Here is a 42,487-nt window from a genome sequence, read left to right as displayed (position 1 = left end):
CACTACCTTGCCAAGGTAGATGTCGCGAGTTCGAATCTCGTCTCCCGCTCCATCCCCCCGCCCCCACCCCCCGGTGGGGGCTTTTTTTCATGCCCTGCACCGTCTCTGCGCAGGTGTGGTGATATGCCCCGCCAGCGCTGCCGGGAACCATTGCCGCTGGAAATCACTCAGGCGCTGGCTCGGCGGGCGCGTTTCTCCGCCTCAATGGCGCGCTGGAGTTCCTGAATCTGCTTGAGGTAGCCCAGTTGCTCCGGTGGGGGGGCCGAGGCCAGCTGCTGCTTGAGGAGGTCCACCTCCGCCCGCAGAGAGTCGATGCTCAGTCCAGCCTGGATGTCGTCCACGGCCGCCGCCGCGTAGGCACCGACCCGCTGTTCGTAAAGCTGGTTGGTGTCGCGGGAGATGGCGCCGGTGTCCCGGCCCTCGAACAGCAGACGGATCAGCAGCTGCTCCTCGGGCTGGCCCCGGAAAATCTCCAGAATGTCGTCGGGGCTTTGGGCGCCCTGGGCGGCGAGCATGACCTTGCGCACCGCCTCATTGCGCCAGGGGGTGGTGCCGTCGAGTTTGGCAAGCAGGCTGGGATCGACCAGCAGTTGCCGCAGCAGCGCCAGTTCACGGTCCTCTTCTCCCCGGGAGTTGGACATGCCCTGAAGCTGGGTGGGGGAGAGACTCTTGCGCTTGGCCTTGCCTTCCAGCCACTCGCGGAGGCGCTGCTCGGAGATGTCGAGTTCCTGGGAGACCAGACGCCGCAGGTTCAGCGCGGGCGAGCTGGTGTAGTCGAGAGATTCGTTGACCATCATGCGCGGCAGCAGCTCCAGCAGGATGCTGCGCTTGCCGTCAGGCGTCGCCGGATCGTATTTGGCGACGGCGTTCTGGAAGCGGATCTCGACCTCCTGGAGGCCTGTTCCCAGCGCCTGTTCGATGGCGGGGGGGCCGAGGTCCAGCAGGGCGTCGGCGGCGTCCTTGCCCCCGGCGAGGGTGTGGGCCGTCACCTCGAAGCGGCTGCCGATCACCTGATCGAGGCCGGTCAGGGTGGCCCTGCGCCCCGCCTCGTCGTTGTCGAACATCAGCGCCAGCCGGGTGACCCCCAGGCGTTCGAGCAGGGTCGCGTGCTCGGCGGTCAGCGCCGTGCCCAGGCTCGCCACCGCGCCGGTGAACCCGTGCTGGTGCATGGTGATCACGTCCATGTAGCCCTCGACCACGATCAGCTCGCTGCCGCCGCCCAGGCTGCCGCGCGCCTTGTCCAGCCCGTACAGCAGTTCGCCCTTCTTGAAGGCCTCGGTTTCCGGCGTGTTGAGGTACTTGGGTTTGCTGTCGTCCAGCACCCGGCCCCCGAAGCCCACCAGGCGGCCCAGGTGGTCGCGGATCGGGAACATTACCCGTCCCCGGAAGCGGTCGTAGACCCGGCCCGACTCGGGGTTCTCGATCAGCAGCCCGGCTTCCAGCAGCTGCCGTTCGGTGAGGTTGCGGGCGCGGGCGCGTTTGAGCAGGCCGTCCCAGCCCTCGGGCGCGTAGCCCAGTTCAAAGGCTTCGGTGGTCGCGTCGCTGAGGCCCCGGCGCCGCAGGTAGTCCAGGGCGGGGCCGGGCAGGTGCTCGCGGAAATACGTCAGCGCGAAGGCGTTCACGTCGTAGAGGTCGCGGCTGCTGCGTTCGCCGTACTTGGCCTCGACCTGCACGCCCGCCTTGTCCGCGAGCTGGCGCAAGGCGTCCCCAAAGCTGAGGTTCTCGACGCGCTGCACGAAACTGAACACGTCGCCGCCCGCCTTGCAGCCGAAGCAGTAGAAATAGCCCTGCTCGGTGTCCACCTGAAAGGACGGACTCTTCTCCTTGTGAAAGGGGCACAGGCCCTTGAGGCGGCCCTTGCCGGCGGGGGAGAGGCGCACGTGTTCGCCCACCACGTCCGCGATATTCAGGCGCGCACGCACATCCTCCTTGGTTCCCACGTTGGTCCTCACCCCCTGCCCGCGTTGCCGGGCGCAACGGTAGAGCGCCAGTGTACGCCTCCCCGGCCCCTGGTGCCAAGTCCTGGAAAGAGCGTCTGTGACGTGGTTTTTTGCGGGTGGTCGCCCGGACCGCGCTGGGCGCAGGTTGGCGCGGTGGCCAGCTGCGCCGCCTGCTGGAACCCCGGTCTGGTTCCCACGGTTGCGGCCCGCGAGAAGGGGTACCGTGGGCGTGTTCCCTATGCCTCCGCTTGGTGCGCCCCCGACGTACAGCACGCCCGCCACGCTGGGCCTGGCGCTGCTGGCCCTGCTGACCTCGCTGTGGCATTTCGCGCTGGGGGCGCTGGACTACGCGGGCGCCGGGCGCTATCCGGGGCTGGCGCTGATCTTGCTGGCCGGACTGCTGCTGGTGTACGGGGTGCTGACCCTGATCCGCTACGCGGAAGCCCGCGACGCGATGACCGACCCCCACCCCCGCACCCCCATGTACGCCACCCCGCACCAGAGCCGCGTACCCCTGATCGGCGTGGGACTGGCCGGGCTGCTGCTGGCCGCCGACCTGGCCTTTGCCCTGGCCGGGCAGCACCCGCTGGGGCATCTGCTGGGGCTGGGTTTGGCGGCCCTGCTCGTCCGCCAGGCGCTGGGCCTCAGGACGGAGCCGGACGAGGAGTAGAAGCGGGGAAGGGCAGGTTCGGCCGTGTGGTGGCGCAAGACCCACCCAACGAGGTGTCGCAGCCCGGGGCAACGAGCCACATCTGTGCCTCTTCTGGAGCTGCTCTGGGTCCGCCCCGTCAGCGTGTGGCGTCTACGCTTCCGCGTACTCCTCCACCGGCGGGCACGCGCACACGAAGTTGCGGTCGCCATACACGTTGTCCACCCGGTTCACGGCGGGCCAGTACTTCCAGGTCCGCTGGGCGCGGGTGGGGAAAGCGGCCGTCTCGCGGCTGTAGGCGCGGTTCCACTCTTCCGCCATCAGGTCGTCCTGGGTGTGCGGCGCGTGCCGCAGCGGGCTGTCCTCGGCTTTCAGCAGGCCGTCTTGCACCTCCTGAATCTCGCGGCGGATCTCCAGCATCGCTTCCACAAAGCGGTCGAGTTCGGCTTTCGGCTCGCTCTCGGTCGGCTCGATCATCAGGGTGCCGGGCACCGGAAAGCTCATGGTGGGGGCGTGGAAGCCGTAGTCCATCAGCCGCTTGGCGATGTCTTCCTCGGTGATGCCCGAAGCCTGCTTGAGGGGCCGGATGTCGAGGATGCACTCGTGCGCCACCCGCTCGTGACGGCCGGTGTACAGCACGGGGTACGCGCCGCCGAGCTGGCGGGCGATGTAGTTGGCGTTCAGCAGGGCGACCTGGGTGGCCTTTTTCAGCCCGGCAGGCCCCAGCAGCCGGATATACAGGTAGCTGATGGGCAGGATGCTCGCGCTGCCGTAGGGCGCGGCGCTGACGGCCCCGGTGCGGCTCTCGCTGACCGGGCGAACCTCGTGGTTGGGCAAGAAGGGCGCGAGGTGCGCCTTGACCCCGATCGGCCCCATGCCCGGCCCGCCGCCGCCGTGGGGGATGGCGAAGGTCTTGTGCAGGTTGAGGTGCGACACGTCCGAGCCGATCAATCCGGGCTTGGCGAGGCCCACCATCGCGTTCATGTTGGCGCCGTCGAGATACACCTGTCCGCCGTGCGCGTGGATAACCTCGCAGACCTCGGTGACGTGTTCCTCGTACACGCCGTGGGTGCTGGGGTACGTGATCATCAGGGCGCCCAGGTTGGCCGAGTGCGCCTCGGCCTTCGCCCGCAGGTCGTTCAGGTCGATGTTGCCGCTCTCGTCGGTCTTCACCACCACGACCTGCATGCCCAGCATGGCGGCGCTGGCGGGGTTGGTGCCGTGCGCGCTGGCCGGAATCAGGCAGACGCTGCGGTGCGCTTCATTCCGGCTCTCGTGGTACTTGCGAATGGCGAGCAGGCCCGCGTATTCGCCCTGCGCCCCGCTGTTGGGCTGCAAGGAAACCGCGTCGTACCCGGTGATGTCGGCCAGCCACGCTTCCAGCTCCCCGAGCATCTGCGCGTAGCCCTCGGTCTGATCGGCGGGCGCGAAGGGATGCAGCCCGCCGAACTCGGGCCAGGTGACCGGAATCATCTCGGCGGTGGCATTGAGCTTCATGGTGCAGCTGCCCAGCGGGATCATGCCGTGGACGAGGCTGTAGTCCTTGTTCTCCAGCGCCTTGAGGTAGCGCAGCATGGCGTGCTCGGAGTGGTGCGTGTTGAAGACGGGGTGGGTGAGGTATTCGGAAGTGCGCCCCAGCTCGGCGGGGATGCCGCCGACCGCATCGGCGTCGAGGGCGAGCACATCGACTTGCTGCCCGGTGATCACCTGAAGGATGTCGGCCACGTCCTGAAGAGTCGTCGTCTCATCCAGGCTAATACCTATGCGGTCCGGAAGGTATCCTGCGCCTTCGTATCGAAAGTTGATGCCCCTGGCTTCGGCACGCTTCTGAATGAATGCCACATCTGCCTTAAAGCTCAGCGTGTCGAAGAAAGTTTCGTTGAGCGGATAGCCACCATCCGCCAGCCCCTTCGCCAGAATCCCGGTCAGCCGGTGAACCCGCTCGGCAATCGTCCGGATGCCCTCTGGCCCGTGGTACACGGCGTAGGCGGCGGCCATGTTCGCCAGCAGCGCCTGCGCGGTGCAGATGTTGGAGGTCGCCTTCTCGCGGCGGATGTGTTGCTCACGGGTCTGCATCGCCATGCGCAGGGCCGTCTTGCCGCGCCCGTCCTTGCTCACGCCGATGACGCGGCCCGGCATGGAGCGCTGGTACTCGCTGCGGCAGGCCAGGAACGCCGCGTGCGGCCCGCCGAAGCCCATCGGCACGCCGAAGCGCTGGGCGCTGCCGATCACGATATCGGCGCCCTGCTCGCCGGGGGGGGTCACCAGGGCGCAGGCCAACAGGTCGGTCGCCACGATCAGGGCGCCCTGCCCGGCGTGGACCCGCTCCGCCACCGGCGAGAGGTCGTGCAGGTCGCCGTGGGTGCCGGGCGACTGCACCAGCGCGGCGAAGGTGCCTTCCGGCAGCTCCCCATTCGCGGCGCCCGTGACGACCTCGTACCCGAAGTACTCGGCGCGGGTGCGGACCACGTCCAGCGTCTGCGGATGCACGTCGTCGGCCACGTAAAAGACGTTGCCCTTGCTCTTGGCCTGGCGCTTGGCCAGCGTCATCGCCTCGGCGGCGGCGGTCGCCTCGTCGAGCAAAGAAGCGTTGGACACGGGCATCCCGGTCAGATCCATCACGGTCTGCTGGAAGTTCAGCAGCATCTCCAGGCGGCCCTGGGAGATCTCGGCCTGGTAGGGCGTGTAGGCGGTGTACCAGCCGGGGTTTTCCAGCATGTTCCGCAGGACGACGTTGGGCGTCAGGGTTCCGTGGTACCCCATGCCGATATAGGAACGGAAGACCCGGTTTTTCTGCGCGGCGGCCTTCAGGTCCGCGAGCGCCTGCGCCTCGGTGACGGGGCCACCCACGTTAAGTTCGCCCCCGAAACGGATGCTCTCGGGCAGGGTGCTTTCGGTCAGTTGGTCCAGGGTGGTCACATTCAGCGCCGCGAGCATCTCGGCCTGTTCCGCCTCCGAGGGGCCGATGTGGCGGCGGGTGAAATCGTCGGTCTGGAGCAGTTCACGGAGGGGACGGGACTGGGGGGATCGCATGGGTTCTCCTTGGGGAAAGAAGAGATCAGGCTTCAGCGGCCGGCCTTCAGCGCCAGGGGCTGAACAGCTGACCGCTGGGGGCCGACCACGGCTCAGGTGTTGGCGGCCGCGTACGCCCCGGCGTCCATCAGGTCGCCGCTTTCCTCGGTCACGTCGAGCTTGAACAGCCAGCCGTCCTCGTAAGGGCCGCTGTTGACCAGTTCAGGCGTGCCGGACAGGGCCTCGTTGACGGCCGTGACCGTGCCGCTGGCGGGGGCGTAGATGTCGGAGGCGGTCTTGACGCTCTCGACCACGGCGACCGTCTCGCCCGCCGTGACGACGCGCCCCACCTCGGGCAGTTCCACGTACACCACGTCGCCCAGCTGGTCTTGCGCGAAGTCGCTGATGCCGACCGTGCCGTCCCCGGCGAGCCATTCGTGGGAAGCGGCGTATTTCAGTTCGGGGGGAGTCTGCATGGGGTTGATTCTCCTATGTCGTGCCAGGGTGATGTGTGGGATTTGGGGGGTGGGGTGCTGCGCTGCGCGGGCTTTTGACCACACCCGGCCTACCTCTTGTAAAAGGGCAGGTCCATTCGCCGCGCCGGATGCGCCTTGCCGCGCACCTCGACCTCGTAGGCGTCCGCACTCGCCGCGTCGGCGCGGACCAGCGCCATGGCGATGGGGTGGCCCAGCGTGGGGCTGCTGCTGCCGCTGGTGACGTGGCCGACCGTCTCGCCGCCCAGCAGCACCGGGTAGCCCTCGCGCACCGGTACCCGGTCAAGCGCGAGGCCGATCAGGCGCACCGGGGGCGCGGCCTGGATCGCGGCGCGGCCCACGTGCTCCTTGTCCTTGACCACCCAGGCATACGTGCTGGCGAGGGGGTGGAGGTCCTCGGCAAACTCGTGGCCGTACAGCGGAAAGCCCGCCTCCAGCCGCAGGGTGTCGCGGGCGCCCAGGCCCGCCGGGGTCAGGCCGACCGCGACGAGGCGGTCCCACAGCGCCTCGGCGTCCCCGGCCTTCACGAAAACCTCGAAGCCGTCTTCCCCGGTGTAGCCGGTGCGGGCGAACAGGACCGGGAACTCCAGCAGGGTGCCGGAGAAAAAGGCGTTCTTCTTCTTCGCGCCCAGGTCCACGTCGGTATGGGGTTGCAGCAGGGCCCCGGCCTCGGGCCCCTGGACGGCGATCAATCCCCAGTCTCCCGATTCGTCGGAGAGCTGCACCTCCGAACCGGCCGCGTGTGCCTGGAGGTGCGCCCAGTCCTTTTCGATGTTGGAGGCGTTCACGACGAGCAGGAACTCGGTGTCGGCCACCCGGTAGACGTAGATGTCGTCCACCAGGCCGCCCGCGTCGTTGGGGAGCCAGTTGTACTGGGCGCGGCCGGGCCTCAGTTTGGTCACGTCGTTGGTGGTCACGCGCTGGAGGAAAGCCTCGGCGTCTGGCCCGGTCACGCGGAACTCGCCCATGTGCGACACGTCGAACATCCCGGCGCGGGTGCGGACGGCCTCGTGCTCGGCCTTGACGCCCGCGTACTGCACGGGCATGTCCCAGCCCCCGAAGGGAACCATACGGGCACCCGCCCGCAGGTGCGCGGCGTGCAGGGGCGTCCGCTTCAGCGGCGTTTCGGTCGTCGGGGTCACGCCCAAACTGTACCGGAGGGCCGCCTGACGTGTCCCGGCCGCCCGGACGTGTAGCCCGCTAGGCTGGGGCATGAATGGGCCGAAAAACGCGCACGCGCACGCCTCTTTCCTGCTGGGGGTGCTGCCGCCGCCCGACCTGGGAGCGCGGGTGGACGCCTTCCGCGCGCGGCTGGGGCGGCGCGAGAGCGCCCCGCACGTGACCGTCAAGGCCCGCAGCGGCCTGGGCGCGGACCTGGGCTGGGTGCCGGCCGCGCGGGCGGTCGTGGCCGGGAGTGCGCCCCTGGCCCTGCGGGTCGGGGGGGCGCGGGTCTTCGCGGGGGGCCGGGCCGTGTATCTGGCGGTGGACTCACCGGACGTGGTGGCCCTGCACCTGCGGCTGCTGGAAGCGCTGGAACCTGCCGCGCGCTTCGGGTACGAGGGACCGGCGATGACCCCCCACCTCACGCTCGCGCTGCGGCGGCGCGGGGAGAACCTGGGAGCCGTGCTGGACGCCGCGCGGGCCGAGTTCGCCGACCTGGAAGCGCGGCCTCTCACCTTCACCGCCCGCGAGGTCTGGCGGCTGCGCAAGCCCGGCCCCGGCGGCCTGTACCGGCCCGAGGAGGCCTGGCCGCTGCGGGTGGAAGACTGAGGGGGCGCGCCGCCCAGGCGGCTCAGGGCGCCGTGGGCCGCACGCCCGTCTCGGTCGCCAGGAAGCTGGCCCGCAGGTCGTGGTCTTCTTGCGGCAGCTTGGCCACCCGCAGCGCGTCCCACACCACGCCGACCGTCAGTCCGGCGAAGTCCGGCAGCAGGCGGTCGTAAAAGCCGCCCCCGTAGCCCAGCCGCACGCCCCGGCGGTCGAAGGCCAGCGCCGGCAGCAGCACGGCGTCGAGCGTCTCCAGCGCCACGCGCGGCGCGTCGGCGGGGGGCTGGAGCGCCCCGAAACGGCTCACCTCGCTCGCGGTGTGCCAGGGGTGCAGGGTGAGGTGCGGCGCGGGCCGGAAGCGGGCGCGGGAGGTGAACAGATCGAACTCTCCCGCCAGCCCGGTCAGGTCCGGTTCTCCCGGCAGGGCGCGGTAGGCCAGGACCCGCCGCGCGCCCCGGGCGTGGAGAAAGGCCGACAGGTGCCGGGTGACCTCGGCGGAGCGGTCGGGTAGCCTCGCCCGGACCTCCCGCGCCCAGGCCCGCCACTGGGCTTTGGGGGCGGTGACGGGGGGAGGCGGCATGTGCCGGAGCGTACCGTGCCCCGGCCCCCCGCGTGCTTTGCTGCCGTTCATGCACACGCTGATCGTGGGAGCGACGGGAGGGATCGGCGCGGCCACCGCGCGGGCCTTCGCGGCGTCGGGGGCGCGGCTGACCCTCAGTGGCCGCGACGCGGGCCGTCTGGAGGCGCTGGCGGCCGAGCTGGGGGCCGGAGCCAGGGCCGCCGACCTCGCCTACGAGAGCCATGTCCGGGCGCTGCTGGAGGGCCTCTCGGGCCTCGATACGCTGGTGTACGCCGCCGGGGCCGTGCGCCCCGCCCCGCTGGCCGAAGTCGGCGCAGCCGCCGCGCGCGAGGTGTGGAACGCCAACTATTTCGGGGCGCTGTGGGTGCTCAAGCACGGGCTGGGGCGCCTGAACGCGGGCGGGCGCGTCTACCTGCTGGGCGCGCGGCCCGAACTCGTCACCGCGCGGGGATTTTCGCAGTACGCGGCGAGCAAGGCCGCCCTGAGGGGAGCCGCCGAGGTCGCCCGGCTGGAGGCCCGGGGCGTGGGGATCACGCTGGTGCTGCCCCCCGCCGTGGACACCGGGCTGTGGGCCTCGGTGGGCCGCGCCCCGCGCGGAGCGATTTCGCCGGATGTGGTCGCGGCGGCCATCGTGGCGGACCGCGCCGGGGCGCCCCAGAACGAACTGCGGGTGGATTGACGCCGGTCAGCCCGCTTCTTTCGGCCCCTTCAGGCCGCTGCGGCCCTCGCGCCCCCGCAACACAGCGGCCACGTCGGCGGGCGAAACGCCGACCTCGGCCAGCGCGAAGAGGGTGTGAAACAGCAGGTCGGCGGCCTCGGTGGCGAGTTCGGCGCGGTCGCCGTTCTTGGCGGCGAGCAGCACCTCGCCCGCCTCCTCGCTGATCTTTTTCAGCACGCGGTCGAGGCCCCCGGCGTGCAGCCGCGCCACGTAGCTGCCCTCCGGCAGGGTGGCGAGCCGCTCGGTGATGGTGGCATACACCCGCTCGAGGGTGCCGTCCAGCCCGGCGGCGGGCACGCTTTCTTCCAGCAGCGGCTGGTGAAAGCAGGAGTACGCCCCGGTGTGGCAGGCCGGGCCGCTCTGCTCGACCCGGTACAGCAGGCTGTCGCCGTCGCAGTCGGCCAGGACAGCCACGACACGCTGGGTATGCCCGCTGGTCGCCCCCTTGACCCACTGTTCGCCGCGCGAGCGGCTGTAGTAGGTCGCCTCGCGGGTGCCCAGCGTGCGCTCGACGGCGGCGCGGTCGGCGTAGGCCTGCATCAGCACCGCGCCCGTGCGGGCGTCCTGGGTCACGACCGGAATCAGGCCATCCTCGCCGAACTTCAGGGTGTCCAACGTCGGCGCGGTCATGCGTCTCTCCAGTCGGGGCGCACGGGCAGCCCCTCGGCTTTCAGGTAGGCCTTGACCTGCGGCACGGTGAGGTCCCCGAAGTGAAAGACGCTGGCGGCCAGCGCGGCGTCGGCGTGCCCGCCCGCGTCGCCGCCGCGCAGCACGTCGCGGAAGTCGGCCAGCTGCCCGGCCCCCCCCGAGGCGATCACCGGCAGGTCCACCGCCCGGGCGACCGCGCGGGTGGCTTCCAGGTCGAAGCCCGCGCGGGTGCCGTCGGCGTCCATCACGTTCAGGCAGATCTCGCCCGCGCCCAGCCGCTGCCCCTGCTCGGCCCACGCCAGCAGGTCCAGGCCGGTGTCCTGGCGCCCGCCACCCACGTGGACCGTCCAGCCTGCGCCGTCAGGATGGCCGCCGGGGCGGCGCTTGGCGTCGATGCTGAGCACCACGCACTGCGCCCCGAAGTGCTCGGACGCCTCGCGGATCAGGTCCGGGCGCCGCACCGCGCCGCTGTTCACGCTGATCTTGTCGGCCCCGGCGAGCAGCAATTGCCGGAAATCGGCCACCGCGTTCACGCCGCCGCCCACCGTCAAGGGCATCATGACCTGCTCGGCCACCCGCGCGGCCACGTCGAGCATGAGATGACGGCCCTCGTGCGTGGCGGTGATGTCGTAGAAGACCAGTTCGTCGGCCTGCTGGGCCTCGTAGGCCTGGGCGAGGGTCAGCGGATCGCCCGCGTCGCGGTGGTCCTCGAAAAACCGGACGTTCTTCACCACCCGGCCGTTTTGCACGTCCAGGCAGGGGATGATGCGCTTGGTCAACACGGGAGGCAGTGTACTCCGGCGCCGGGGCCATCCGGACGGGCAGAACAGGCCCGCCCCTGAAGCGCGGCCGTGGACATGGGCCGCTCACACCTGCGGACCCAGACTTGATAAAATCTTTATATTCCAGAACTTGTAAGAATGGTGTCAGGGAGGTGGGGTGTGCGCAGGCGGCGAATTCTCCTGGTGGACGACAACCCACACGATGTGGAGCTGGCCCTCAGCGCCTTTCAGGACTGCGGCGACCACGAAGTGACGGTGGCGGGCAGCGGTCCCGAGGCGCTGGCCGCCTTGCAGGAGCGCCGCCCCCTCCCCGACCTGATCTTGCTGGACCTCAAGATGCCGCAGATGGACGGGCTGGCCGTACTGGACGCGATCCGGGGCGAGGCCGCCACCCGCGCCATCCCGGTCGTGATGCTCAGCACCAGCGGCGAGGAGCGCGACATTCAGGACTGCTACGCGCACGGGGCGAGCGCCTACGTGATCAAGCCGCTGGACTTCAAGCAGTTCCGGGGAGCGATGCATACCATCACGGCCTTCTGGGCAAACCTCAACCGCCTCCCCGACCATGCGTAGAGCCTGCCTTTAGCCGCGCTGGCTGGCCCCTGGCCGCCGCGCTACGCTGGGCCTCATGCGAGTCTGGATCGGCTGCGGCGGGTACACCAACGACGAGTGGACGGCTCCGGGCCTGATCTACGACGGGGTGAAAAAAGACGCCTACCTGGACACCTACGCCCGGCATTTCGACGCCGTGGAACTCAACTCGTCCTTTTACGCGATTCCCGGCCTCAAGGCTTTCGAGGGGATGGCCCGCAAGTCGGGTGGGCGCACCCGCTTTGCGGTGAAGCTCAACAAGGTCTTTACCCACGACCGCGCCCCGCAGAGTGCCGACTTCGACCGGATGCTGCAAAGCCCCCAGCCCCTGCGCGACGCGGGCGTGATGGGCGCGTACCTGGCTCAGTTTCCGTACTCCTTTCACCGCACCGCCGAGAACCGCAAGTACCTGCTGGGCCTGGCCGAGCGCTTCGCCGGACACGAGCTGGCGGTCGAGCTGAGGCACGCCTCCTGGGACCAGCCGGAGGTCCGCGAGGGCATGGCCGAGTACGGCCTGATCTGGGTCAGCCCCGACTATCCCCCGGTCGGCGGGATGCCCGAGCCGCAGGTCCACGTGACCACCGACGTGGGTTACCTGCGGCTGCATGGCCGCAACAAGGCGAGCTGGTGGGAAGGCCAGAGTGCGGCCGAGCGCCACGACTACCTCTACACCCGCGCCGAGATGGACGAGTGGGCCGAGAAGATCGCGCTGGTCGAGGGTGATTTGTCCGAGCTGTACGTCTTCTTTCAGAACACGACCAAGGGCCACGCCCTGAAGAACATCCCGATGCTGCGCGAGGCGCTCAACGCGCGCGGGGTGCCGGTGCAGGCGCCGGACCCGGGGGAAGGGGAGGAAGGGCGGCTGCTGTGAGGCAGAGGCCGGGCCGCGCGTCGGGAAAAGCCGGTGGCCGCTGAACCCTTGATCGCCCACGCCTCGCTGCTGCGGGCGGTGCGCGAACACTACGGCCTGGAGCTGCATACGCTGACTTTCCTGCCAGCCGGTACGGCCCCCGCCTACCGCGCCGAGGGGCCGCAGGGTCGCTGGTTTCTCAAGGTGCTGCCGAACACGCCGTATGGCCTGGACCTGCTGGGGCGGGTACGGGCGGAGGTGCCGCTGCTGCGGACCCTGCGGGAGACGGGAGTGCTGACGTGGGTGCCCCGGCTGGTGCCGACCCGTGCCGGAGCTGACCTGGCATCGGTGGGCGAGCACGCCGCCGCGCTGTACGAGTGGATCGACGCGGCCAACCTGGGGGCGAGTTGGACGGCGGCAGTCCCGGAACTCGCGCCGCTGCTGGGGCGGCTGCACGCCGGGACGGCGCAGATCACCGCGCGGGTGCGTGACCTGCCCGTACCCCCTGAAGATTTCGGACTGCCTTTCGAGGCCGGGTTGCTGGCCGACCTGCGCTCGCTGGAGGGAGTCGGTCCCGGCGACCATCCCGGCCTGCGTGCCCTGCGGGACCTGCTGCGGCCCCACCGGGAGGAGCTTGGGCGCCTGCTGCACCAGGCCCGGACATTTCAAAGCGCGGCGCGGACCCGGCCCCACCGGTTCGTGGTCTGCCACACGGACGCCCACGGCGGCAACGTGATGCGGGACGCGGCGGGGGGGCTGTGGCTGATCGACTGGGAGACGGCCCGGCTCGCCCCGCCCGAGCACGACCTGTGGATGCTGCACGCCCGGCTGTCCGAGGTGCTGCCCGCCTACGAGGAGGCGCGGGGCCAGCGGGTGGCCCTGGACCCGGATGTGCTGGGCTTCTACTTCACCCGCCGCGTGCTCGAAGACCTCGCCGTGGACGTGCGGATGATCCTGCGCGGCAACACCCGTCCCGAGGAGGACGAGGCCAATCTGGCCGTGCTGGAGCGCCACATCCTGCCCGACCTCGCCCGGACGGACGAGAGGCTGGAGAAGGTCCGGCGTGCCTTGCGCTGAAGCCTCCCTCCCCAGCCTCGGCGTCAGGACCCGGCCTTAACCCCCCTCCAACCCCCGCCCCTCATGCTTAGGGCGGATGACGCTTTCCCCCGGCCCCCCTACCCTGACAGGTGAGATGCGACCCCCTTTCCTGCCTGCCGACCGTGACCCGTCCCCCCGGGCGTCACATCAAAGGCCGCTACCATGAGCGCCATGCGGTTTTTTACTGGCCTGGGCGCGCTTCTGCTCTTGGGAGCGGCGGGCGCGGGCGGCCTGTGGTGGACCTGGGGGCGCGACCTGCCCAGCGTGCAGACCCTCGACGTGCTGGAACTCAGCGGGCAGACGCGGGTCTATGACCGCAAGGGTGAACTGGTCGGCACCCTGACGCCCAGCCTCAGCAGCGGCGGCAGCGTGAACCGCGACCTGCTGAAGCTGAACGAGATCAGCCCCTGGCTGCGCAAGGCCATCGTGACCAGCGAGGACCGCCGGTTTTTCGACCACCACGGGGTGGACTACCAGGGCATCGCGCGCGGGCTGATCAAGGGGGTGCTCAGGAACGACCTCGAGGGCGGCTCGTCCATCACCCAGCAGGTCGTTAAAAACACGCTGCTTTCCGACCTGCAAAGCGCGCGCACCGCCGAGCGCAAGTTCAAGGAAGCGGTGCTGGCCTACCAGCTGGAGCGCAATTTCAGCAAGGACCAGATTCTCAGCGCCTACCTCAACGTCATCTACTGGGGCGACGGCGGGCAACGCGACGTGATCGGGGCGGGGACAGCGGCGCGGGCGTACTTCAAGAAAGACGCCTCCGAACTCAACCTCGCGGAAAGCGTGTACCTCACCACCCTGGTTCCCGCGCCCAACAAGCGCTACAAGGACTTCAAGGGGTACCGCCCCCTGATGAAGGACCTGCTGGGCCGCATGGTGGAGGACGGGCAGATCACCCAGGCCGAGGCCGACGCCGCCTGGAAGACCGAGATCTACCCGGCTGGCTGGCGCATCGGCTGGAACCCCGACGGCACCCTGCGTTCGGCGGTGCTGGAGCGCCCCGGGCGGCTTCAGGAGAACATGCCGCCGCCGCCCGCCCAGACGGCTTTTCACGCCCTTCAGGCGGTCGAGCAGGAACTCAAGGAGCGCGGCGTCACCGGCAAGGCGCTGTACGGCGGCGGCAAGATCTTCACCGGGCTGAACCTGGCCGCGCAGCGCAGCGCCGAGCGCGCCAGCCTGAACGCGCAGCTGCCCGAGGGGGCCACGCTGGGCATCGCCCTCGTCAGCCCCACCAACGGCGAGGTCCTCGCGCTGGTGGGCCAGAAGCTGACGGGCGGGCGGCCAAGCGACTGGAACAACGCCACCCAGGCCCGGCGGCAGGTGGGCAGCTCGGTCAAGCCGCTGCTGTACACCCTGGCGCTGTCGCAGGGCTGGAAGCAGAGCGATACCGTGCTGGACGCGCCGATCTCGGGCAGCTACCAGCCGCGCAATTACGACGGTTACTGGACCGGGCAGTACAAGACGCTGCGCTACTCGCTGGACCACAGCCTCAACCTGCCCACCGTCCGCATCGCCCAGGAGCTGGGGGTGGGGGCCTTGGAGGCCAAGCTGCGCGAGCTGGGGCTGACCCCGCCTCCCGACGCGGGCCTCTCGCTGTCGATCGGCACGCTGGAGGCCAGCCCCCTTCAGATGGCCGCCGCCTACGCGACCTTTGCCAACGGCGGGCTGTACCACGCGCCCACGCTGGTCCGCCGGGTCGAGGACGGCCGCGGGCAGGTGCTGTACAGCCGCCCGGCCCCGCAGGCCAAGCGGGTCTGGGACGCGCGAACCGCCTGGCTGGGCCTGGACATGCTGCGCGGCGTGGTCAACGACCTGACCCCCGCCCAGGGCGGCCTGGCGACCCGCGCCCAGATTCCCGGCTGGGACGTGGGCGGCAAGACCGGCACCACCAACGACGTGAAGGACCTGTGGTTCGCCGGGGTCACGCCGGGCATCGCGGGGGCCGTGTGGGTGGGCAAGCAGGCGGGCGGTCCCCTCCCGAACTGGGCCTACAGCGGCGAGATTCCCACGCCGATCTGGCAGCAGGCGGTGGCCGGGGCGTTGGCGGACCAGCCACGCGCCGCCTTTGCCGAACCCGGCGGCATCGCCTACCGGGTGGTCCGGCAGGTCCAGATGGCCTTCCGCGAGGAGGAGGCCGACCAGGAACCGGTCGCCCGCGACGGCAGCGGGGGCAGCCGGGGCGGCTTTTTCGGGCGCCGCAGCCCCGCCCCGGTGCCCGTGCCCCAGCCGGACCCCGCGCCCCCCCAGACGGACGTGCCCGTCAACGAGCCGGTCTGGCCCGGGGAGGCGCCCGCCGGGGAACCGGCGGAGCCGCAGGGTGGGGAGCAGCCTGCCGAGGCGCCGCCGACCGAGCCGCCCGCAGCGGAGGCAGCAGCGGAGGCAGCGGAGCCGTGGCCCGGCGAGGCACCGGGCGCAGACCCCTCCGGGGCGGCCCCCCCCGCCGATCCCTACGGGGTCCCGGAAGACGGCTGGGGCGACGCGCCCGGCGACCCCCTGCCCGCCCCGGCGTATCCGGCCGACCCCGGGCCGGAAGGGCTGCCCCCGGAGGCCCTGCCCGGGGACGCGGTTCCCGGCGAGGACTTGCCCGGCGAGGGCTTTGCGCCGCAAGACGCGCCCCAGGAGTTCTCGCCTCCGGAGCCTTCTCCGGATGACCGCTTCTCGGGGGAAGGCGACGGGTCGCCCCCGCCGTTCGAGGACTTCTTCTTCCGGGACGGCCGGCCGGAAAACGCCCCCGCAGGCCAGTAGGCGCCGCGCGGCCTCAGTCCAGCGGCAGCACGGTGAGGGTGCCCGTCTCGGCGGGGCCGTCGATGGTGAGCACCTCCAGGCGGCAAGGCAGGTCGTCGCGGCCATGCTCGCGGGTGAGGTAGGTCAGCGCGGCGCGGTGCATCAGCGCGAGTTTGCGGGCGGTCACGCTCTCGGCGGCGCCTCCGTACCGGGCGCTGCGGCGCTGGCGGACCTCGGTGAAGACCAGCACGCCCGAGTCGCGGCTGATCAGGTCGATCTCGCCGCCGGGAATGCGGTAGTTGTGGGCCACGATCTCGCGCCCCAGCGCGCTCAGGTGCGCGGCGGCGCGGGCCTCGGCGTCCGCGCCCTTCATGGCCGGGCGGTCACTCGGGGCCGTGACCGAGGTCGCTCAGCAGGTCGCGGTAGAGCCGCGCGGCGTCCTGGCGCACGTCGTCGAGGCTGGCGTCGTCGCCCGCCAGCTCCAGCGCCGCTTCCAGCGCGCCCTCCAGCACGGCGGCGTAGATCGGCCAGCGTCCGGTGGGCGCCTCGGGCGCGCCCTCGTCTTCCTGCGCCCCGTCCTCGTCGTCTTCCCGGTCCCCGTCGAGCGCGCGCAGGGCGGCCTCGGCGGCGGCGCGCTCGGCGTCGCGCTTGGAGCGGCCCGCGCCCTCGCCCAGCACCCGGCCCCCGGCGGTCACGGTGACCCGGAAGGTGCGGTCGTGGGGAGGGCCGTCCCCCGCCGCGTCGAAGGTCGGTGTGCCCAGCCCCAGCCCCAGCAGCCGCGCGATCAGGTCCCCCTTGGCATTCATGCCTCCAGCCTAGACCACCCGGCGGGAAAGAAGGGTCCGGGCGCCGCCTGCCCCCCTCCCCGGCCAGGCGCTATGCTCGGCTCCCGGAGACAACGCACGCTCCCCGCCGCCCCACCCGGGCGCCGGGACGCCGCGTGCCGCGCTCGCCGGAGGCCCCATGACCCAGACCGCTCCCGCTTCCCCGCCCAGCTCGCCGCCCCCCCGCCCCCCCCTGCGCCCCGAGCGCCGCCTGGTGCTGGGCTTGCAGCATTCCATCGCCATGTTCGGCGCAACCGTGCTGGTGCCCATTCTGGTGGGGCTGTCGCCCAGCGTGGCGCTGTTCGGGGCGGGCCTCGCCACATTGATCTTTCACCTGCTCAGCGGGGGCCGGGTTCCTATCTTCCTGGGGTCGAGCTTCGCCTTTATCGCGCCCACCGCGCTGGTCGTCAAGGAACTGGGGCCGGGCGCGGCGGCGGGCGGACTCATCGCGGCCGGGCTGATGTACCTGCTGTTCAGCGGGCTGGTGCGGCTGTTCGGGACGGGGCGGCTGCTGCGGGTCTTTCCGCCGGTCGTGACGGGGCCGGTCATCATCGTGATCGGGCTGGGGCTGAGCGACGTCGCGGTCGATCAGGCCAAGACGAACTGGGGGCTGGCCCTGGCCACCCTGCTCGCCGCCGTGGTCACCAGCGTGTTCGGACGCGGGCTGTTCCGCATGATCCCGATTCTGGTCGGCGTCGTTGCGGGCTACCTCGTCGCGCTGGCGACGGGCGCCGTGAGTGCCGAGGCGCTGGCGGCCATCCGCGCCGCGCCGCTGCTGGGCCTGCCCGACTTTCACGCGCCCACGCTGGACTGGCGGGCGGTCGCCATCATCGCGCCGGTCGCGGTCGTGACCTTTATCGAGCATGTGGGCGACGTGATCGTGAACGGACGGGTGGTCGGGCAGAACTTCCTGAAAAGTCCGGGGCTGAGCCGCACCCTCTTTGCCGACGGCGTCGCCAACATCAGCAGTGCCGCGCTGGGCGGCCCCGCCGCGACCACCTACGCCGAGAACACCGGCGTGCTGGCCCTGACCCGGGTGTACGACCCGGCGATCTTGCGCATCGGGGCGGTGTTCGCCCTCCTCTTCGGCTGCTCGCCCAAGCTGGCCGCTGTCCTCAGGAGCCTGCCGCCGGGCGTGCTGGGCGGCGTCTCGATCCTGCTGTTCGGCATGATCGCCTCGGTGGGCATCCGCACGCTGGCCGAGGCGCGCATCGACTTCGCGCACTCGCGCAACCTGATCGTCGTGTCCCTGATCCTGGTGCTGGGGCTGGGCGGCGCCGCCTTTCCAATCAGCGTCGGCGGCACTTCCCTGAGCCTCTCGGGCATGGCTCTGGCCGCGCTCGTCGGCATCGTGGCAAACCTGCTGCTGCCCGCGCAAAAGGCCGAGGTGGACGCCTCGCCCGAGGGGGAGCGCGTCATTCACTGAAGTCGGGAAAAAGCGCAGTCACCCTATGTCTGGGATGACTGCGCCTTTTGAAGCCTCTAAGCAGCGCCGCCCAATGGCTTGCACAGCAGGATTTTGAAGGGTATCTGTCCAAGAAACAGGGTGGATCCTTGCCAGCCTGCCCTGCGTGCCGTGCTGCTGAGAGGCCTCCTGGGCTGAACATGGTCTTTTGTGATGTCCTTGTTTTCGGCCCAGAACACTTCCTGCACCATGTATTCCTTTGAATACCTCACAACGAGGAGATGGGGACCACCAGCAGCCAAAAGGATGCTCACGGTGGTCCTGTATTCCGCCCCGATCAGCTTGGGCTTTCGTTTTCCCTTATAGCTTTTGAGTTGGTATGAAGCTGCGCACTCCACACAGTAGAAATCACGGCCTGGAGTGTTATTGGCAAGAGGCTTCAGGGTAGAGCCGCATAGAGGACAGGCCACCTGCTGCGACACCCACTTTTCCGTCAGCACTCGGGCGATCTGGCTCGCACTTGTATAGTCGGCGGCATCCTGCACCCTCAAGCGCCTCCGCTGACCATTACCGCCGCCCCTTGCGCCGGACCTTCTGCCCCGGCACCGTCGCCTGCTTGAAGTCCTTGCCCTGCAACTTGGCCTCGATGGCGCGAATCTGGTCGCGCAGACTGGCCGCCCGCTCGAAGTCGAGGTCCTCGGACGCCTGCCACATGTCGAGTTCGAGGTCGGTGAGCTGCCGGGTCAGGGCGTCGCGGTCGTCGCCCACGTTCTCCGAGCTGATCTCGTCGGGCGTCTCCTCGCCCCGGATGACGTTGCGTACGCCCTTGACGACCGTGGTCGGCGTGATGCCGTGCTCGGCGTTGTAGGCGGTCTGCTTCTCGCGGCGGCGGCGGGTTTCCTCCATCGCGTACTCCATCGCGGGCGTCACCGTGTCGCCGTAGAGGATCACCTCGCCGTTGACGTTTCTGGCCGCGCGGCCGATGGTCTGAATCAAAGCCCGCTCGCTTCTCAGGAAGCCCGGCTTGTCGGCGTCGAGGATGGCGACCAGCGAGACTTCCGGCAGGTCCAGGCCCTCGCGCAGCAGGTTGATGCCCACCAGCACGTCGTAGTGCCCCAGCCGCAGGTCGCGGATGATGACCTGCCGCTCCACCGAGTCGATGTCCGAGTGCATGTAGCGGGTGCGGACGCCCTTTTCGAGCATGTACTCGGTGAGGTCTTCCGCCATGCGCTTCGTCAGGGTGGTGACGAGGGTGCGTTCCCCCTTCGCCGCCCGCTCGCGCACCCGGCCCAGCAGGTCCTCGATCTGGCCCTGGATGGGGCGCACGGTCACGGGCGGGTCCACCAGCCCGGTCGGGCGGATGATCTGGTCGGCCACCGAGTCGCTGTGCTCGCGCTCGTAGGGGCCGGGGGTCGCCGAGACGAACACCGTCTGCCCGGTCTTCTCCAGAAACTCCCCGAAGTTCAGCGGGCGGTTGTCCATCGCGCTGGGCAACCGGAAGCCGTAGTCCACCAGCGTCTGCTTGCGGGCGCGGTCGCCGTTCGCCATCCCGCCGATCTGCGGCACCGTGACGTGCGACTCGTCGATAAAGGTGATGAAGTCGTCCGGGAAGTAGTCGAGCATGGTGTACGGCGTGGCGCCCACCGCCCGCCCGTCGATGTGCCGCGAGTAGTTCTCGATGCCCGAGCAGTAGCCCAGGACCTTGAGCATCTCCAGGTCGTAGAGGGTGCGCTCCTTGATGCGCTGGGCTTCGAGCAGCTTGCCCACCGACTTGAAGTATTCCAGCCGCTCGTCGAGTTCCTGCTGAATCGTCACGATCGCCCGCTCGATGTTCCCCGCGCTGGAGACGTAGTGCTTGGCCGGGTACACGATGGTCGCGTCGAGGTCCGCGAGCTTGTCCCCGGTCAGGGGGTGGACGACCTGAATGCGGTCCACGTCGTCGCCCCACAGCTCGATGCGGATGGGTTGCTCGTCGTAGCTGGGCCACACTTCCACCGTGTCGCCCTTGGCCCGGAAGCGCCCCGCCGCGAGTTCGATGTCGTTGCGCTCGTACTGCATGGTGACCAGGCGGCCCAGGATCTCGTCGCGGCTGACCTTCTCGCCCACCTTCAGGATCAGGTTCAGCGCCCGGTACTCGGCGGGGTCCCCGAGGCCGTAGATACACGACACCGACGCCACCACGATGGTGTCCCGCCGCGTGAGCAGCGAGCGGGTGGTCGAGTGCCGCAGCCGCTCGATCTCCTGGTTGATCGCGGCGTCCTTTTCGATGAACAGATCCTTGCCGGGCACGTAGGCTTCGGGCTGGTAGTAGTCGTAGTAGGAGATAAAGAATTCGACCGCCGCGTCGGGAAAGAACTCGCGGAACTCGGACGCGAGCTGCGCGGTGAGGATCTTGTTGGGCGCCATGATCAGGGCGGGGCGCTGCGTCTCCTCGATGACTTTGGCGACGGAGTAGGTCTTGCCCGTGCCCGTCGCGCCCAGCAGTGTCTGGTAGCGCAGCCCGGATTCCAGACCGTCCACCAGCGAGCGAATGGCGGTCGGCTGGTCTCCGGACGGCGTGAAGTCGGACTTGACCCGTAGCATCCCTCCAGTTTACGCCCTGAACGTAGTCGGGGGGAAGGGGTACGGGGTCAACCCGCCTGCTCCGGTCCGCGCCCGTCTGCGGTGGGCGTGGCGGCTGCCCCGGCGGGAAGCCCTTCGAGCAGCCGCGCCAGCCGCGCGAGTTCCAGCAGGGCGACCACGATCAGCACCCCGTAGAGTGCCAGGCTCCAGCGCGCGGCGAAGTAGGCGACGGGAATCATCAGCAGGTAACCGGCAGTCGCCTCCACGCCCATCTGGGTGATCCGCGCGGCAACCCCGGGAGGCAGGTCCGGCTCGACGAGGCAGTGGCCGCGCGCGCAGTGCTGCCAGTTCAGCGAGTACAGCAGGGAAAGCGTCGCCACGTGCACCCCGAAGACCGTGTAGGCGAGCGGCTCGGCGGGGTAGCGGCCCAGCAGTGCCGCCGAAAAGGGCACCAGCGCCACGACCAGCAGCGCGAGCAGGTTGAGCGCCGCGTGCGTGAAGTCCGAGCGCACGACCAGGCTGGCGCCGAGGTGGTGGGCCAGCCAGGCCACCCCCAGCAGCGCGAAGCTGATCACGTAACTGACGATCTCCGGCCCCAGCGCGAGCAGGGCATGCAGCAGGCCGCCGGGGCCGAGCGTCTCGGGCGGGCGCACGTCAAGCACCAGCAAGGTCAGCGTGATCGCGAACACGCCGTCGATCAAGGTGTCGAGGCGGGCACTTCTCAAGAAGCGCAGGCGGGGGGCCGGGGGCGGCCTGGACCGGGAACGCCGCAGGGAAAGGCGCCTCCGGCCGCCCTGGGCGGGCGCCGGGAGCAGCTGGGCGGCGCGAGGAGCCTCGTTCTCGTCCGTCATGTGGCCTCCTGCGGGAGAAGGAGCGGGCACAGAGGGAGCCGGAGACACCCGCACGGCAGCCGCCCGGCCCAGGCGAGACTCCCACGATACTCCGCCGGGAAAGGCCCCTACTGCTGGGTGCCCAGCGCCTCTCCCGCCACCGCCAGAAAGGCCCGCACGATGGGGCCGCCGCCCGGCTCCTCGCGCCGCCACACGGCCACGATCTCGACGACGGGCGCGTCCTCGACCGGGCGGTACACGACGCCGGGCAGCGACAGGCGCCCGAAGAACTCGATGGGCAAGAACACCCCCACCCCCGCCGCGACCAGCGAGAGCAGCGTGGGAATCTCGATGGCTTCCTGCACCACGTTGGGCGTGAAGCCCGCCCCCGAGCACCAGCGCATGACCTGATCGAAGTAGGTCGCGCGCAGGTGCCGGGGAAAAAAGACGAACGGCTCGTGCGCCAGGTCCCCGATCCGCAGCCTGCGCCTGCGGGCCAGACGGTGACCGGCGGGAAGCGCCGCGACGAGCGGCTGGCGCCACAGCGGCCGCGAATCCAGCGCCGGGTCCCGCACCGGCAGCAGCATCAGGCCCACGTCGATCATGCCGCCGCGCAGGGCCGCCTCCTGCTCCTGGGCGGTCAGTTCGCGCAGGTCCACGCTGACATTGGGGAACTGCTCCCGGAAAGACCGCACGATCTCCGGCAGGCCCCCGAAAGCCAGCCCGCTGACAAACCCCACCGTCAGCCGCCCGACCTCGCCCCGCGCCGCCCGGCGAGCACGCTCGACCGTCTGCGCCGCCTGCGCCAGCGTCTCGCGCGCCCCGCCCAGAAACTCGCGCCCCGCCGGGGTGAGCTGCACCCGCCGGGTGGTCCGCAGCACCAGCGGCACGCCGACCTCGTCTTCCAGGTTCTTGATCGAGTTCGAGAGCGCCTGCTGCACCACGAAGACGCGCTCGGCCGCCCGCCCGAAATGCTGCTCCTCGGCAAGCGCGACGAAATGGCGGAGGTGTCGGAGTTCCATCGTGGCCCAGCCTGCCACACCGACCAGCCGGGATGGTCAGTGGCCCCACTTTGCCCTGTTGGAAGCGGTGAATGGCCGGGCATAGACTGGGCACCATGACGACATCTCCGCCCAACCGTCCTCCGCGTGCGGGCCTGCCGCCGCAGGAGCGAGAGCAGCTCAACGAGGTCGAGAAGCAGGAGTGGCTCGATTCCCTGGCCTACGTGCTGGCGAACGCGGGCGACGACCGCGCCGCGCAGCTGCTCGAGGACCTCGACCACTACGCCTACTTTCACGGGGCGCCGATTCTCTTCAAGCAGAACACGCCGTACATCAACTCCATCGACGTGGACCAGCAGCCCGAGTACCCCGGCGACCTGGAGCTGGAGCGCAAGATTCGCGACGCCATTCGCTGGAACGCCGTGGCGATGGTCGTCAAGGCGAATAAGAAGAGTGACGGCATCGGCGGGCACCTCGCCACCTATGCCAGCAGCGCCGAGCTGCTGGAAGTCGGCTTCAACCATTTCTTCCGGGGGCACGGGGCAGGGGAGAGCCGCGACCTGGTCTTTTTCCAGGGCCACGCCAGTCCCGGCGTGTACGCGCGCTCCTTTCTGGAGGGCCGCTTCGACGAGGGCGACCTGAACCGCTTTCGCCGCGAGCTGAGCCGGGAGGGCCGGGGCCTTTCCTCGTACCCCCACCCCTGGCTGATGCCCGACTACTGGGAGTTCCCGACCGTCAGCATGGGCCTGGGTCCCATCCAGGCGATCTACCAGGCGCGCTACATCAAGTACCTGGAAAACCGGGGCCTCAAGCCCAAGGGGGACGCCAAGGTGTGGGCCTTCCTGGGCGACGGCGAGATGGACGAGCCGCAGTCCATCGGGGCGCTTCGCTTCGCCGCCTACGAGAACCTCGACAACATCGTCTTTGTCCTGAACGCCAACCTCCAGCGCCTCGACGGGCCGGTGCGCGCCAACTCCAAGGTGATTCAGGAGTTCGAGGCTTTGTTCCGGGGCGCAGGCTGGAACGTCATCAAGGTCGTGTGGGACTCCAAGTGGGACGAGCTGCTGCAAAAGGACTACAACGGCGAGATCGTCAAGCGTTTCGAGGCGCTGGTGGACGGCGAGTCGCAGCGCTACGCGGCCTTTGGCGGCAAGGAGCTGCGCGAGAAGTTCTTCAACACGCCCGAACTCCAGCAGTTGATCGAGGGCTGGACGGACGCCGACCTCGAACTGCTCAACCGCGGTGGGCACGACGTCCACAAGATCTACGCCGCCTACGCCGCCGCCGTGAAGCATCAGGGCCAGCCCACCGTGATCATCGCCCGCACCGTCAAGGGCTACGGCCTGGGTGAGACGGCGCAGGCCCGCAACGTGGCCCACCAGGTCAAGAAGCTGGAGTTCGACGCCCTCAAGACCCTGCGGACCCTGCTGGAGCTGCCGCTGAGCGACGAGCAGGTCGAGCACTTGGACTTCTACAATCCCGGCCCCGACTCGCCGGAAGTGCGGTACATGCTGGAGCGCCGCGCCGCGCTGGGGGGCTTCGTGCCCGAGCGGGTCGTGGACTACCCGCACCCCACGGTCCCCACGGGCGAGTTCTACGAGGAGTTCGCGGCGGGCAGCAAGGGCCGCGCCGTGAGCACCACCATGGCCGCCGTGCAGATCATGAGCAAGCTGCTGCGCGACAAGGAGATCGGCAAGTACGTCGTGCCCATCGTGCCCGACGAGGCCCGCACCTTCGGCATGGACGCGCTGGTGCCGCGCATCGGCATCTACTCGCCGCGCGGGCAGACCTACCAACCCGTCGATTTCGGTTCGCTGATGGCCTACAAGGAGAGCACCGACGGCCAGATGCTCGAAGAAGGCATCACCGAAGACGGCGCGATGGCTTCCTGGATCGCGGCGGCGACGAGCTACGCCAACCACGGCGTGCCCACCATCCCCTTCTACGTCTTCTACTCCATGTTCGGGATGCAGCGCATCGGGGACCTGGTGTGGGCCGCCGCCGACCAGCGGGCGCGCGGGTTCCTGTTCGGCGCCACCGCCGGCCGGACCACCCTGGCGGGCGAAGGCTTGCAGCACCAGGACGGCAACTCGCTGCTGCAAGCCTACGTGGTGCCCAATCTCAAGGTGTACGACCCCGCCTTCGCCTACGAGCTGGCGGTGATCGTCGAGCGCGGCATCCAGCGGATGTACGTGGACGGCATCGACGAGTTCTACTACGTCACCATCGACAACGAGAACGAGGTCCAGCCCCCCATGCCCGACGACGGGCGCACCCACGACGAGATCCGCGAGGGGATCATCAAAGGGATGTACCGCTTCCAGAGGTCGGCCAACACCAAGGCCAAGCTGCGCGCGCAACTGCTCGCCAGCGGTCCCGCGATGGGCGCGGCGCAGGAGGCCGTGGGGCTGCTGGAGGGCTACGGGGTCGCGGCCGACCTCTGGAGCGTGACCTCCTACAAGGAGCTGCACCAGGACGCCCTGCTGACCCAGCGGCACAATATGCTGCACCCCCAGGAGGAGCCGCGCACGAGCTACGTCACCTCGCAGCTCAGCCGCGAGAACGCGCCGGGCGTGATCGTCTCGGTCAGCGATTACGTGAAGCTGGGCGCCGACGGCCTGAACGGGCACCTCGACCGCAAGGTCTGGACGCTGGGCACCGACGGGTTCGGGCGCAGTGAGGCCCGCGAGGAACTGCGCGACTTTTTCGAGGTGGACGCCAAGCATGTTGTGCTGGCGACCCTGTATGCCCTCCAGCGCGACGGCAAGGTGAAGGGGGACGTGGTGGCCAGGGCCATCGCGGACCTCGGCATCGACCCCGAACGCGACGCGCCGGTCTTGCGTTAAGTCCCCCGCCATCAGCCTTCAGCGCTCAGCCGCCTATGCTGAGAACTGAAAGCTGATGGCTCCTCTCAAGCTCTCAGGTCAAGGAGCGTTCAACATGGCGCAAGAACTGAAACTGCCCGACGTGGGCGACAACATCGAACAGGGCACGGTCGTGACGGTGCTGGTGCAGCCGGGCGACACGGTCAGCGAGGGCCAGCCCATCATCGAGATCGAGACCGACAAGGCCGTGGTCGAGGTGCCCGCCAGCGCGGGCGGCACCGTCGAGTCGGTGGGGGTGAAGGTGGGCGACACCGTGGCGGTCGGCGGCACGATCCTGACGCTGGCGGGCGGGGAGGCGGGCGCTGGGGGCCAGGCGGACCAGAACGCCGGGCAGACCCCGGCGCCCGGCACTCCCTCTGCCGAGCCGGACAGCCCCACGGTGGCCAGCGACCCCGACACTGCCAAGCGGGTCGCGCAGGCGCAGCAGGAGGCGCAGAAGGTGCAGGCGGGAACGGGTGGAGGCAGCCAGCCTTCTGCGTCCAGCAGCCAGCCCGCGTCCGGTGGTGCCCAGGTCACCCTGCCCGACGTGGGCGACAACATCGAGCAGGGCACGGTCGTGACGGTCCTCGTCAAGCCTGGCGATGAGGTCAGCGAGGGCCAGCCCATTATCGAGATCGAGACCGACAAGGCCGTGGTCGAGGTGCCCGCCAATGCCCCCGGCACGGTGGGCGAGGTGGCCGTGAAGGTCGGGGATACCGTCAAGGTCGGCGGCGTGATCCTGACGCTGACGGGCGGGGGGCAGGCTCCTGCCTCCCGCGCTCAGCCGTCCACGCCCGTTGCCGAGCCGGACGCGCCCACGGTGGCCTCCGATGCGGGCACCGCCAACCGGGTCGCGCAGGCCCAGCAGGAGGCGCAGAAGGCGCAGGCGGGCGCGGCCCCGGCCCAGCCGTCATCCCCGGGGGGGCGCTCCCCCACCCAGACCGCGCCCAGCCAGGCCCCGGCGGCCCAGCGTCCCTACGACACCCAGGCCTACGACAACCGCATCCTGGTGCCCGCCGCGCCCAGCGTGCGGCGTATGGCCCGCGAGATCGGGGTGGACATCCACGACGTTCACGGCACCGGGATCGCCGGGCGCATCAGCGAGGAGGACGTGCGGCGCGCAGCGGGCACCCCCAGTGTCCCCAGTGTCGCGGCAGCCGCGCAGGCCACCCCCGCTCCGGCGGCTTCTGCGCCCGCCCCAGCGGCAGCCCCCGCCCAGCCTCTGCCCGACTTCGAGCGGTGGGGCACGGTGCGCCGCGAGGACATGAGCGGCATCCGCAAGGCGACCATCCGCTCCATGACCGCCTCGTGGACGACCATTCCGATGGTCACGCACTTCGACAAGGCCGACGTGACCCGCATGGAGGAGACGCGCCGGGCCTTCGGCGCGCGGGTGGAGAAGGCGGGCGGCAAGCTCACCATGACCCACATCCTGATGAAGGTCGTGGCGGGCGCCCTGCGGAAATTCCCCAAGTTCGGCGCCAGCCTCGACCTCGCCGCGCAGCAGGTCGTCTACAAGGACTACGTCAACCTCGGGGTCGCGGTGGACACGCCCCAGGGCCTGCTTGTCCCGGTTCTCAAGGACGCCGACCGCAAGAGCATCACCGAGATCGTGCTGGAGCTGAACGAACTCGCTGGAAAGGCCCGCGAGCGCAAGCTCAGCCCCGCCGAGATGCAGGGCGCGACCTTTACGATTTCCAACCTCGGCGGGATCGGTGGGCACGGCTTCACGCCCATCGTGAACTCGCCCGAGGTCGCCATCCTGGGCGTGTCGCGCGGCGGGCTGGAGCCGGTCTGGAACCGCGAGACGGGCAGCTTCGAAGCCCGCAACCTGCTCCCGCTCTCGCTGACCTACGACCACCGCCTGATCGACGGGGCCGACGCTGCGCGCTTCCTGCGCCACATCTGCGAGACGCTGGAAGACCCCTTCCTGATCTCGCTGTAGCTCCCGCCGCCCGCCTGCACCCCCGCCCCCGTGGTGGGGGTGTCGCCGTGCGCCGCCAGAAAAAACCGCCCCCCCAGAGGGCGGGCGGAGCTGCGGCGGGGCGCGGGGCGGCTGGTGGGGTCAGCGGTCGTCGGCGTCGCCCCGCACCTCGGCGCGCAGTTCGGTGGGGGTGCCGGGGGGCAGGTCGCCGGGCTGCTCTCCGGGGTGGGGCGACGTCTGCTGGCTGGGCGGCGTGTAGCCGGGGTTGAGGTCCGCGGCCGAGTGCTGGCGCTCGCGGACCACTCCCATGCCCGCCGAGACACCCAGGCCCATCGGGACCACGCCGTCGGCCAGGGCGCTGTCCACCCCGGTCCCGGCCACCGTCTGCGCGCCCGCGAACTCGGGAGCCTCCAGGGCCTTTTCCATCGCCTCGGGGTCGCGGGTGGCGAGGTGGTCGAACTGGTGCGTCACGTCGCCGGGATCGGTGGCGGGCAGGCTGATCCCCTTGCCCTGGTCGGCGCTGGCGACCCGGTCCTCGGCGGGCGTCGAGGTGTAGCGGGCCTGATGGGCGTCTTTGGGGTCGTGGGTCTGGAAGCCCGTGCGGGGGTCGGCCTGGCCCGTCAGCTCGTTCACGGGCATGGGCGTGTGGCGCTCGCGCTCCTCGTCGGGGCGGCCGTCTCGGTTGTCGGTCATGCGCCCAGTGTCGGCCTCGGCCCCGGCGGCTGCATTCCGGGTTCCTTGAGGCTCGTGGCGCGCGGCCCTCAGAATCCCGGCCACGGCTTGGTGGCCCTCTTCTGCTGCCAGGGCCTCGGCGTCCTGCCCGTCGGCGGTGCGGGCAGCAGGGTCGGCGCCTGCGGCCAGCAGCACCACCACCAGCGCCTGGTTGCCATTTCGCGCCGCGCCCATCAGCGGGGTCAGACCCCCGTGCTGCACGGCGTTCACGTCCGCCCCAGCGTCCAACAGCCGACGGGCCAGGGCCGGGTGGTCGCCCGCGACGGCGGAGTGGAGGGGCTGAACCTCCAGCGCGTTCTGGCTCGCCCGGTTCACGTTCGCCCCGCGCGAGAGCAGTTCGGCAGCCACCCCCTCATGGCCAAAGAGGGCAGCCAACCCCAGCAGGCTGAAGCCGTCGGGGCTGAAGGCGTGCAGCAGGTCAGGTTGCGCGTCAAGCTGCCCCCGCAGAACCGCGAGTTCGCCGGTCGCCGCCGCCTCGAACGCGCTCAGGGACGCTCCGGCTTCGATCAGCAGCCGGGTGATTTGGGGGCGCCGGTAGTAGGTGGCGAAGAGGACAGGGGAGAGGCCGGTGGGGCTGGTGGCCGTCAGCAGCCCCGGCTCGGCCCCGATCAGGAGGCGCACGCCCTCCAGATTGTTCGCGTGGATGGACTGAAAGAGGTCCTGAACGGCGTCGGTCATGCGCCTAGGGTAAGGCGAGGCGGCGGAGGTGGGAGGCTGCTCGGCCAGTCCTCCCGACCCCGCCGCCTGCTCCGGCCTAGCCGCGCGCCCGCACTACCATCGCGATGCCCATGCCGCCGCCGATGCACAGGCTCGCCACGCCGGTCTCCTTGCCCTCGCGGCGCAGGGAGTGAATCAGGGTGGTCAGCACCCGCGCCCCCGAGGCCCCGATGGGGTGCCCCAGCGCGATGGCGCCGCCCGTGGGGTTGGCTTTCGCGGGGTCCACGCCCAGGTCGCGCAGCACCGCGAGGCTCTGGGCCGCAAAGGCCTCGTTGAGTTCGAGCAGGTCCACGTCCGCCAGGGTCATCCCCGCCTTTTCCAGCGCGATCGGCACCGCCCGCGCCGGGCCGATGCCCATGATCGCGGGATCGACCCCGACCGCCGCGTGGCTGACAATCTCGGCCAGGACCGGCAGGCCGTTGGTCCGCGCGTAGCCCTCGCTGGTCACGACCAGCATCGCCGCGCCGTCGTTGATGCCGCTGGCGTTTCCGGCCGTCACGGTGCCGTCCTTTTTGAAGGCGGGCTTGAGTTTCGCCAGGGCCTCCAGGGTGGTGGCGCGGGGGTACTCGTCCTTCTCGAACAGGGTCACCCCCTTGCGGCCCGGCACCTCCACCGGCACCGTCTCGGCGTCGAAATGGCCCGCCTGTACGGCGCGGGCGGCCCGCTCCTGACTGTCCAGGGCAAAGGCGTCCTGCTCCTCGCGGCTGAGCTGCCACGCCTGGGCGATGTTCTCGGCGGTCATGCCCATGTGGTAGTCGTGAAACACGTCAGTCAGACCGTCTTTGAGGATCGAGTCGAGCGCCTGCGCGTGGCCCAGGCGGTAGCCCTGGCGGGCGCGTGGCAGCAGGTAGGGCGCGCCGCTCATGCTCTCGGTGCCGCCCACGAGGTACAGCTGGCCGTCGCCCGATCTCAGGCCCTGCACCGCGCTGATGACCGCCTGGAGGCCCGAGCCGCAGACCCGGTTCACCGTGAGGCCCGGCACGTGCTGGGGCAGTCCGGCCCCAACCGCGACCTGCCGCGCCACATTCATCCCCTGCCCCGCCTGCAACACGTTGCCCACGATCACGTCGGCCACGTCGTCGCCGTTGACGCCGCTGAGCACGGCTTTGGCTGCCGTGACCCCGAGGTCCACCGCCGACACCTCCGCGAGGCTCCCCAGGAAGCTGCCGATGGGCGTGCGCCGCGCCGCCGTGATGACCAGAGTGTCCGCGTTTGTCATGGGGGCAATCTAACGCGGGCGCGGCACGGAGCCTGGCCGGTGTCCCCCTTTCTGGAACGGCTCCGCTACCCTGCCCCCATGACCCGCCCCGTGCCGCACGCCCGCGCCGCCTACCCCTACCACCACCCCACCCCGACCCGCTGGGCCGACAACGACGTGTACGGCCACGTCAACAACGTCACCTACTACAGCTACTTCGACACGGCCGTGAACGCCTACCTGGCCGCGCGCGGGGCGCTCGACGTGCAGGGGGGGGCCGTGATCGGCCTCGTCGTGGAGACCGGCTGCGCCTTTTTCGCGCCCGCCGCCTTTCCCGACCTGCTGAGCGTCGGGGTGCGGGTGGCGCAGCTGGGGCGCAGCAGCGTGCGCTACGAACTGGCCATCTTCCGGGAAGGGGAGGCGGCGGCCTGCGCGCAGGGCCATTTCGTCCATGTGTACGTGGACCGGGCCACGCGCCGCCCGGTCGCGCTGCCCCCGGCGCTGCGGGCCGCCCTGGCGCCGCTGGCCGTGGGCGAGGCAGGCTGACAGGCGGCCCGGGCGAGGGGAGCGAGGGCAAAGGGGGGAGCCGCCTGCGGAGGCACGTAATGGTCTGGTAATGCCCGGCTGCCACCCTGGGTCTACAGGCGCATGGGCCGGGTTCATCGACCAGATGGGCGAGCGCGGCCTCCCCGCCTCTTCCCAGGAGGGACCCCTATGACCGCAAGTTCTGCTTCCCGCATCGTGACCGAACCGGGCATCTCGCGCTTTCTCTTCGCCGACACCCGCCTCGCGCCGCTGTGGGCCTTGCTGCGCATCTACGTGGGCTGGCAGTGGCTGAACGCCGGGTGGCACAAGGTCACCGATCCGGCCTGGGTCGGCTCACAGGCGGGCACCGCCGTCACCGGGTTCCTGAACGGCGCGCTGGCCAAGACGGGCGGCGAGCGGCCCTCGGTGTCCGGCTGGTACGGTTCCTTTATCGAGAACGTCGCCCTGCCCAACGCCACCCTGTTTTCCTACCTGGTCGCCTTCGGGGAAACGGCGGTGGGGATCGCGCTGATCCTGGGCCTGCTCACGGGCGTGGCCGCCTTCTTCGGCGGGCTGATGAACGCCAACTTCCTGCTGGCCGGCACGCTGTCGAGCAACCCGCTGCTCTTTATCCTGGCGACCTGGCTGGTGCTGGCCTGGCGGGTCGCGGGCTGGTGGGGGCTGGACCGCTGGGTGCTGCCGCGCCTGGGCGTCTTCAGCGCGCCCAAACGCGAGGGAACCGAGACCTCCCTGCCGCCCCGGCCGCCGCGCACGATCTCCTGAACGCCGCTCTCGCCGCGCCGCCGCCCCTCTCGGGTGGGCGGCGTTTCAGTGGGGGGTCCGGCGGCTGGCCCTTCGGCGGCTGGTCCTCTGGCGTCCGGCCCGCCAGACCGCCCACATCAGCAGCGGCTGAAGCGGCAGCCGTGCCCACAGCGCCCAGGCCGGCAGCGGTGCGAAGCGCTCGGCCTGCTGCGCCATAAAGAGGTTGGCGGGAAACACGGCGGCCAGCAGCGCCAGCAGGCCCCAGCGGGCGACGGGCCGGGTGGCGGGGTGCAGCAGGCCCAGCCCGCCCAGCAGCTCGGCTGCGCCGCTGAGCAATGTGGCCGCGCGTGGGGCCATCGGCAGCCCCGGCGGGACGATCCGGTCGAAGGGCTGCGGCTTCACGAAATGCAGGATGCCCGCGCCCACGAACAGGGCGGCGAGCAGCAGCACGCCGGGAGTGGGGCGCGGGACTTCAGGGGTGGACATCACGCTTGACATGGGGCAGTCTCCTGACGCGGCGCAGCGAAAAGGACCGGGCGGCTTGGCCCGGCCCTTCTGGATGCAGGGTCAGCCCTGGTTGGAGGCGGGGACGCTCCGGGCTTCCTCCACGTCCTTTTTTTCCTTGTGGCCGTCATGCTCGGTGTTGCGGGCGGCGTTCGCCTCGCGGTCGTTGACCCCCTTGAAGGAGGGCTTGCCGTCGTGCTCGATCTCGTGGACTTCCTGCTTGTTGCGGTCGTACTGCTCGGGCTGGCTGGTGTGCCCCTTGTTCTTGTCGTCTTTGTCCGGCATGGGGCCAGCCTGACAGACCCCGCTCCCGCCCGGACGAGAAGACAGCCAGGAGACATTTAGAGAGGGGCCCTTGGAGCCGCGCTCTCCCACTCCAGGCAGGCTTTTAGAGGCGCGGCAGCGTCACGCCCTGCTGGCCCTGGTACTTGCCGCTCCGGTCGCCGTAGGTCACTTCCGGGCGTTCGCCCTCGAAAAACAGCAGCTGCACGCAGCCCTCGTTGGCGTACATCTTGGCGGGGAGGGGCGTCGTGTTGCTGAATTCCAGGGTGACGTGCCCCTCCCAGCCGGGTTCCAGCGGGGTCACGTTGGCGACGATGCCGCAGCGCGCGTAGGTCGATTTTCCCAGCGCCACGACCATCACGTTGTCGGGAATCCGCATGTATTCCAGGCTGCGCGCCAGCACGAAGGAATTGGGCGGAATGATGATCTCGCCTGCCTGAAGGTCCACAAAGGAGCGGTCGTCAAAGTGCTTGGGGTCCACCACGGCGCCGTAGACGTTGGTAAAGACCTTCCACTCGTCGGCGCAGCGCAGATCGTAGCCGAAGCTGCTCAGGCCGTAGCTGATGACGTGGCCCTGCCCGGCGGTGCGGACCAGGCGGTCTTCGAAGGGGCTGATCATGCCCGCTTGGGCGAGTTGGCGAATGCGCCAGTCCGGAAGGATGCTCATGGGCCGCATGGTAGCGGGAGGCCGCGCTAGCCTGGGCGGGTGAAGCGGGCCACATGGGGCGGGGCCGGATGAGGGTCGCGGTGATCAGCGACGTGCATGGCAACGCCTGTGCGCTGGAAGCCGTGCTGCGCGAGGTCGCCAGGGCGGCCCCCGACCTGACCGTCAACCTGGGCGATCAGGTGGAAGGCTCGGCGGACCCCGCCCGCGCGGCGGCCCTGCAACGCGACCTGGCCGGAGCCGGGGCGCTGGAGGTGCGCGGCAACAACGAGGAGAAGTTCTGGCCGGGGGGACGGCGCTCGCCCCTCGCCCGCGCGTACGGGGCGTGGCTGGAGACGCAACTGGACGCGGAGACGCGGGCGCGGCTGGCCGCCCTGCCCCTGACCGCCCGCACGCCGGACGGGGCCATCTTCGCCTGCCACGGCACGCCGGACAGCGCCTGGGACAGCTTGCTGTGGGTCTGGCACTCCGAAGGCGCCGGCGGCTTCTACCGCGCCCGTGACCCCGGCGGGTTGCGTGCCCTGGTCGAGCCATTGGGGGCGGAAGTCGTCTTGTGCGGCCACACCCACCGTCCCGGCGCCACGCGGGTGGGGGACACGTTGGTGGTCAACGCGGGGGCGGTCAGCGATCAGGTGGACGGCGACCCGCGCGCCCGCTGGACCCTGCTCGAAGGCCGGTCCGGACACTGGGCGGTGGAATTTTGCGCCGTGCCCTACGACGTGGAAGCCGCTGTGCGGTGGTCGCAGTCGCGCAGCCCCTTCGGAGAGGGCGAGGCCGCCCTGCTGCGCTCGGGAACCTTCGGCGTGCGGGGGGACGGAGGGTAGCTTCCCCGTAGCACACACACGAAAACCCCTCCCCGGTCCGCAGACGGGGGAGGGGCCGTGTGCGCCGTGCTCAGCCCTTGAGCTTGCGCGTGACCTCGACCTGACGGCGGGCCTGGTGGCGGATGGAGGCCTTGTCCTCCTCGCTCAGCGGCTGGCCGTTGGCAGTCACGCTGGCGCCGTAGGGGTTGCCGCCCGAGGCGAAGATCGCGGGGTCGGTGTAGCCGGGCGGCACGATGATCGCGCCCCAGTGCGCGGCCATGACATACAGGGTCTGGATGGTGGTCTCCTGCCCGCCGTTGGGGTTCTGGGCGCTCGTCATCACGCTGAAGGTCTTGTCCGCCAGGGCGCCCGAGGCCCACAGGCCGCCCAGGGTGTCGATAAAGACCCGCAGCTGGCTCGCCGAGCCGCCCCAGCGGGTGGGCGTGCTGATCAGGATCGCATCGGTGTGCTGCATGTCGTCGGCGGTCGCCTCGGGGATGTGCGCGGTGCGCTCCTGCTGCGCCTTCCAGGCCTCCTGGCCGTTCACGACCTCCTGCGGGGCCGTCTCGCGGGCCTTGACCAGCCGGACCTCGGCTCCGGCCTCGCGGGCGGCCTCGGCGGCCACCTCTGCCATCTGGTGGTTGGTGCCGTAGGTCGAGTAGTAAAGGATGGTCATCCGGACAGGGTTCGTCATCGGCACAGTCTACTCCCCTCGGCCAGATAGTTCAACATTAAGCGATCCATCACCTCGGACGTTGCCCTGACCCCTCACGGCGGTCATCCCCAGACCGGGAGGAAGGCCCTTCAGGGCTTGTGGGGTGAGCGGGCCAGGCTGCGCAGCAGGGCAGGTGGCAACGGCTCACAGCGGTTGGAATGGAGGGTAAGGGTAAGAAAGTGCCCCTTTTGACCGAACCCCGCTGTCAGACCCGGATCGTCACCCGCGCCGTGTCGTCCTCCAGATGCACGGTGTCGATAAAGCGCACGACCCGGCTGGCGTAGCCCATCACCAGGGTGTGGGTGCGGGCGCCGCCGCCGAAGCGCCGCACGCCGCTGAGCAGCTCGCCGTAGGTGATGCCGGTGGCCGAAAAGACGATCTGGCTGCCCGAGGCGAGTTCGTCGGTTTTGTAGACCCGGCGCTCGTCCACGCCCATCTGGGCGAAGCGTTCGCGCATCGCGTCGTCCTCCGCGATGAAACGGCCCTGGATCTCGGCGCCCAGGCACTTCATCGCCGCCGCCGAGAGCACCCCTTCGGGCGCCCCGCCCGACCCCATCAACGCGTGGACGCCGGTGCCGCGCACGCCAACCGCCAGGCTGGCGACCACGTCGCCGTCGCCGATCAGCTTGACCCGCGCTCCCGCCGCCCGCACTCGCCGGATCAGGTCCGCGTGCCGCTCGCGGTCGAGGATGGTGATCAGGAGGTCCTCCACGTCGCGCTCCAGGCTCTGCGCCAGGGTGGCGAGGTTGGCCTCCACCGGCCAGTCGAGGTGCACCCGTCCGGCAGCGGGAGGCGGCACGACCAGCTTGTCCATGTAGCAGTCGGGCGCGTGCATCAGGCCGCCGCGCTCCGAGAGGGCGATCACGGCCAGGCCGTTGGGCAGCCCCTTGGCGGTCACGCTGGTTCCCTCGACCGGGTCCACCGCGATGTCCACCTCATATTGCCCCTGCCCCAGCTCCTCCCCGATGTAGAGCATGGGCGCTTCGTCCATCTCGCCTTCCCCGATCACCACCCGGCCGCGGATGTCCAGGCTGCCCAGCAGTTCGCGCATCGCCTCGGTGCCCGCGCCGTCCACCGCGTTCTTGTCGCCCATGCCGACCCAGCGGCTGGCGGCCAGCGCGGCGCCTTCCGTGACCCGCGCGGTTTCCAGCACCAGCGCGTGCTCGAAGTTGTTCACGCGGGTCTGCGCCGCCGCGTCCGGTGTCTGCGCGCCCGCCCTCTTGCCTTTGCCCGTCATAGGGCGAACCTAACACGCCGGGGCAAGAGGCCCTTCTGGGAGCGGTTCCACCCAAGGGGGCAAAGGCGAGCCGGGATCAGAAGGCCGCCTGCCTCCGGCCGGGGAGGCCGGGAGCAGGCCAGGGGCAGGTGAGGTTCGGCGGTCGGGCGGCTCTCACCGCAGCACGCCCGTCCACACCAGCAGCAGCCACAGCAAGACCGGAACTGCCAGCGAGCCGAGAATCAGTTTCAGCAGCCGCCACCAGTCGTTCAGGAACTCGCGCATGGCCGGAGGGTAGCAGGCGCGGCGCCGACCTTGAGCAATCGGCCACACCCTGTTCCGGTCCCCGCCCGGGGCAGGGCGGCGTGCTTAGACTGCGGGGTATGAGTGTCCACGAACTTGCCGGGAAGCCGCCGCCGCAGAGCCTGCTGACGAACATTCCCCGTCTGGTCGCCCACTACTACGAGATCCGCCCCGACCCGGCGCAGCCAGCGCAGCGGGTGACTTTTGGCACCAGTGGACACCGGGGCACCTCCCTAAACGGCACCTTCAACGAGGCCCATATCCTGGCCGTCTCGCAGGCGGTGGCCGAACACCGCGCGGCGGCGGGCATCACGGGGCCGCTGTACCTGGGGCTGGACACCCACGCCCTGAGCGAACCCGCCTGGATCACCGCGCTGGGGGTGCTGGTCGCCAACGGGGTGCGGGTGCGGGCGCAGCCGGGCTGGTTTACCCCCACGCCCCTCGTCAGCCACGCGATCCTGAGCCACAACCGCGCCGGGCAGGGCGGCGCGGCCGACGGCATCGTGATCACGCCCAGCCACAATCCCCCGCAAGACGGCGGCTTCAAGTACAACCCGCCCTCGGGCGGTCCCGCCGATACCGAGATCACGCGGGCCGTGCAGGAGCGGGCCAACGCGCTGCTGGAAGGCGGCCTGCGCGGCGTGAAGCGGGTGGGGCTGGACGACGCGCTGGCCGCGCTGGAACCGTTCGACTTCGTGACCCCCTACGTGTCCGCACTGGGCGAGGTCGTCGATCTGGTTGCCATCCGCGAGAGTGGCGTTCGCCTCGGCGTCGATCCGCTGGGCGGCTCCAGCCTGCCGGTCTGGGAGGCGATCCGCGACACGCACGGCCTGAACCTCACCCTGGTGAATGAGCGGGTGGACCCCAGCTTCGCCTTCATGAGCGTGGACCGCGACGGCAAGATCCGCATGGACTGCTCCAGCCCCTACGCGATGGCCGGGCTGCTGCGGTTGAGGGGCGACTTCGACGTGGCGGTCGGCAACGACCCCGACGCCGACCGCCACGGTATCGTGACCGCCGACGGGTTGATGAACCCCAACCATTACCTCGCGGTGATGATCGACTACCTCTTTCAGCACCGCCCCGGCTGGAGCGCCCAGGCGGGCGTGGGCAAGACGGCCGTGTCGAGCGCGCTGATCGACCGGGTGGCGGCGGGCCTGGGGCGGCGGCTGGTCGAGGTGCCGGTGGGCTTCAAGTACTTCGTGGACGGCCTGCTGACCGGGTCGCTGGGCTTCGGCGGCGAGGAATCGGCGGGCGCGAGCTTTCTGCGGATGGACGGCGGCCCCTGGAGCACCGACAAGGACGGGATCATTCCGGGCCTGCTCGCCGCCGAGATCACCGCCAGAACCGGGCAGACCCCCTCCCAGCGCTTCGCGGCGCTGACCACCCAGTACGGCGAGACCGCCTACGACCGCCAAGACGCGCCCGCCAATGCCGCCCAGAAGAAGGTGCTGGCGAACCTCTCGCCGGGGCAGGTCGCCGCCACCACCCTGGCGGGCGACCCCATCACCGCCCGGCTGACCCACGCCCCCGGCAACGGCGAGGCGCTCGGCGGCCTGAAGGTCACCACGGATCAGGCCTGGTTCGCCGCCCGGCCCAGCGGCACCGAGGACGTGTACAAGATCTACGCCGAGAGCTTCCGGGGCGAGGACCACCTGCGGCAGGTGATGGATGAGGCCCGCGAGGTCGTGGCGGCGGCCTTTCAGGCGGGAGGGGCCGGATGAGCCTCACCGGCGGACACACCGTCATCACCCGCGAGGAGATCCGGGACGTGGAGTTCGACTGGTTCGCCGCCGACGCCGGGGGGCACCTCGCCCAGTTCCTGGCGGCGGGTGACCCCCACGTGCCGGGGGCCGCCCTGGTGTCCGAGGAACTGCTCGAAGCGCTGCACGTCTGGCTCGACACCCGCCCGGAGCGCGAGGAGGCCAACGCCCCGGCGGGCGGCTTCGACGAACACCTCACCCCGCCGCAGCGCCGGGGCGCCTACGTGTACGACCACGTGCCCGGCGAGCCGGGCGTCTACCGCCTGGTCGCCGCGCCGCGCACGCCCCTGGGGCTGGCCGAAGTGCCCGAGCGGCTGCGCGCCTACCTCGCGGACCTCACCCTGCCAGTCACCTTCGGGGCGGCCCGCCTGCGGGTGGGCGAGGACGGCGCGGCCGAGGAGCTGCCAGCGGGCGGGGAGGGGAGAGCCAGCCGGGGCGAGTAAGGCAAAAGCCAGGCGTGGTGGGACGGCTTCGCCGCGCCTTGCGTGCCGTGGGCCGGGAGGAGTATGCTACTGCGGTTGAAAACTGCCCGGCCCAGGGTTGCACCGGAAGGTTTCTCGGCACGTGCGCTCGCTGTCCCCCGATGCTGACGGAGCGGAAGCGGCACGCAGATCACCTCAGGTTTCACCGCCAACCCGATCCCGCTCCCGCCCCGCCGGTTCACTTCCAGCAGGCGTGTGGGTGGGCCACCCCGCGCAGGCCGACCCCCGGCCAGCGCATTCAGAAGAGGAGTGATTGACCCTGCCTACCACCCAACAGCTGCTCCGTAAGGGGCGCGCCACCCTCCAGAAGAAGAGCAAGGTTCCGGCCCTCAAGGGCAGCCCCTTCCGCCGCGGCGTCTGCACGGTCGTGAAGACCACCACGCCGAAAAAGCCCAACTCGGCGCTGCGCAAGATCGCCCGCGTGCGTCTTTCCAGCCAGTTCGAGGTCACGGCCTACATCCCCGGCGAGGGCCACAACTTGCAGGAGCACTCGGTCGTGCTGATCCGTGGCGGCCGCGTCAAGGACCTGCCCGGCGTGCGCTACCACATCGTGCGCGGCACCCTCGACACCCAGGGCGTCAAGGACCGCAACAAGAGCCGCTCCAAGTACGGCACCAAGAAGCCCAAGGCGGGCGCTGCCGCCGCGGGCGCCAAGAAGAAGTAAGGCCCCTGACGTTTGAGCCGGGGGCCGGGGCTATCCCCCTCTTCCCGAGGCTCCGTCCGGGTCCAGAGGCTGACAACCCCGTGGGGGTGAGGCCAATGCAGCAACCACCCAAGCAAGTCGCCGGGCGCCTGACCACAGAGGCGCAGTCTTAAGGAGTCAACATGGCACGTCGCCGCAGAGCAGAAGTTCGCCCCATCCAGCCGGACCTGGTTTACCAGGACGTGCTGGTGAGCGCGATGATCAACCGCATCATGGAAGACGGCAAGAAGAACCTCGCCTCGCGCATCTTCTACGGCGCCTGCCGCTTGGTGCAGGAGCGCACCGGCCAGGAGCCGCTGAAGGTCTTCAAGCAGGCGTTTGACAACGTCAAGCCCAGGGTCGAGGTCCGCAGCCGCCGCGTGGGCGGCAGCACCTACCAGGTGCCCGTCGAGGTCAGCGTGCGCCGTCAGCAGAGCCTGACCCTGCGCTGGATGCTCGCTGCCGTGGACGGCCGCCCCGAGCGCACCGCCATCGAGCGCCTCGCGGGCGAGATCATGGACGCCGCGCAGGGCCGTGGCGGCGCCATCAAGAAGAAAGACGACGTGGAGCGCATGGCGGAAGCCAACCGCGCCTACGCGCACTACCGCTGGTAATCCCCGGTGAAGAGGCCGCCTTCTGGCCTCTGAACCCGGGCGGACTTGTAAAGCCCGCAGGGAGCGAGAAGGGAAAGAAGCGAGTTTCGCGGAGTGGAGCAGCAGACGGCGGCTATCCAAGCGGCACTGGCCCACTGATGCGGAGCGGAGCGGAACTCGCGGACCCGGAAGATTCGGGAACCTCTCACCGGACAGCGGCCCTTTTGCCTGCTGTCCCGTTTCGCTGAAAATCCGGCAGCGGACCTCACGGTGACGGGACACGTCACCACCGACAATAGGGAGTCCTATGACCACCAAAGCACAGAGCTACCTCACCCACTTCCGCAATATCGGGATTGCCGCGCACATTGACGCGGGCAAGACCACCACCACCGAGCGCATCCTGTACTACACCGGCCGCACCCACAACATCGGCGAGGTTCACGACGGCGCCGCCACGATGGACTGGATGGAGCAGGAGCGCGAGCGCGGCATCACCATCACCGCCGCCGCCACCACCGCCAAGTGGAAGCACTCCGGCAGCGGCGAGGAATACACCGTCAACATCATCGACACGCCCGGCCACGTGGACTTCACCATCGAAGTCGAGCGGTCCATGCGCGTGCTCGACGGCGCGGTCGCGGTGTTCGACTCCTCGCAGGGCGTGGAGCCGCAGAGTGAAACCGTGTGGCGCCAGGCCGACCGCTACGGCGTGCCCCGCATCGCCTTTTCCAACAAGATGGACAAGACGGGCGCCTCCTTCGAGCTGGTGCTGGGTGACATCCGCGAGCGCCTCGGCGCCATTCCCGCCCCCATCCAGTACCCGATGGGCCAGGAAAGCGACTTCAAGGGCATCATCGACATCGTGCGTCAGCGCGCCCACACCTACACCAACGACCTGGGCACCGACATCCAGGAAAGCGACGTGCCCGCCGAGTACGCGGACAAGGTCGCGGAGATGCGCGCCCAGCTGATCGAGGCGGCCGCCGAGGTCGACGAGGACGTGATGATGAAGTTCCTCGAAGGCGAGGAGCCGACCGTCGAGGAGCTGGTCGCCGCCATCCGCAAGGGCACCATCGAGAAGCGCATCTTCCCGGTGCTGTGCGGCAGCGCGCTGAAGAACAAGGGCGTGCAGCTGCTGCTTGACGCGGTCGTGGACTACCTGCCCAGCCCGCTGGAAGTGCCCGCCATCAAGGGCACCCTGGAAGACAGCGAGGAGACCCGCGAGTTTCCCGCCGACCCCGAGGGCAAGCTGGCCGCGCTGGCGTTCAAGATCATGGCCGACCCCTACGTGGGCCGCCTGACCTTCGTGCGCATCTACTCGGGCACCCTTCAGTCGGGCAGCTACGTGTACAACGCCACCAAGGAAAAGCGCGACCGCGTGGGCCGTCTGCTGCGCATGCACGCCAACAGCCGTGAGGAAGTCACCGAGCTGAAGGCCGGAGAACTCGGCGCCGTGATCGGCCTCAAGGACGCGGGCACCGGCAACACCCTGATCGGGGACGGCGACGAGCGCGTGCTGCTGGAGAGCATCGACGTGCCCGAGCCGGTCATCAAGCTCGCCATCGAGCCGAAGACCAAGGCCGACCAGGAAAAGATGGGCATCGGCCTTCAGAAGCTCGCCGAGGAAGACCCCACCTTCCGGGTGGAGTCCGACCAGGAAAGCGGCCAGACCACCATCTCGGGCATGGGCGAGCTGCACCTGGAAATTCTGGTGGACCGCCTGAAGCGCGAGTACAAGGTGGACGCCAACGTGGGCGCCCCGCAGGTCGCCTACCGCGAGACGATCACCCGGGCCGTGGACGTGGAAGGCAAGTTCGTCCGTCAGTCGGGCGGACGCGGGCAGTTCGGCCACGTCAAGATCAAGGCCGAGCCGCTGGAACCCGGCGCGGGCTTCGTGTTCGAGAACGCGGTCGTGGGCGGCACCGTGCCGCGCGAGTTCGTCGGCCCGGCCCAGAAGGGCATCGAGGAAGCGATGCAGAGCGGCCCCATGCTGGGCTTCCCGGTCGTGGACATGAAGGTCAGCCTCTACGACGGCTCCTACCACGAGGTGGACTCCAGCGAAATGGCGTTCAAGATCGCCGGTTCGATGGCGCTCAAGGAAGCCGTGCAAAAGGGCGCCCCGGCGCTGCTGGAACCCATCATGCGCGTCGAGGTGACGGTGCCCGAGGACTACATGGGCGACATCATCGGGGACCTGAACAGCCGCCGCGGCCAGATTCAGGGCATGGAGGCGCGCGGCAACGCGCAGATCGTCAAGGCGTTCGTGCCCCTCAGTGAGATGTTCGGCTACGCGACCGACATGCGTTCCATGACGCAGGGCCGCGCGAGCTACTCGATGTTCTTCGACCACTACAACCAGGTGCCGAACAACATCGCCCAGCAGCTGATGAAGAAGTAAGCCTGGCCAGGCTTGGGGGAGGCGCGTCCGCAGGGGCGCGCTTCTCCTTTCTTTGAGTTCCCGCTTCCCGGAGGGGACTGCGCGCTAGCCTGCGGGCATGTCTGCTCCTGTTTCCCCCTGGCGGCCTGCCCGCCTGGCCTTTCTGACGGTTCCGCTGCTGATCGGCCTGATCTACAACGCCCTGTCGCTGCTCACGCTCCCTTTTTCGGGAGACACCATCAATACCGTGCTGGCCCAACTCGGCGCCGCGACCGGGGAACCGGTGCCCGCGCTCACGCAGGCCCAGGTCATGACGGTGCTGTGGCTGTCGTTCGCGCTGACGGCTGGCCTGGTGCTGTGGCTGTACTTCACCCGGCGCGCGGTGCTGGAAGGCCGCAGCTGGGGCCGGGTGTCGAGCATCGTGATCGCGGTGCTGAGCCTGCTGCTGTTTCCCTTCGGCACGGTCCTGGGCATCGTGATGCTGATCGGCGCCTTCGACCGCGAGGTGCAGGCTTACACCCGTCGCTGAGGGCCGGCGCGGCTTGCCCGGCGGGTTCAGAGGGGCGCCGGGACTTGAAGCGGCGCTGAAAATTGAGTAGCCTGACAAGTCGGTGCGGCTGGACCCCCGGGGTTCAGCGCAACGTGCCAGCAAGGCGGGACACCGCCCTGGCGGGAATCAACCCAATGTGGGACGCGCCCACAAGCCCGATCAAAGGGTTTTTTTGGCGTGCCCTCCCACCGCTTGGAGGACAGAGACATGGCAAAAGGAACGTTTGAGCGGACCAAGCCCCACGTGAACGTGGGCACGATCGGGCACGTCGACCACGGCAAGACTACGCTGACCGCGGCGATCACCTTCACGGCGGCCGCGATGGACCCCACCATCGAGACCCTGGCCTACGA

Annotated in this window: 40 protein-coding genes; 20 read left to right on the top strand and 20 right to left on the bottom strand. The window is 70.0% G+C overall.

Going from position 1 to position 42,487, the window contains the following annotated elements; genetic code table 11:
* Positions 1-167: 167 nt before the first annotated feature.
* On the bottom strand, positions 168-1,940 hold the full coding sequence (gene dnaG / locus HNQ09_RS17895) for a DNA primase (RefSeq protein ID WP_184031839.1): 1,773 nt from the start codon (positions 1,938-1,940) through the stop codon (positions 168-170).
* A gap of 238 nt (positions 1,941-2,178) precedes the next feature.
* Here dnaG and HNQ09_RS17890 point away from each other — a divergent pair, with 238 nt between their 5' ends.
* The gene (locus HNQ09_RS17890; protein WP_184031837.1) at positions 2,179-2,610 is read left to right on the top strand and encodes a hypothetical protein; all 432 of its coding nucleotides are present in this window, start codon (positions 2,179-2,181) and stop codon (positions 2,608-2,610) included.
* Positions 2,611-2,742: 132 nt separating this feature from the next.
* On the opposite strand, the gene gcvP is transcribed toward HNQ09_RS17890, so the two are convergent.
* The 3 genes from gcvP to gcvT all read right to left on the bottom strand — a co-directional run bounded on the left by gcvP (position 2,743) and on the right by gcvT (position 7,237).
* Positions 2,743-5,622, bottom strand: coding sequence for an aminomethyl-transferring glycine dehydrogenase (gene gcvP, locus HNQ09_RS17885; RefSeq protein ID WP_184031835.1), 2,880 nt, complete (start codon positions 5,620-5,622; stop codon positions 2,743-2,745).
* A gap of 92 nt (positions 5,623-5,714) precedes the next feature.
* Positions 5,715-6,077: a glycine cleavage system protein GcvH gene (gene gcvH / locus HNQ09_RS17880; RefSeq protein WP_184031833.1), complete on the bottom strand. Its 363-nt coding sequence runs from the start codon at positions 6,075-6,077 to the stop codon at positions 5,715-5,717.
* 89 nt (positions 6,078-6,166) lie between these two features.
* Positions 6,167-7,237 (bottom strand): glycine cleavage system aminomethyltransferase GcvT, encoded by a 1,071-nt coding sequence (gene gcvT / locus HNQ09_RS17875; protein WP_343057953.1) that lies wholly within the window; start codon positions 7,235-7,237, stop codon positions 6,167-6,169.
* Between the two features lie 70 nt (positions 7,238-7,307).
* On the opposite strand from gcvT, the gene HNQ09_RS17870 reads away from it, so the two are divergent.
* Positions 7,308-7,865: a 2'-5' RNA ligase family protein gene (locus tag HNQ09_RS17870; RefSeq protein ID WP_184031829.1), complete on the top strand. Its 558-nt coding sequence runs from the start codon at positions 7,308-7,310 to the stop codon at positions 7,863-7,865.
* A 22-nt stretch (positions 7,866-7,887) separates the two neighbouring features.
* Here HNQ09_RS17870 and HNQ09_RS17865 read toward each other — a convergent pair whose 3' ends face one another.
* Positions 7,888-8,439, bottom strand: a complete 552-nt coding sequence (locus tag HNQ09_RS17865; protein WP_184031828.1) for a 5-formyltetrahydrofolate cyclo-ligase — start codon at positions 8,437-8,439, stop codon at positions 7,888-7,890.
* Positions 8,440-8,488: 49 nt separating this feature from the next.
* Here HNQ09_RS17865 and HNQ09_RS17860 point away from each other — a divergent pair, with 49 nt between their 5' ends.
* A complete protein-coding gene (locus HNQ09_RS17860) occupies positions 8,489-9,118 on the top strand; it encodes an SDR family NAD(P)-dependent oxidoreductase (RefSeq protein WP_184031827.1) in 630 nt (209 codons plus the stop codon).
* A 6-nt stretch (positions 9,119-9,124) separates the two neighbouring features.
* On the opposite strand, the gene hisIE is transcribed toward HNQ09_RS17860, so the two are convergent.
* Entirely contained in the window at positions 9,125-9,787 is a 663-nt protein-coding gene (hisIE, locus tag HNQ09_RS17855) for a bifunctional phosphoribosyl-AMP cyclohydrolase/phosphoribosyl-ATP diphosphatase HisIE (protein WP_184031826.1), read from the bottom strand.
* Complete coding sequence (hisF, locus tag HNQ09_RS17850; protein ID WP_184031825.1) at positions 9,784-10,587, bottom strand: imidazole glycerol phosphate synthase subunit HisF; 804 nt, start codon at positions 10,585-10,587, stop codon at positions 9,784-9,786. The genes hisIE and hisF overlap by 4 nt, the downstream gene beginning before the upstream one ends.
* Positions 10,588-10,746: 159 nt before the next feature.
* Here hisF and HNQ09_RS17845 point away from each other — a divergent pair, with 159 nt between their 5' ends.
* The 4 genes from HNQ09_RS17845 to HNQ09_RS17830 all read left to right on the top strand — a co-directional run bounded on the left by HNQ09_RS17845 (position 10,747) and on the right by HNQ09_RS17830 (position 15,874).
* A complete protein-coding gene (locus HNQ09_RS17845) occupies positions 10,747-11,160 on the top strand; it encodes a response regulator (protein ID WP_184031824.1) in 414 nt (137 codons plus the stop codon).
* Between the two features lie 55 nt (positions 11,161-11,215).
* Positions 11,216-12,049: a DUF72 domain-containing protein gene (locus HNQ09_RS17840; RefSeq protein ID WP_184031823.1), complete on the top strand. Its 834-nt coding sequence runs from the start codon at positions 11,216-11,218 to the stop codon at positions 12,047-12,049.
* Between the two features lie 33 nt (positions 12,050-12,082).
* Entirely contained in the window at positions 12,083-13,105 is a 1,023-nt protein-coding gene (locus HNQ09_RS17835; protein WP_184031822.1) for a phosphotransferase, read from the top strand.
* Positions 13,106-13,297: 192 nt separating this feature from the next.
* Positions 13,298-15,874: a transglycosylase domain-containing protein gene (locus HNQ09_RS17830; RefSeq protein WP_184031821.1), complete on the top strand. Its 2,577-nt coding sequence runs from the start codon at positions 13,298-13,300 to the stop codon at positions 15,872-15,874.
* Positions 15,875-15,887: 13 nt separating this feature from the next.
* Here the strand turns inward: HNQ09_RS17830 and HNQ09_RS17825 are convergent, their stop codons facing one another.
* Together HNQ09_RS17825 and HNQ09_RS17820 are read right to left on the bottom strand one after the other, a co-directional pair.
* Positions 15,888-16,226, bottom strand: coding sequence for a YraN family protein (locus HNQ09_RS17825; RefSeq protein ID WP_184031819.1), 339 nt, complete (start codon positions 16,224-16,226; stop codon positions 15,888-15,890).
* Positions 16,227-16,236: 10 nt separating this feature from the next.
* The gene (locus HNQ09_RS17820; RefSeq protein WP_184031818.1) at positions 16,237-16,659 is read right to left on the bottom strand and encodes a putative dsRNA-binding protein; all 423 of its coding nucleotides are present in this window, start codon (positions 16,657-16,659) and stop codon (positions 16,237-16,239) included.
* 157 nt (positions 16,660-16,816) lie between these two features.
* Here HNQ09_RS17820 and HNQ09_RS17815 point away from each other — a divergent pair, with 157 nt between their 5' ends.
* A complete protein-coding gene (locus HNQ09_RS17815) occupies positions 16,817-18,103 on the top strand; it encodes a uracil-xanthine permease family protein (protein ID WP_184031817.1) in 1,287 nt (428 codons plus the stop codon).
* Between the two features lie 56 nt (positions 18,104-18,159).
* Here HNQ09_RS17815 and HNQ09_RS17810 read toward each other — a convergent pair whose 3' ends face one another.
* From HNQ09_RS17810 to HNQ09_RS17795, 4 genes are all read right to left on the bottom strand, one after another.
* A complete protein-coding gene (locus tag HNQ09_RS17810; RefSeq protein WP_184031816.1) occupies positions 18,160-18,627 on the bottom strand; it encodes a DpnI domain-containing protein in 468 nt (155 codons plus the stop codon).
* A gap of 22 nt (positions 18,628-18,649) precedes the next feature.
* The gene (gene uvrB, locus HNQ09_RS17805; protein WP_184031815.1) at positions 18,650-20,665 is read right to left on the bottom strand and encodes an excinuclease ABC subunit UvrB; all 2,016 of its coding nucleotides are present in this window, start codon (positions 20,663-20,665) and stop codon (positions 18,650-18,652) included.
* 47 nt (positions 20,666-20,712) lie between these two features.
* Positions 20,713-21,495, bottom strand: a complete 783-nt coding sequence (locus HNQ09_RS17800) for a TMEM175 family protein (RefSeq protein WP_184031814.1) — start codon at positions 21,493-21,495, stop codon at positions 20,713-20,715.
* Between the two features lie 107 nt (positions 21,496-21,602).
* Positions 21,603-22,496, bottom strand: a complete 894-nt coding sequence (locus tag HNQ09_RS17795) for a LysR family transcriptional regulator (RefSeq protein ID WP_184031813.1) — start codon at positions 22,494-22,496, stop codon at positions 21,603-21,605.
* A gap of 95 nt (positions 22,497-22,591) precedes the next feature.
* On the opposite strand from HNQ09_RS17795, the gene aceE reads away from it, so the two are divergent.
* Positions 22,592-25,321 (top strand): pyruvate dehydrogenase (acetyl-transferring), homodimeric type, encoded by a 2,730-nt coding sequence (gene aceE, locus HNQ09_RS17790; RefSeq protein ID WP_184031812.1) that lies wholly within the window; start codon positions 22,592-22,594, stop codon positions 25,319-25,321.
* 94 nt (positions 25,322-25,415) lie between these two features.
* Positions 25,416-27,284 (top strand): dihydrolipoyllysine-residue acetyltransferase, encoded by a 1,869-nt coding sequence (aceF, locus tag HNQ09_RS17785; protein ID WP_184031810.1) that lies wholly within the window; start codon positions 25,416-25,418, stop codon positions 27,282-27,284.
* A 120-nt stretch (positions 27,285-27,404) separates the two neighbouring features.
* On the opposite strand, the gene HNQ09_RS19055 is transcribed toward aceF, so the two are convergent.
* Together HNQ09_RS19055 and HNQ09_RS17770 are read right to left on the bottom strand one after the other, a co-directional pair.
* Entirely contained in the window at positions 27,405-28,673 is a 1,269-nt protein-coding gene (locus HNQ09_RS19055) for an ankyrin repeat domain-containing protein (RefSeq protein ID WP_246363480.1), read from the bottom strand.
* 76 nt (positions 28,674-28,749) lie between these two features.
* Complete coding sequence (locus HNQ09_RS17770) at positions 28,750-29,931, bottom strand: acetyl-CoA C-acetyltransferase (protein WP_184031809.1); 1,182 nt, start codon at positions 29,929-29,931, stop codon at positions 28,750-28,752.
* Positions 29,932-30,009: 78 nt separating this feature from the next.
* Between HNQ09_RS17770 and HNQ09_RS17765 the strand changes: the two genes are divergently transcribed.
* Complete coding sequence (locus HNQ09_RS17765; protein WP_184031808.1) at positions 30,010-30,456, top strand: acyl-CoA thioesterase; 447 nt, start codon at positions 30,010-30,012, stop codon at positions 30,454-30,456.
* A 168-nt stretch (positions 30,457-30,624) separates the two neighbouring features.
* Complete coding sequence (locus HNQ09_RS17760) at positions 30,625-31,218, top strand: DoxX family membrane protein (RefSeq protein WP_184031807.1); 594 nt, start codon at positions 30,625-30,627, stop codon at positions 31,216-31,218.
* 45 nt (positions 31,219-31,263) lie between these two features.
* Here the strand turns inward: HNQ09_RS17760 and HNQ09_RS17755 are convergent, their stop codons facing one another.
* From HNQ09_RS17755 to dcd, 3 genes are all read right to left on the bottom strand, one after another.
* A complete protein-coding gene (locus HNQ09_RS17755; RefSeq protein ID WP_246363479.1) occupies positions 31,264-31,695 on the bottom strand; it encodes a DoxX family protein in 432 nt (143 codons plus the stop codon).
* A gap of 69 nt (positions 31,696-31,764) precedes the next feature.
* Entirely contained in the window at positions 31,765-31,986 is a 222-nt protein-coding gene (locus tag HNQ09_RS17750; protein WP_184031806.1) for a hypothetical protein, read from the bottom strand.
* A 103-nt stretch (positions 31,987-32,089) separates the two neighbouring features.
* Positions 32,090-32,650 carry a dCTP deaminase gene (gene dcd / locus HNQ09_RS17745; protein ID WP_184031805.1) on the bottom strand — a complete coding sequence of 187 codons (561 nt, stop codon included), beginning with the start codon at positions 32,648-32,650 and terminating at the stop codon, positions 32,090-32,092.
* Positions 32,651-32,718: 68 nt separating this feature from the next.
* On the opposite strand from dcd, the gene HNQ09_RS17740 reads away from it, so the two are divergent.
* Positions 32,719-33,471, top strand: a complete 753-nt coding sequence (locus HNQ09_RS17740) for a metallophosphoesterase family protein (RefSeq protein WP_184031804.1) — start codon at positions 32,719-32,721, stop codon at positions 33,469-33,471.
* A gap of 70 nt (positions 33,472-33,541) precedes the next feature.
* Here the strand turns inward: HNQ09_RS17740 and wrbA are convergent, their stop codons facing one another.
* Both wrbA and glpX read right to left on the bottom strand, forming a co-directional pair.
* Positions 33,542-34,144, bottom strand: coding sequence for an NAD(P)H:quinone oxidoreductase (wrbA, locus tag HNQ09_RS17735; RefSeq protein WP_184031802.1), 603 nt, complete (start codon positions 34,142-34,144; stop codon positions 33,542-33,544).
* A gap of 226 nt (positions 34,145-34,370) precedes the next feature.
* A complete protein-coding gene (gene glpX / locus HNQ09_RS17730) occupies positions 34,371-35,402 on the bottom strand; it encodes a class II fructose-bisphosphatase (protein ID WP_246363478.1) in 1,032 nt (343 codons plus the stop codon).
* A 362-nt stretch (positions 35,403-35,764) separates the two neighbouring features.
* Here glpX and pgm point away from each other — a divergent pair, with 362 nt between their 5' ends.
* From pgm to HNQ09_RS17695, 7 genes are all read left to right on the top strand, one after another.
* Entirely contained in the window at positions 35,765-37,408 is a 1,644-nt protein-coding gene (gene pgm / locus HNQ09_RS17725) for a phosphoglucomutase (alpha-D-glucose-1,6-bisphosphate-dependent) (protein WP_184031801.1), read from the top strand.
* Complete coding sequence (locus HNQ09_RS17720; RefSeq protein WP_184031800.1) at positions 37,405-37,890, top strand: hypothetical protein; 486 nt, start codon at positions 37,405-37,407, stop codon at positions 37,888-37,890. Before pgm ends, HNQ09_RS17720 begins: the two co-directional genes overlap by 4 nt.
* 298 nt (positions 37,891-38,188) lie before the next feature.
* Positions 38,189-38,593, top strand: a complete 405-nt coding sequence (gene rpsL, locus HNQ09_RS17715; RefSeq protein WP_184031841.1) for a 30S ribosomal protein S12 — start codon at positions 38,189-38,191, stop codon at positions 38,591-38,593.
* Between the two features lie 161 nt (positions 38,594-38,754).
* The gene (rpsG, locus tag HNQ09_RS17710; RefSeq protein WP_184031799.1) at positions 38,755-39,225 is read left to right on the top strand and encodes a 30S ribosomal protein S7; all 471 of its coding nucleotides are present in this window, start codon (positions 38,755-38,757) and stop codon (positions 39,223-39,225) included.
* Positions 39,226-39,511: 286 nt separating this feature from the next.
* The gene (gene fusA, locus HNQ09_RS17705; RefSeq protein ID WP_184031798.1) at positions 39,512-41,605 is read left to right on the top strand and encodes an elongation factor G; all 2,094 of its coding nucleotides are present in this window, start codon (positions 39,512-39,514) and stop codon (positions 41,603-41,605) included.
* 97 nt (positions 41,606-41,702) lie between these two features.
* On the top strand, positions 41,703-42,113 hold the full coding sequence (locus tag HNQ09_RS17700) for a hypothetical protein (RefSeq protein WP_184031797.1): 411 nt from the start codon (positions 41,703-41,705) through the stop codon (positions 42,111-42,113).
* Between the two features lie 228 nt (positions 42,114-42,341).
* Positions 42,342-42,487: GTP-binding protein (locus HNQ09_RS17695; protein ID WP_246363158.1), on the top strand; the 146-nt coding region annotated here is incomplete at its 3' end.

This window comes from Deinococcus budaensis (assembly GCF_014201885.1).
GTDB classification, from domain to species: Bacteria; Deinococcota; Deinococci; order Deinococcales; family Deinococcaceae; genus Deinococcus; species Deinococcus budaensis.
This window is presented reverse-complemented; position numbering and strand designations above follow the sequence as displayed.

Bases quoted from the DNA above. Each gene is read 5' to 3' on its own strand.
- HNQ09_RS17830 (WP_184031821.1), top strand. From the start codon at position 13,298: ATGCGGTTTTTTACTGGCCTGGGCGCGCTTCTGCTCTTGGGAGCGGCG.
- gcvP (WP_184031835.1), bottom strand. From the start codon at position 5,622: ATGCGATCCCCCCAGTCCCGTCCCCTCCGTGAACTGCTCCAGACCGAC.
- HNQ09_RS17890 (WP_184031837.1), top strand. From the start codon at position 2,179: ATGCCTCCGCTTGGTGCGCCCCCGACGTACAGCACGCCCGCCACGCTG.
- HNQ09_RS17765 (WP_184031808.1), top strand. From the start codon at position 30,010: ATGACCCGCCCCGTGCCGCACGCCCGCGCCGCCTACCCCTACCACCAC.
- HNQ09_RS19055 (WP_246363480.1), bottom strand. From the start codon at position 28,673: ATGACCGACGCCGTTCAGGACCTCTTTCAGTCCATCCACGCGAACAAT.
- HNQ09_RS17800 (WP_184031814.1), bottom strand. From the start codon at position 21,495: ATGACGGACGAGAACGAGGCTCCTCGCGCCGCCCAGCTGCTCCCGGCG.
- HNQ09_RS17720 (WP_184031800.1), top strand. From the start codon at position 37,405: ATGAGCCTCACCGGCGGACACACCGTCATCACCCGCGAGGAGATCCGG.
- wrbA (WP_184031802.1), bottom strand. From the start codon at position 34,144: ATGACGAACCCTGTCCGGATGACCATCCTTTACTACTCGACCTACGGC.
- glpX (WP_246363478.1), bottom strand. From the start codon at position 35,402: ATGACGGGCAAAGGCAAGAGGGCGGGCGCGCAGACACCGGACGCGGCG.
- HNQ09_RS17755 (WP_246363479.1), bottom strand. From the start codon at position 31,695: ATGTCAAGCGTGATGTCCACCCCTGAAGTCCCGCGCCCCACTCCCGGC.
- aceF (WP_184031810.1), top strand. From the start codon at position 25,416: ATGGCGCAAGAACTGAAACTGCCCGACGTGGGCGACAACATCGAACAG.
- HNQ09_RS17815 (WP_184031817.1), top strand. From the start codon at position 16,817: ATGACCCAGACCGCTCCCGCTTCCCCGCCCAGCTCGCCGCCCCCCCGC.
- HNQ09_RS17840 (WP_184031823.1), top strand. From the start codon at position 11,216: ATGCGAGTCTGGATCGGCTGCGGCGGGTACACCAACGACGAGTGGACG.
- HNQ09_RS17760 (WP_184031807.1), top strand. From the start codon at position 30,625: ATGACCGCAAGTTCTGCTTCCCGCATCGTGACCGAACCGGGCATCTCG.
- HNQ09_RS17750 (WP_184031806.1), bottom strand. From the start codon at position 31,986: ATGCCGGACAAAGACGACAAGAACAAGGGGCACACCAGCCAGCCCGAG.
- HNQ09_RS17795 (WP_184031813.1), bottom strand. From the start codon at position 22,496: ATGGAACTCCGACACCTCCGCCATTTCGTCGCGCTTGCCGAGGAGCAG.
- HNQ09_RS17865 (WP_184031828.1), bottom strand. From the start codon at position 8,439: ATGCCGCCTCCCCCCGTCACCGCCCCCAAAGCCCAGTGGCGGGCCTGG.
- HNQ09_RS17870 (WP_184031829.1), top strand. From the start codon at position 7,308: ATGAATGGGCCGAAAAACGCGCACGCGCACGCCTCTTTCCTGCTGGGG.
- HNQ09_RS17860 (WP_184031827.1), top strand. From the start codon at position 8,489: ATGCACACGCTGATCGTGGGAGCGACGGGAGGGATCGGCGCGGCCACC.
- pgm (WP_184031801.1), top strand. From the start codon at position 35,765: ATGAGTGTCCACGAACTTGCCGGGAAGCCGCCGCCGCAGAGCCTGCTG.
- dcd (WP_184031805.1), bottom strand. From the start codon at position 32,650: ATGAGCATCCTTCCGGACTGGCGCATTCGCCAACTCGCCCAAGCGGGC.
- hisIE (WP_184031826.1), bottom strand. From the start codon at position 9,787: ATGACCGCGCCGACGTTGGACACCCTGAAGTTCGGCGAGGATGGCCTG.
- HNQ09_RS17770 (WP_184031809.1), bottom strand. From the start codon at position 29,931: ATGACAAACGCGGACACTCTGGTCATCACGGCGGCGCGGCGCACGCCC.
- HNQ09_RS17820 (WP_184031818.1), bottom strand. From the start codon at position 16,659: ATGAATGCCAAGGGGGACCTGATCGCGCGGCTGCTGGGGCTGGGGCTG.
- HNQ09_RS17740 (WP_184031804.1), top strand. From the start codon at position 32,719: ATGAGGGTCGCGGTGATCAGCGACGTGCATGGCAACGCCTGTGCGCTG.
- uvrB (WP_184031815.1), bottom strand. From the start codon at position 20,665: ATGCTACGGGTCAAGTCCGACTTCACGCCGTCCGGAGACCAGCCGACC.
- HNQ09_RS17700 (WP_184031797.1), top strand. From the start codon at position 41,703: ATGTCTGCTCCTGTTTCCCCCTGGCGGCCTGCCCGCCTGGCCTTTCTG.
- fusA (WP_184031798.1), top strand. From the start codon at position 39,512: ATGACCACCAAAGCACAGAGCTACCTCACCCACTTCCGCAATATCGGG.
- HNQ09_RS17825 (WP_184031819.1), bottom strand. From the start codon at position 16,226: ATGAAGGGCGCGGACGCCGAGGCCCGCGCCGCCGCGCACCTGAGCGCG.
- aceE (WP_184031812.1), top strand. From the start codon at position 22,592: ATGACGACATCTCCGCCCAACCGTCCTCCGCGTGCGGGCCTGCCGCCG.
- gcvH (WP_184031833.1), bottom strand. From the start codon at position 6,077: ATGCAGACTCCCCCCGAACTGAAATACGCCGCTTCCCACGAATGGCTC.
- rpsG (WP_184031799.1), top strand. From the start codon at position 38,755: ATGGCACGTCGCCGCAGAGCAGAAGTTCGCCCCATCCAGCCGGACCTG.